This is a genomic window from Azospirillum sp. A1-3 (assembly GCF_023806445.1).
Lineage (GTDB): Bacteria > Pseudomonadota > Alphaproteobacteria > Azospirillales > Azospirillaceae > Azospirillum.
This window is the reverse complement of the sequence record NZ_JAMSLU010000005.1, coordinates 1-56,982: the sequence shown is the minus strand read 5'-3', so window position 1 is coordinate 56,982 and position 56,982 is coordinate 1. Positions and strand designations below refer to the sequence as shown.

Here is a 56,982-nt window from a genome sequence, read left to right as displayed (position 1 = left end):
AGTGGTTCGCGGCATATGGTCGCGTTTACCCTGTGTGGGCAAGTCGGGCGGGCGGTCTTCCGGAAAACGGAGACGCCGGGCCGCAAGCAAACGCAAGGGAGACGCACATGGCCTCGGCCCATCAGACCAATCTGCATCTGCACTATGTTCCGACGCCGGACGAGCCGGAGGTGCTGGTCGTCGGATCGGGCGGCGGCATGGTCGGGGTTTCGCGAATCCGCTGCGCGTCCGGCGGCGTCGGCCATTTCAGTCCGGCGTCCGAAGACGCGTTCCTGGTCAGCCACCATCTCTCCAACTTCCAGTCCGACGTCTGGGTCGACGGACGGCTGGTGGAGAAACCGGCCGACATCACCGGGCTGACCTCGATCCACGACTATCGCCGCAAGATCGACTGCCACATGCGCACGGCCTTCGACACGCTGACCTTCCATCTGCCCCGCGCGGCGCTGGAAAGCGCCTGTTCGGAGTCCCGCGGCGGGCGTCTGGCCGATCTCACGATCCCGCCCAGCACCCCGATGAACGATCCGACGGTGCGGGCGCTGGCATCGGCCATCCTGCCGACGCTGGAGTATCCGGAGCGGATCAGTTTGCTGTATCTGGACCATGTCTGCTCGGCGCTGGCGACCCACATCGTCACCGCCTATGGCCGGGTGAGCGAGCCCAAGCCGGGCGGGACGCTGGCGCCGTGGCAGGAAAGACGGGTGAAGGAGATGATCGCCGCCAACCTGGACGGCGACATCCGGCTGGCCGACCTCGCCGCCGAATGCCGGCTGTCGGTGGGGCATTTCGTCCGCGCCTTCCGCCGCACCGCCAACACCACGCCCTACCAATGGTTGCTGCACCAGCGGATCGACCACGCCAAGACGCTGATGCGGGACGGGTCGCAGACGCTGGCCGACGTGGCGCTGGCCTGCGGGTTTGCCGATCAGAGCCACTTCACCCGCACCTTCAGCCGGCTGGTCGGCATTTCCCCGCGCAGCTGGCGGCGACGCAACGCGGGGGCAGACACGCCGATGCCGGTGGGCCGACCGCCCTGCGCGCCTGCCGAACTTTCCCTTTGATAGAGCGAGAATGTTAGGGTGAGGGGGGATGCACTGCGTGGCTATCCCAAGAATCCTCGCCGCGCGACCCCCTCACCCCGACCCTCTCCCCGGGGGGGAGAGGGGATGGTACAGATGCTGCGCTGGGGAAAGGCCGTTTCATGGAGTCCAGTCTAGACCATCTGACGGAGGCGGGATCCGGCACCCATGCGCTGGGCGGCGACGGGGAGACGCGGCTGCTGCGGGTGACGCGGCCGGGGCAGCCCTTTCCCATCCTGGCGCGGATGGCCGATGCGGCCGCGCCGGCCGAGGCGGTGCTCGCCCGCTTCCGGCGGGAGCATGAGCTGTCCCGCCGGCTCGACCCGGCATGGGCGGTCAAGCCGCTCGATCTGCTGCGCCATGGCGCTGTGCCGGTGCTGACGCTGGCCGATCCGGGCGGGCAGCCGCTGTCGGCGCTGTCGGCCACGTCGCCGTCCATTTCCGCTGAAACCTTCCGCCAGCGGCTGACCCTGGCGATCCGAATCGCCGGGGCGGTGGCGCAGCTGCATCGCCGCGGGCTTCTGCATGGCGATCTGCGGCCCTTCAACCTGCTGGTGGCGGAGGACGGTGCGGTGCGCCTGACCGGTTTCGGCCGCGCCGCCGACCTGTCGGACCCGCAGCGCCACGAGGTCGAGCGGCCGGCGGCGCTGCTGCCCTATATGGCGCCAGAACAGTCGGGGCGGATGAACCGGCCGGTCGACTGCCGCAGCGACCTGTATGCTCTGGGCGTCACGCTGTACGAGCTGTTCACCGGCGAGCTGCCCTTTGCCGCCCGCGATCCGATGGAATGGGTGCACAGCCATCTCGCCCGCGCGCCGATTCCGCCGGCCAGCCATGCCCCCGACCTGCCGCCGGCCATTGCCGACATTCTGCTGCGGCTTCTCGCCAAGATGGCGGAGGATCGATACCAGACCGCCGACGGCCTTGTCCGCGACCTCACCCATGCCCTTCAGCTGTGGGACGCGCAAGGCGGTATCCCCGCCTTCCCGGCCGGCCGGCGCGACCTGCCGGAAGGGCTGGAGCCGCCGCCGTCGCTCTATGGGCGGGAGGAGCCGGTCGCCGCCCTCCAGGCCGCCTTCGACCGCGTCGCCGGCCGTGGCCGGATGGGCATCGTCCTGATTTCCGGCCGGTCCGGCGTCGGCAAGTCGGCGGTCGTCCATGCGCTGGAGGAGCAGTTGGTGCCGCCGCGTGGCCTGTTCGCCGCCGGCAAGTTCGACCAGGGCCGGCGCGATCTGCCCTATGCCAGCCTTGCCGAGGCTTTTCGCGGGCTGGTCACCCGCATCCTGGCCCTGCCAGTCCCGCACCGCGACCAGTGGTGCCGCGGGCTGGCGGAGGCGGTGGGCGACGGCGGCGCGCTGATGACCGCGCTGATCCCCAACCTCGCCCTGCTGATCGGTGAACAGCCGGCGGTGCCGCCGCTGCCGCCGCAGGAGGCGCAGAACCGTTTCGACCTGCTGTTCCGCCGGGTGCTCCAGCTGTTCGCCCGTCCCGACCACCCGCTGGTGCTGTTCCTCGACGATCTGCAATGGCTGGACCGCGCGACGCTGGACCTGCTGGATCGGCTGGTCGCCGACGGCGGCATCGGCCATCTGCTGCTGGTCGGCGCCTACCGCAGCGACGAGGTGGGGGCCGACCACCCGCTGGCCGCCCTGCTGGAGCGGATCAGGGGCTCTGCTTCCGAACCGGCCGGTGTGGAGATCGATTTCTGTGAGATCGCGCTGGGGCCGCTGTCCTCCGGCGATCTGCGCCGGATGGTCGCCGACAGCCTGGGCCGCAAGCCCGAGGAGGTGGCGGCGCTGGCGGCCCTGCTGGAGGAGCGGACCGGCGGCAACGCCTTCTTCGCCGTGCAGCTTCTGACCGCGCTGGAGCGGTCCGGCCGGCTGTGGTTCGACCGCGAGGCCAGGCGCTGGGACTGGGATATGGCGGCGGTGGAGACGGCGCGGTCGGGCGCCGGCATCGCCACGCTGATGACCGAGCGGCTGGGCGCCTTTCCCGCCGGGGCGCGCGACCTGCTGGCCCGGCTCGCCGCGCTCGGCGCCAGCGCGCCGCTGGCCACCCTGGCGCTGGCCGCCGGCCTGACCGAGGCGGAGGCCGAGCGAAACCTGGAACCGGTGCTGGCCGAAGGGCTGATCCTGCGCATCGACGGGGGATACCGTTTCCTCCACGACCGGGTGCAGGAGGGGGCCTATGCCCTGGTGCCGGCGGAGGGGCGCGGCAGGCTGCATCTCGACATCGCCCGCGCCCTGCACCGCGGGTTCGCGGCCGATCTGTCGGGGGAGCGGCTGTTCGCGCTGGTCGGCCAGTATGACCGCTGCCTGTCGCTGATCCAGGACGGGCGCGAGCGGGAGGAGGTGGCGACCCTGCACCTCGCCGCCGGGCATCAGGCCAAGGCGGCCAGCGCCCACGGCTCCGCCCTCGCCTATGCCTTGGCGGGGTTGCGCCTGCTGGAGGGTGGCCAGTGGGAGCGGCGGCACCGGCTTGCCTTCGCGCTGGAGCATCTGCAGGCCGAGTGCGAGTTCCTCAGCGGCGACCTGCGGCGGGCGGAGCTGCGGCTTCAGGGGCTGGTCGGGCGGGCCGAATGTCCGGCCGACCGCGCCGCCATCACCGCGCTGCTGGTCACCGTCTACACCGCCATCGACCGCAGCGACCGCGCCATCGACGCCTGCCTCGCCTATCTGCGCGGCGCCGGGATCGACTGGCCGGCCCATCCGCCGGCGGCGCTGGCGCAGAAGGAATATGCGGACCTGCGCGCGGCCATTGGCGACCGGCCCGTCGCCTCGCTGGCGGCGCTGTCGGCGGTGAGCGACCCCGACAGCCGGGCGACCATGGACGTGCTGGCCGCAGCCTTGCCGCCCGCCTTCTTCAGCGACCGCAATCTGGTCTGCCTGATCCTCTGCCGGATGGCGAACCTGACGCTGCGGCATGGGCGCAGCGACGCCTCCGCGCTGGGCTTCGCCTATCTCGGCATGATGGCCGGGCCGTACTTTGGCGATTACGCCGCCGGATACGAGTTCGGCCGGCTCGGCTATGATCTGGCGGAGCGGCAGGGGCGGACGCGCTACCGGGCGCGGGTGCTGATGACCTTCGCCTATCATGTCGTGCCCTGGACCCGCGACATCCGCAGCGAGCGCCCCCTGCTTCTGCGCGCGTTCGAGGAGGCGCGGGAGGCGGGGGACGTCACCTATGGCGGCTTCACCAGCGTGACGCTGGTCACCAGCATGCTGGCGTCGGGCGACCCGCTGGCGACGGTGCAGCGCACGGCGGAGGCGCGGCTCGCCTATGTGCGGCAGGTGAAGTTCGGTCTGTGCGCCGACATCCTGACCACGCAGCTGCAACTCGTGCGCGCCCTGCGCGGGCGGACCGACGCGCTGGGGTCCTTCGACGGCAACGGCTTCGACAATGCCGCCTTCGAGGCGCGGCTGCTGGCCAACCCCAGCCTGGACATCGCCACCTGCTGGCACTGGATTCGCACGCTTCAGCTCCGCTGCATCGCCGGCGAGATGGCGGCCGCGGTCGAAGCGGCGGAGCGGGCCGAAGGGCTGCTGTGGACCACGTCCGGCCATTGGGAGATGGCGGAGTTCCATTTCCACGCCGCCCTCGCCAGGGCTGGCGCGATGGACGGCGCGGAACCGGAAGAGCGCGCCCGTCACGCCGTCGCGCTGTCCCGCCACCTGGGCCAGCTGCGCGAATGGGCCGGCCACAGCCCGGACAGCTTCGACGCGCGCTTCGCCTTGGTGGAGGCGGAGGCGGCCCGCAGCCAGGGGCGGACCGAAGACGCCATGCGCGGCTATGACCGCGCGGTCCAGGCCGCCCGCCGCACCGCGCTGCCGCATGTGGAGGCGCTGGCCCAGGAATGCGCCGCCGGCCTTTACCGCCGCATGGGCCTGCCGACGCTGGAACTGGCCTGCATCCGCGAGGCGGCGGACCGCTATGGCCGCTGGGGGGCGGCGGCCAAGGTCCGGCAGCTCGCCCGGCGCTATCCGTCGCTTGCCCTGGAGCCGGCCGAGGCGGCGGTGCCGGAGGCGCCGCGCGGCTTCGACGGCGTCGATCTGGCCTCCCTGCTGGAGACGCTGCGCGCCGTCTCCGACCAGTCGGGGGTGGAGCAGCTGACCACCACCCTGCTGACCCTGGTGCTGGAGCATGCCGGGGCCAGCCGCGGCCTGCTGATCCTCGCCCGCGGCGAGCGGCTGCGGGTGGAGGCGGAGGCGACCACCGGGCTTTACGGCGTGTCAGTCCGGCTGGTGCAGGAGGATGCCGACCGCTTCCCGCTGCCCCACGCCATCATTCACGGCGCCATCCGCGACCAGGAGGCGGTGATCGTCGACGACACCCGCGCCGCCGGTCCGCTGTCCGCCGACCCCTATTTCCACGAGACGGAGGCGCGGTCGATCCTGTGCCTGCCGCTGGTCCGCCGCCGCCGGGTCGTCGGGCTGCTGCATCTGGAGAACGCGCTGGCGACCTACGCCTTCACGCCGCAGCGGGTCAATGTGCTGACCCTGCTGGGCGCCCAGGCGGCGGCATCGCTGGAGACGGCGACGCTGGAGGAGAAGGACGCGCTGCTGAAGGAAATCCACCACCGGGTGAAGAACAACCTGCAGCTCGTCACCAGCCTGCTGAACCTCCAGGCGCGCCGGATCGAGGACAAGGCGGTGGCCGCCCTGTTCGCCGACAGCCGCGACCGCGTGCGGTCGATGGCCCTGGTCCATGAGAGCCTCTATCGCCTGGGCAACTTCGCCCGCGTGCCGATGCGTGAGCATCTGGACTCGGTCTGCGCCCACCTGTTGCGCGCCTATTCCCGCCATGCCGGGGCGGTGCGGCTGGAAACCGAGATGGACGACCTGAAGCTGGACCTCGACCGCGCGGTGCCCTGCGGGCTGATCGTCAACGAACTGGTCTCCAATGCGCTGAAGCACGCCTATCCGGGCGGGCGGGGCGGGGTGCTGCGCGTGGTGCTGACGACGGACGGCCGGGACTGCCGGCTATCCGTTCGGGACGACGGCGTGGGCTTGCCCGAAGGTTGCGATCCCGATAGGATGGACTCCGTAGGTTTCCAGCTTGTTTCGGATTTGAGCAGTCAGTTGCACGGAACTCTGAAATACAGCTTCAACACAGGCGCCGAATTCATCGTCACCTTTCCTTTGAAGGGGCGCAATCGGGGAAGTGAATGATCGCGGCACGCATCCTGATCGTCGAAGACGACCGCATCGTTGCGCGCGATATTCAGCATCAACTGTCCCGCATGGGGCATGTGGTGGTCGGCATGTCGGCCAGCGGCGAGGATGCCGTCCGGCAGGCGTGCAGCCAGCAGCCCGATCTTGTCCTGATGGACATCCGGCTGGAAGGGGAGATGGACGGGATCGAGGCGGCGCGGCGGATCCGCGATGCCCACCGGATTCCCATCGTCTTCCTGACCGCTTACGCCAATGACGAGGTGGTGCATCGCGCCAGCCTGACGGAGCCGTTCGGCTATCTGCTGAAGCCCTTCGAAGAGCCGCAGATGCGCACCGTCATCCAGATGGCGCTGTACAAGCACGCCAGCGACACCCGGCTGCGGCTCAGCGAGCGGCGCTATGCCGCCACGCTGGCCAGCATCCGCGACGGCGTCATCCTGAGCAACCGCGACGGCCGGGTCGATTTCATGAACCGGGCGGCGGAGACAATGACCGGCTGGACCGCCGCGGAGGCCGCCGGGCAGCCGCTGTCCGCCGTCTTCGTCGCGGTGGACGAGGAAACGCTGGAGCCGCTGGAGGATTTCTCCGCCGTCGTCCTGCGCAGCGGCGATTTCGCCCCGCCGGAACGCCAGTCCCGGCTGCTGCCCCGCGATGGCGACGAGCCGGCCGGAATTGTCGTGGAGGAGCGATGCTCGGCCATCATCGACGATCGCAATGAACTGGTCGGCTCCATCCTGGTGTTCCGCGATCTGACTCAGCGCCGCCGGATCGCGGAGGCGTTGCGAACGGCGCAAGCCGACCTTGCCCATATCGGCCGGCTGACCATGATGGGCGAGCTGGCCGCTGCGGTCGCGCATGAGGTGAACCAGCCGCTGATGGCCATCGTCACCAATGCCGGCACTTGCCTGCAGCATCTGTCGCAGCCACAGCCCGACCTCGATAAGACCCGCGTGGTGGTGGAGCGGATCGTGCGCGACGCCCAGCGGGCCGGCGATGTCGTCCGCAGCATCCGCGCGCTGGCCCGCCGCACCCCGGCAGACCCCGGCTGGGTCGACATCAGCGCGCTGGTCGCCGACACGCTGGAACTGGTGCGGGCGGAGCTGCGCCGCGCCCGCGTCATCGTGGAAACCGACCTGCAGGCCGAACCGCCCTGGGTCCATGGCGACCGGGTGCAGTTGCAGCAGCTGGTCCTCAATCTGGTGATGAACGCCATCGAGGCGATGTCGGCGGAGGATTTGCCGGAACGGCGCCTGCGCATCGTCACCGGCAGCGATGAGGGCTGGTTCCGCGTCCGGGTCGAGGACAGCGGGCCGGGCCTCGGCGAAGCCGATGTCGACGCCATCTTCCGCGCGCTGTACACCACCAAGCCCGACGGGTTGGGCATGGGCCTGTCGATCAGCCGGTCGATCGTCGAACTGCATGGCGGACGGCTGACCGCGACGCCCGGCGCGTCCGGCGGAAGCGTGTTCGAATTCGTGCTGCCCGTATCGCCCGGAGGCAAGTGATGGGGAGGAAGGCGGAAGCTGTGGTGGCGGTCGAGACCGTCGTCATCATCGACGATGACGAAGCCGTCCGCGAAGCGCTGGAGGGGCTGCTCGAGTCCGTCGGGCTGCAGGTGAAGAGCTACGGCTCGGTGCAGCAGTATGTCGACCAGCGCCCGGCCATCGATGTCGGCTGCATGGTGCTCGACGTGCGGCTGCCGGGGCGCAGCGGCCTGGATTTCCAGGCGGAGCTTGCGCGGTCCGGCAACAGCCTGCCGGTGATCTTCATCAGCGGCCATGCCGACGTGCCGATGTCGGTCCGCGCCATGAAGGCGGGGGCCTTCGAGTTCCTGACCAAGCCGGTCCATCACCAGGAATTGCTGGACGCCATCCACGCCGCCATCGCCGCCCATGGCGAGCGCCGCTGCCAGGAGCGCGGCCTGAGCACGCATCGCGCCCGCTTCGAGACGCTGACCGCGCGCGAACGCGAGATCACGCTGATGGTGGTGTCCGGCCTGCGCAACAAGCAGATCGCCGACGATCTCGGCCTCAGCGAGGCGACGGTGAAGCTGCATCGCGGGCAGGCGATGCGCAAGATGGAGGCCCGCTCCGTCGTCGAACTGGTGCGCATGGTCGACGGACTGACCACGACGGCAGACGGGCGAGGTCAGTAAGGTCGGCGCCACGTGACCATTGGCGGGGTCGGTCGGCAGGCGCTGTCCCTGCGCGATCGGCGGAGGAGTTCCTTCGCCATGAACGGGCGGCCTGAGACCGCCTGAAGGCCGAAGACCACCGGTCCGCCGGATCCGCCACGGGTCCGGCGCTCATTTGAACGCCAGCAGGATCACCCCGGCGGCGATCAGCACCACGCCCAGCCAGTTCGGACCGGACAGCTTCTCGCCCAGGAACAGCACGCCGAACAGGGCGACCAGCACGACGCTGAGCTTGTCGACCGGCGCCACCTGGGACGCCGGGCCGAGCTTCAGCGCGCGGAAATAGCACAGCCAGGATGCTCCGGTGGCGAGACCGGACAGCAGCAGGAACAGCCACGTCCTGCCCGACACCGCCGACGGCGACAGCGATTGGCCGGAGGCAACGACGATGCCGATCAGCATCACGAAGATGACGGCGGTTCGGATCAGCGTTGCCATGTCGGAACCGACGCCTTCGACGCCGACCTTGGCGAAGACGGCGGTCAGCGCGGCGAAGCAGGCCGACAACAGCGCCCACAGCATCCAGGACGGAAGCAGGCCATCTGTCATTTTCTTGGTTTCCTTCAGCTTTCCGATTCCCTGTGCGTCAGGGCACGCGCACCCGGTCGATCTGCTCCGGATTGGGAGTGCCGTTCGCACGCAGCAGCACCGCCTCGCCCGATGCCGGAAAGATGCCGGTCAGGGCGGTGACGGTGACCTGATGGGTGACCAGCACCACCGGCTTGCCGTCGCGCGGCAGGTCGGCCAGGAACTGGCGCAGCTGGGTGGTTCTGTCCTTCTCCTCCTCCTGCCGGCCGAAGAAGGAGTTGAGGGCCGGCATCTCCTTCACCGGGCCGAGGTCGAGCAGGCGGGCGGTCTCCAGGCAGCGGCACCATTGGCTGGACAGAACCTGGGCCTGATCGACGCCGAGCTGCCGCAGCCGCTCGCCGATCCGTGTCGCCTGGGCCCGTCCGGCATCGCCGAGAGTGCGCTGGGTGGCGCAGTCGTCCAGCTTGAAGTCCGGCGGATCGCCGGTGCCGGGCGCTTCCGCATGGCGCATCAGCACGACGAGGCCGGCCGTCTCCAGCGCAGCGGCGGGCGCCGCCATCGGCGCCGCCAAAAGGGCGGCGGTGGACAGGGTCATCAGGATGCGGCGGCTCAAGCTGGGCATTGGCATCTCCGTTGGGGAGCGGCGCCCGGCTTTCTCCTGCCGGGACTGCGGCTCACCCCATGTGGACCGAGAATGCCCGACGGGAGCGAGTGCGTCATCATGGCCCGCAGCCGTCTGCTCAACACCCGATCCCGTCACCTTGTTGCCGCCGGCTTCGCCGTCACGGCGGCGGTCGCCCTGCCCCGCCCTGGCGTCGGGACGGCTGATCGCCTACCTGTAGCCTCAAGCCTGTTCGACGAAGTCGGTGCGGCGGGTCACGCTTTCCCAGGCGTCGATTTCCGCGATCACGGCGTCGAGCTTGGCGCGGGCCCGGTGGAGGGCGTCGGACCCCAGCAGCAGATGGAGCGGCGGGCTTTCGGAACGGACGGCGGCCAGGATGGCCTGCGCCGCGCGATCCGGGTCGCCGAGCTGACGGCCGGCCATGCCGTCGAAAGCCGATGACATCCGCCCGACGCTGTCGGCGTAGGCCGCGTCTTCGGCAGCGCTCTTGCGGATCGAATGGGTCGATAGGAAGTCGGTACGGAAGGCGCCGGGCGCCACTGCCGTCACTTTGATGCCGAGCGGACCGACCTCCTGCGCAAGACTGGAGGACAATCCCTCCAGGGCGTGTTTGGCCGCTGCGTAGAGACCGGAACCGGCGCCGGGCGCCCGTCCGGCGATGGACGTGACGTTGACGATGTGCCCTGTCCCCTGGGCGCGCAGGCGGGGCAGGGCGGCGCGGATGATGCGGAAGGGGGCGAACACGTCGACCGCGAACAGCCGGGCGACCTCGTCGTCGCTCGCCTGTTCGACCGCCCCCAGCAGGCCGTAGCCCGCATTGTTGACGATCACGTCGATGCGGCCGGCGAGCGCGAAGGCCTGGCCGACGGCGGCCTCGGCGGCATTGCCGTCGGCGAGATCGGCGGTCAGGACATGCAGGGTGCCGTGCTCAACTGAGAGGTCCGGCCTGCCGCTGCGGACGGTGCCGATGACGGTGTCGCCCTCCGCAAGGGCCGCCTTGGCGAGTGCCAGCCCAAGGCCGCGCGAGATGCCGGTGATGAACCATGTGGTCATGGGAAGTCTCCTTTCGCGTCCAGAGATACATCCGGTGACCGGTTAACAGAATAACCGGATTTCTGATGAAACTTGTAAGTCTTGCTAAAAAATGGTTTCCTAACGTTATGGATCCCTTGCTCTCCGGCAGCGACTACAACCAGCTTCGCGCGTTCCTCGCCGTCGGCGAGACGCTGAGTTTCAGCCGCGCGGCAGAGCGGCTGGGCGTTTCCCCCTCGGCGCTCAGCCAATTGGTGCGCGGGTTCGAGGAGCGGGTGGGCGTGCGGCTGCTCAACCGGACCACGCGCAGTGTCGCGCTGACCGACGCCGGTGAGAATCTGTTCCGGCGCGTCCAGCCGGCCATCTCCGAACTCGGCGACGCCATCGGGCAGGTGCGCCGGTATCGCGAACGCCCGTCCGGCATTGTGCGCGTCCACAGTTTCCGCGCGGCGGCGGAACTCTACATCGAGCCGATGCTGGCGTCCTTCGCCCGAGACTTTCCGGACGTCGTGCTGGACATCACGCTGGACGATGCGGTTGTGGATCTGGTGGCCGGCGGCTTCGATGCGGCCATCCGGATCGGCGAAGTGATCGACCGCGACATGGTCGCCATGCGTCTCGGTCCGGACCTGCGGCAGATCGCCGTGGCGTCGCCCAAATATCTCGATCTTCATGGCCGGCCGGCTCATCCGCGCGATCTGGTCGGCCATCGCTGCATCCGCTGGCGCTGGCCAGGGCATGTGATGCCCTACGCCTGGGAGTTCTTCGGCAACGGCTCCTGGTTCGAGGTGGCGGTCGAGGGGCCGCTGATCTTCAACGACAAGGACATGGCGTTGCGCGCGACCCTGCGGGGAATCGGGATCGGCTTCTGCGTTGAGGATGCGGTGGCCGGCCATATCGCAACGGGAGAGCTGGTTCCGCTGCTGGAGAACTGGTCCGCAGCCTTTCCCGGCCGGTTCCTGTGCTATCCGCGCCAGCGGCAAATGGCCCCGGCCTTGCGGGCCTTCATCAACGCGGTCCGCGCGATCGATTCCAATGGGGTCGATTTCAGGGCGATCGATTCCGGGGCGATCGATTCCAGGGCGGTCGCTCTCAGGACGGACGACGATGTGGATGCCTGGCCCCGGCAGGAGGATCGTCGCCGTCCTTGAAACCCGTGCCGTTGCCCGGGCAGAGTGGCGGCAACGCTTCCGACCCGAAGGACATTGGCCTTGAACACCCTGGGACGCTCCATCGCGCTCGCCCTGTCCCTTTTCGTCTGGGGGGCCGGATCGGGAGAGGCCGCGGCGGACAAGCGGGTGGCGCTGGTGATGGGCAACAGCAGCTATCACCATGCGCCGCGGCTGCCCAACCCGGTGAACGATGCCAAGGCGATGGCCGAGTCCCTGCGCGCGGCCGGATTCGAACTGATCGGCGGAGAGCCGCAGCTCGACCTTGACCGGGCGGGGACCGAAAAGGCGATCCGCAGCTTCGGCGCGAAGCTGGCCGGCGCCGATGTCGGGCTGTTCTTCTATGCCGGGCACGGCATGCAGGCCCGCGGCACCAACTATCTTCTGCCGGTCTCCGCCAATCTGGAGAAGGAGGCCGATGTCCGGTACGAGCTGATCGACGTCGCCATGGTGCTGGACGAGATGGCGCTGGCGGAAAGCCGGCTGAACATCGTCATCCTGGACGCCTGCCGCAACAACCCCTTCGGCGGGCGCGGCCTGCGCGCGGCGTCGCCCGGTCTGGCCCAGATGCAGGCGCCGGCCGGCACGATCATCGCCTATGCGACCCAGCCCGGTGCGGTGGCGGCCGACGGCGCGGGGGCCAACAGCCCTTATACCGAGGCGCTGTCGAAGGCCATGCTGAAACCGGGGGAGGCGGTGTTCGACGTTTTCAACGATGTCGGCATCACGGTGAAGCGCAACTCGGGTGGCGTCCAGCAGCCTTGGGTTTCGGCCTCCCCCATCGAGGGGCGGTTCTATTTCCTGGGGCCGACCACGGTGGTGACGGCGCCCCCGGCCGATGCGCCGGCCGCCGGGGCCGCCACGGCTGCCGACAAGGAAACGCTGTTCTGGGACAGCATCAAGGGCAGTTCCAACCGTGGCCTGTTCGAAGCCTATCTGAAGCAGTTCCCGCAAGGCACCTTCGCCCCGATCGCCGAGGCGCGGGTCGCCGAACTGGGCGGTGCGGCGAGCGCAGCCGCTACGACGGAGCGGGCGCCGGTGTCGGTCGCCGCGCTCGCCGCCCCGCCGGTGCCGGTACCAGCCCCCGTTCCGGCCCCGGTCCCGGCTCCGGCAACCGCGCCGATGGATGTGTCGGCGATCCCCTATCTTAGCGGCAAGTCGCGGGCCGCGCTGTCCACGTATCCGGGACTGCCGTCGCCCAAGGCGCTGGCGATCTCGACGAAGGGGAACTACGCCTACTTCTCCAACAAGTCCAACAGCCGGACCGAGGAGGACGTGAAGCGCAGCGCCCTGCAATATTGCCAGTACCGGGCGGAGGAGCCCTGCACCCTCTATGCGGTCGGCGACGCGGTGGTGATGGAGGGCAAGCGTTTCGTCCCGATGCCGGTGGAGATCCTGGGCTCCGGCCGCTTCGATCCGGCGCGCGTGCCCTTCGTCAGCGAACACACGCGTAAGGTCGGCATGGTCAACTACCAGCGCAATCCCGGACACAAGGCTCTTGCCCTGACGCTGACCGGCCGCTGGGCGTCGGTGTGGGACCGCGACAGCGAGGAGGAGGCCGGCACCGCGGCGGTGGAGAAGTGCGAGCAGGCCGGCGGCAAGGAGGAGTGCATGCTCTACGCCGTCGGCGACACGGTTGTCCTCGACGAGCTGCCGGGCGAGCAGGAGGACGAGGAGGAGGACTGAGCGGAAAGGCCGGAACGCCGCGCCGCCGGTCAGCGCCGGCCGACCGACGCATCGCACTGTCTCTGGTGATTTGCGGCGTCATGCCCGACACTGAGCGTCAGTCGGAGATGGACCGGGATTGACGGGATGAGCGGGTGGCGGAGCGTGCCGGCGTCGTGGATCGCGCGGAACCGGTCAAAGCTGGTGCATGCCCTGCGGATGACCGTCTCCACCCTGGCGACCTTCCTGCTGGCGGAGGCGCTGGACCTGCCGCAGGGTTTCTGGGCGGTGATCACGGCGCTGATCGTCACCCAGAGCAATGTCGGCGGATCGCTGAAGGCGGCGCTGGACCGCTTCGTCGGATCGCTGGTCGGCGTGGCCTATGGCGGGGTGATCGGCCTGCTGATCCCGCACACCGACGGGCTGATGCGTGCCGTGGCGCTTCTGGCGGCGGTGGCGCCGCTGTCCTATCTCGCCGCCATGTCGGCCGGCTTCCGCATTGCGCCGATCACCGCGATCATCGTGCTGCTGGGCACCGCCGGGGCGAACCTCGGTCCGCTCAGCTTCGCCACCGACCGGATGCTAGAGGTCGGGCTCGGCTGCCTCGTCGCCATCCTGGTCTCGCTGCTGGTGGCGCCGGCCCGCGCCTCCCGCTCCGTGCTGGACACGGCGGCTGAGGTGGCGCGGCTGATGGCCGACCAGCTCGACGCGCTGGCCGTCGCCGACGACGCCTCCCAGGCGACCATGAACCGGCTGGTTGTGCGCACCCGGCAAGCCCTGACCCGGTTGGAAACCCTGGTGGGGGAAGCGGCGCGGGAGCGGCGGAGCCGGCTGGCCGACATGCCCGATCCCGATCCGCTGCTGCGCACGCTGATGCGGTTGCGGCATGACGTGGTGATGCTGCGCCGGGCGGTGGGGGAGCCGCGGCAGGACATCCCCGACCGCGACGTCTGCCCCGACTGGACTCCGGTCGCCGCGGCGGGAGCGGCCATTCTGCGTGGTCTGGCCGATGCATTGGCCACCGGTCGGCCGCCCGACCGCTCCACCGCGCTCGCCGATGCGCTGGCGGCCTATCGCAGCGGCATCGACCGCACGCGGGCCGAAAGGCAGACTCGCCACATGCCGACCGACTGGCTGTGGCGGATGTTCGGCACCGGCTTCGTGCTAGAGCAGTTCCGCCGCAATCTGGACGACCTCGTCGAACGGACCGCCGACTTCGCCGCCCATGGGTAGGCGGTGGTGAAAGGCGGTTCCGCCCGATCAGCGGTCGCCCAGATCGTGCTCGATCTCGGTCACCAGCCGCTCGGCGCATTTAAAGGCCAGATGGCGGTCGTCGTCGCTCATTCCCTGCATCGGGTCGGACTGGGCCGGGAAGGACTCCGACCGGCAGAGCCGGCGGCCCGAGGCGCAGACCATCACTTCGTAGTGGCGGCTGTCCTCGTTGAACAGGCACTCGGACTCGAAGCCCTTGGCGTCGGTCTCGGTCCACATGATCGTCTTGCTCATCGTCCGGCTCCTTCAGGTCTTGGGTCGGCGTGGTTGATTTATTTGGCGTTCGCCATGGCGACCGCGGTGTCGGCCATCCGGTTGGAGAAGCCCCACTCGTTATCGTACCATGCCATGACGCGAACGAAATTGCCGTCCACAACCTTCGTCTCCATGCTGGCGAAGGTCGAGCTGTTCGGGTCGTGGTTGAAGTCCGACGACACCAGATCCTCGTCATAGGCGGCGAGGATGCCCTTCAGCGGGCCGTTGGCGGCATCGGAGATCGCCTTGGTGATCTCTTCGACCGAGGTGGCGCGCTTGGCGGTGAACTTGAAGTCGACGACCGACACGTTCGGGGTCGGCACGCGCATGGCGGTGCCGTCCAGCTTGCCTTTCAGCTCCGGCAGGACCTTGCCGACGGCCTTGGCGGCGCCGGTGGAGGTCGGGATCATGTTCAGGGCCGCGGCACGGGCGCGGTGCAGGTCCTTGTGGTTGGTGTCGACGATCCGCTGGTCACCCGTGTAGGAGTGGATCGTGGTCATGAAGCCCTTCTCGATGCCGACAAGGTTGTTCAGCACGAAGGCCACCGGGGCCAGGCAGTTGGTGGTGCAGGAGGCGTTGGAGACGATTCGGTGCTCGGCGGTCAGCTTGTCGTGGTTGACGCCGTAGACGACGGTGATGTCCTCGTCGGTGGCCGGGGCCGAAATCAGCACCTTCTGCGCACCGGCTTCCAGATGCTTGGCGGCATCGGCGCGCTTGGTGAAGATGCCCGAGCATTCCATGGCGATCTCGACATTGAGATCCTTCCACGGCAGCTTGGCCGGGTCACGCTCCTGCACGACCTTGATGGAGTGGCCGTTGACGATGAGCACGCCGCCCCCGTCTTCAGATTGGGCCGTCTCGATGGTGCCGGGGAAGCGGCCGTGGACGCTGTCGTACTTCAGCAGGTGCGCGTTGGCCTTCAGATCGGCGAGGTCGTTGATCGCCACGACCTCCACGTCCTTGCGGCCGCTCTCGTAGATGGCGCGCAGAACCAGACGGCCGATGCGGCCAAACCCATTGATCGCTACCCGTACAGCCATGATGTGCTCCAGTCGTTCCGTTGCGGTCTCGTGCCGGTTGGGGCGGAGACTCGTGTCAACCAGGGAAAGCGGGCTTCAACCCGCAGAGATTGCAATTTCCGTTCAGGCGGGAACGGCGCGCGGCGACATCGCATCCAGCCATGCCGGCAGGGCGTCGCGGGTGGTCAGCTCGCTGAAGCGGTCCTCCACCCCGGCCGCGGCCAGCGCCGCGATGGTGTCGTCGCCGGCCGCCACCGAGCGCAGGCCGGCGTCGCGGGTGCGCCGGGCGATGAACCACGCCAGCGCGTCGGTGCCGCCGTCGAAGGGGGCGATCTCGCAGACGCCGAGCGGGCCGGTCCAGACGACCGTCCGGGCGGCTTCGACGCAGGCGGTCAGCCGGGCCGCCGTCGCCGGGCCGATGTCGAGGACCATGTCCTCCGGCCCGATGGCGGCGCAGGAAACGATGCGGTCCTCCGCCCCCTTCCGCGCCTCGGTCGCCACCACCACGTCGACCGGCAGCAGCACCTCGCAGCCGCAGGCCTTCGCCCGGTCCAGCAGTTTGCGCGCGCCGTCGACCAGATCGTAGTCGCACAGCGAGGCGCCCATGTCGGTGCCGGTCGCCGCCAGGACGCTGTTGGCGATGCCGCCGCCCAGCGCCAGCACGTCGACCCGCGTCACCAGCCGGACCAGCAGGTCCAGCTTGGCCGACAGGTTCACACCGCCGACGATGGCGCAGACCCCGTTGCCGGGCCGTCCCGTCTTGTGGGCCGGGGTCCTGCCTCCCGTGTCGCGGCCGCCCGCGATCAGGCGAAGCCGGCTGGTCAGGTGCGGAGCCGGGCTGCCTTGGGCATCGATCGTAAGCATGATGCCTGTCCTTTCCTTCAAACCAGTCTCGTTGTCGGTGCCGCGCGTCGCGGTGGGAGGGGGGATGCTGCGCCTTCGATTTCGCGGCGCCGGGTTTCGCGGTAGAGGATCAGCAGGCCGCTGCCGATCACCACCGTGGCGCCGATCACCACATGCGGAGCCGGCACGTCGCCCCAGACCAGCCAGCCGAGGACCGACGCATAGATCAGGCTGGCGTAGCTGAAGGGTCCGACCACCACCGCCCTGGCCAGCGCATAGGCCCGCGTGCTGAAATACTGCGCGCCGCCGCCGGCGATCCCCATCGCCACCATCAGGGCCAGCGCATGCCCGTCCGGCGTCGTCCAGCCCAACGGCAGGGCCAGCGCGCTGAGCAGGGTGGAGATCACGGTGAAGTAGAAGACCGTGGTCACCGGCCGTTCCGTACGGCCCAGCTGGCGCATGGCGATCATCGCCAGGGCGTAGCAGACCGCGGCGACGAGCGCGACCAGCGCCCCGCGGTCGAGCATGCCGGCGCCGGGCTGCACCATGATGAGCACGCCGGCGAAGCCCACCACCACCGCCCCCCAGCGGAAGGCGCCAACCTTTTCCCCCAGCAGCGGCACCGACAGCGCGGTCAGGAACAGCGGGGCGGAGTAGGAGATCGCCACCGCATTGGCCAGCGGCATCAGGTGATAGGCCCAGAACAGCAGCACCATCGACGCCAGACCGATGACCGCCCGCCACAGATGCCCCTGCCAATGGTCGGTGTGCAGGCAGCTCCGCCCGCCCGCCGCGGCGACCATGGCGACCGCCGGCAGCAGGGCGAACAGGTTGCGGAAGAAGGTGACCTCGCCCAGCGGATAGCTCTCCGCCAGCAGCTTGGCCAGCGCGTTCATGACGGTCATCAGGACCATCGCCAGCAGCATCGACAGGATGCCGAGCCGGACGTTTTCCGGAGGGGTGGCGATGGGGGATGTGGGGGGCTGTTCCATGATGATGTTTCCGATCTCCCTCTCCCCCCGGGGAGAGGGTCGGGGTGAGGGGGATGCACAGCGTGGCTATCCCGAGAATCCTCGCCCTGCGACCCCCTCACCCTAACCTTCTCCCCGGGGGGGAGAGGGGATCCCGCGTGCGGGAGAGGGATCTGCTGGAGGGGAGAGGGCGCTCAGGCCGCCCGGCTCAGCTGCGTTGCGGCGATGACGCCCAGCGTGTGGCGGGCGATCATCCGTTCCTCGTCGGTCGGGATGATGAAGACCGGCACGCGGCTCTCCTGGGCGGAGATGCGGGTGGCCTTGGCGCGGTTGGCCGCCGGGTCGATGGAAACGCCGAGCCAGGACAGCTTCTCCGCCACCCGCGACCGCACCAGCGTGGAGTTCTCGCCGACGCCGGCGGTGAAGACCACCGCGTCCAGCCCGCCCATCGAGCCGGCAAGCGCCGCCACCTGCTTGGCGACGTTGTGGCAGAACAGCTCCACCGCCTCGGCGGCGGCCGGCAGGTCGGAGTTCTCCAGGTCGCGCATGTCGTTGGAGATCCCCGACACGCCCAGCATGCCCGACTTGTGGTAGAGCAGCCTTTCCAGCTCGTCGGCACCGTAGCCCTTCTCGCGCATCAGGTAGATCAGCACGCCGGGATCGATGGCGCCCGGCCGGGTGCCCATCGGCACGCCGTCCAGCGCGGTGAAGCCCATGGTGGTGTCGACGCTGTGCCCGGCGCGCATGGCGCACAGGCTGGCGCCGCTGCCGAGATGGCAGACCACGACATGCGCGTTCGCCAGTTCCGGCGCCACCTGCGGCAGGCGGTGGGCGATGTACTCGTAGCTTAGGCCATGGAAGCCGTAGCGGCGGATACCCTCCGCCGTCAGTTCGCGCGGGATGGCGAAGGTCTGCGACTGCCAGGGCTGGGTCTGGTGGAAGGCGGTGTCGAAGCAGGCGACCTGCGGCAGCGACGGGTAGACCTGGGCCAGCGCCCGCATGGCGGCGATGTTGTGCGGCTCGTGCAGGGGAGCGAGCGGGATCAGCTCCTCCAACTGGTCGAGCACGGTCGGGGTGACGCGGACAGGCGCGGAGAAGCGGGTGCCGCCATGGACGACGCGATGGCCGGCGGCCACCAGCGTGGCGCCCTTCAACTCGTGCCGTATCCAATTGAGCAGGAAGCCAAGCAGGCCGGCGCGGTCGGCGGGGGCGACCTCGTCCAGCACCCCGTCGGCAAGGACGCGGCGCTGCGCGTCCTTGGCCTGGAAGTGGGGGGCGGTGCCGATGCCGGAGATCTGGCCGGTGACGACCGGTTCGATCTCGGCGGCGCTGCCACCTTGAAAGACGCAGAATTTGAGGCTGGAGGAGCCTGCGTTGATGACGAGGCAGGCGTCCTCGCTGGAGTTCGACAGTGCGGACATAACGGTAACGTCCTATTCGGCGGCCAGCGCGAGCTTGGGCTGGCGGTGAGCGGCGGCGACCAGCGAGGCGACGGCGCAGGAGGCGAGCCGGGCCCGCACATTGTCGGCGCGGCTGGTGAGGATGACGGGGACCTTGGCGCCCAGCACGATGCCGGCGAGGTCGGCGTTGGCCAGGAAGGACAGCTGCTTGACCAGCATGTTGCCGGCCTCCAGATCGGGGGCGAGCAGGATGTCCGGCTGGCCGGCGACGGGGGAGGTGATGCCCTTGGTGCGCGCCGCCTCGGCGGAGATCGCGTTGTCGAAGGCCAGCGGGCCGTCGAGGATGCCGCCGGTGATCTGGCCGCGGTCGGCCATCTTGCACAGCGCGGCGGCTTCCAGCGTGGTGTTGATCTTCGGGTTGATCGTCTCGACCGCCGACAGGATGGCGACGCGTGGGGTGGCGACGCCCAGCACCTTGGCGAGGTCGATGGCGTTCTGGACGATGTGGACCTTGTCCTCCAGCGTCGGGTAGATGTTGATCGCGGCGTCGGTGATCAGCAGCGTCTTGGAGTAGGTCGGCACATTCATCAGGAAGACGTGGCTGATGCGGCTGGCGGTGCGCAGGCCGGTTTCCTTCTTCACCACCTCGCCCATCAGCTCGTCGGTGTGCAGGCTGCCCTTCATCACCGCCTCGGCCTCGCCGGTGCGGGCCAGCGCCACGGCGGCGGCCGCGGCGGCGCGGCTGTGGGCGGCGTCGACGATGCGGTAGCGGGCGATGTCGAGGCCGTTGGATGCTGCGACCTTGCGGATGACGGCTTCCGGCCCGACCAGGATCGGCTCGATCAGCCCGGCCTGGGCGGCTTCGACGGCACCCTGGAGAGAGCTGGCGTCGCAGGGATAGGCGACGGCGGTGACGACCGGCGGCAGCTCGTCGCACTTGGCGAGCAGGGCGTCGTGCTTGTCGTGGCGGATCATCTGGATCTGCGGCAGCTCGTGCGCCGGACGGGCGACCTTCTGGGTCGGGGCGATCACCTCGGCGGTGCCGAGCACGACGATCTCGCCATCCTGGTTGGTGCAGACGCAGTCGAAGACGACGACGTTCCTGGCCGGACGCTTCTCGATCACGGTGACGGTGGCGGTGACGATGTCGCCGAGGCCGACCGGGCGGCGGAACTGCAGGCTCTGGCCGGCATAGAGCGAGCCGGCGCCCGGCAGATAGGTGCCCAGCACGCCGGAGATCAGCGACCCCGACCACATGCCCGGCCCGATCACCTTCTGGAACCGGCTGTCGGCGGCGAATTTGGGGTCGAGATGGGCCGGGTTGATGTTGCCCGACACCGTGGCGAACAGCTCCACATCCATCAGGGTGAGCTGGCGCGACAGGCTGGCCGACTGGCCGATCTGGATTTCGTCGAAGGTCACATTCTCGACCACGGCGCAGGCGCCATTGCCGGAAGCTTCACCACTGGCACGCATTTTTGAACACTCCGGTTGACCGGGTCGAGCAAGCGGCCCGTTTTTACGGTCCGATGGGGCGGCGTCGGGAAGGGACGGAAGCGATTGCCGTCCAGTGTTTCATCCGAGGGCGTCGCCCGTTTTGCGCTAGCGTTCTGCGCCGCGCGGGGAACCGTAGATATATTAATATATTAACTGTGCATCGCAACATGGAACTGCTGGAAAGCCCGGCCCTTGACACTTTGCCGCAGAGGGCGGCCGGTCTGCTTGGCGGGGCTTCCCCCTCCCCCCGGGGAGAGACGGGAGGAGGGGGCACAACGGCGGGACGCCTCAGCGATCAGGGCGTCCGCCGCCCGTCCTTGAAGTCCCTTCAGGTGCGTTTCCGGGCCGCCGTGATGCCCCTCCGGGGGTGGGAGAGGGCGGGCGGAGGGATTGCCGGGCAGGGGACTTCAGGAAGCTCGTGAAACTCAAGCCTTCAGAATGCCGCGGCCGGCGAAGCGGGCGGCGACGCCGAGCTGCTCCTCGATGCGGATCAGCTGGTTGTACTTGGCCAGACGGTCCGAACGGCTCAGCGAGCCGGTCTTGATCTGGCCGCAGTTGGTGGCGACGGCGAGGTCGGCGATGGTGCTGTCCTCGGTCTCGCCCGAGCGGTGCGACAGCACGGCGGTGTAGCCGGCCTTGTGCGCCATATCCACCGCTTCCAGCGTCTCCGACAGCGTGCCGATCTGGTTGACCTTCACCAGGATCGAGTTGGCGACGCCTTGGCGGATGCCCTGGGCCAGACGCTTCGGGTTGGTGACGAACAGGTCGTCGCCGACCAGCTGCACCTTGCTGCCGATGGCGTCGGTCAGCGCCTTCCAGCCTTCCCAGTCATCCTCGGCCATGCCGTCCTCGATCGAGATGATCGGGAAGCGGCCGATCAGATCGGACCAGTAGGTGACCATCTGTTCCGGCGACAGCGACTTGCCTTCGCCGGCCAGTTCGTACTTGCCGTTCTTGAAGAACTCGGTCGAGGCGGCGTCGAGCGCCAGCATGACGTCGTCGCCCGGCTTGTAGCCGGCAGCCTCGATCGCCTTCATGACGAAGCCGAGCGCCTCGTCGGTGGAGCCGATGTTGGGGGCGAAGCCGCCCTCGTCGCCGACATTGGTGTTGTGGCCGGCGTCCTTCAGCTTCTTCTTGAGCGACTGGAAAATCTCGGAACCCATGCGGATGGCGTCGGCGCCGGTCTCGGCGCCCACCGGCATGATCATGAATTCCTGGATGTCGATCGGGTTGTCGGCATGGGCGCCGCCGTTGATGATGTTCATCATCGGCACCGGCAGCAGCGAGGCGAAGGCGCCGCCGACATAGCGGTAGAGCGGCAGGCCGGCATCCTCGGCGGCGGCGCGGGCGACGGCCAGCGACACGCCGAGGATGGCGTTGGCGCCGAGCCGGCTCTTGTTCTCGGTGCCGTCCAGATCGATCATGGCGAGGTCGATGGCGCGCTGGTCGTCGGCGTCCAGACCGGCGAGCGCGTCGTAGATCTCGCCGTTGACCGATTCGACCGCCTTCAGCACGCCCTTGCCGCCGAAGCGGGACTTGTCGCCGTCGCGCAGTTCGACCGCCTCATGGGCGCCGGTGGAGGCACCCGACGGCACCGCGGCGCGGCCGAAGGCGCCGGTCTCGAGGGTGACGTCGACTTCGACGGTGGGGTTGCCGCGGCTGTCCAGGATTTCGCGGGCGTGAATCTCGGTGATGACGCTCATGGGAAGGGATGTCCGGTTTCTTGGGGGATGGCATTTCGTGAAGTGTCGGGAGACGTTTGGAGGGCGCAGCTCTCAGCGCAGCTTCGGGCGCCGGTAGATGAACCAGTAGACGGCACCCACCATCACCGCTCCGCCGATCCAGTTGCCGAGCGTGACCGCGGCGAGGTTGACCAGATAATGGCCGACCGGGATCGACGGCGCGGCGCGGCCGAGATCATGCCAGAAGCTGTCGGGCGCACCCCATTCGATCAGTAGGCCGAGCGGGACGAAATACATGTTGGCGACGCAGTGCTCGAAGCCGGCGGCGACGAAGGCGGCGACCGGGAAGGTGATCGCCAGGATCTTGTCGCCGACGCTGCGGGCGCCGAGCGCCAGCCAGACGGCGAGGCAGACCAGCACGTTGCAGAGGATGCCGAGGAAGAAGGCCTGTGTCGTTGGCAGTGAACTCTTGGCCACTGCGAAATACAGGGCGGAGGCGCCGACGGCGCCATGGCCGAAGGTGTATTGCCCGGACAGGAAGACCAGCAACGCCGTGCCGGCGGCGCCGACGAAGTTGCCGATCCACACCGTGGTCCACACCCGCAGCATCTCGCGGGCATGCAGCCGGCCGCTGGCCCAGGCCATCACCATCAGCGCATCGCCGGTGAACAGCTGCGCGCCGCCGACGATCACCAGGATCAGCCCCATGGAAAAGACCAGACCGCCCAGCAGCCGGGTCACGCCGTAGGGCAGCATGCCTTCGGCGCCCGCCATGGTGACGGTGGCGAACAGGCCGCCCAAGGCGATGAAGGCGCCGGCCAGCACCGCCAGGGCGAACAGGGTGGGGGTGTCGTAATGGGCCTTCTTGACGCCCAGATTCTCGGCGGCGAGCGCGATGGCGTCGGGCATCAGCGCGTCGAGTGATTGCGGGGTGGGCTGGCTCCAGCCTCCCACATCCTTGCTGTCCATGTTCATCGGTCGATGTCCTCGCTGCCGCCATGTAGCTTTACTACATACTCCCGTCGGGACGACGCTGGCAAGCGCACCGCCTGGGCCATTCGGTCGCAGGGGAGGGACGCATATCGAAGAGGGTGGCACAAGGAAACGGCGGATTTTCAAGGGTATTGCAAGAGCGCCGCATCGCTCTTGCGCCGGCTGCGCTTCTGTAGTGTTGCTACATCATGCCGGACGAGCGTTCGGGCGGGCGCCGCAGACGACGAAGCAGCCCCGGCCGGCATGCTTGGCCCGGTAGAGCGCATCGTCGGCGGCCTTCAGCAGGTCCTGCGCATCGTCCGCATCCTGCGGGAACAGCGCGATGCCGATGCTGGCGCCCACCGACAGCGTTTGGCGGCCGAGCGTGATCTCCGCCGACATGGCATGGATCAGCTTGTCGGCGATACGCTCGACGTCGGCAACGGACCCGGCGCCCTCCAGCAGGACGGTGAACTCGTCGCCGCCGATCCGCGCCACGAGGTCGGAGGCGCGCAGGCAACCGGTCAGCCGCTCCGCCGTCACCCGCAGCACCTGATCGCCGGCGTCATGGCCGAGCCGGTCGTTCACCGGCTTGAAGCCGTCCAGATCGATGAACAGCAGGGCCAGCGGCTGGCCGATGCGCCGTGCACGGGCAAGCGCCCCGTGGGTGCGGGCGAAGAACAGCCGGCGGTTGGGGAGGCCGGTCAGCGGGTCGTGGTTGGCGAGATGGTCCTTCTCCGCCTCGCTGCGCCGAAGCATCTCCTCCATCCGGCGGCGGTCGGTAATGTCGCGGGAGATGCCGACGACGCCCAGGATGCTGCCCCCCGGATCGCGGCAGGCGGTCTTGACGGTCTCCATCAGGCGCCGCCGGCCGTCGGGGTAGACGAACCACTCTTCACCGCGCGTCATTCCCTCCCGCATGGTGCGCAGGTCGGCCTGACGGCGGCGCTCTGCCGTTTCGGCATCGACCATGTCGAGGTCGCGCAGCGGGCGGTCCGCATCCGGCTTCCAGCCGACATAGTCGAGGGCGGCATGGTTGTAGTTCAGATAGGTGCCGCCGCAGTCCTTGAAGAAGACGATGTCCGGCATCGAATCGATCAGGCTTTGCAGGACGGCCCGTTCATGGTGCAAGGCCTCCAGCGTGGCGCGGCGCTCGGTCACGTCCTCCATCAGCCACACCTCCCCGCCCTGGGTAAGGTAGGCGAAGAAGCGGATCCAGCGGCGGCTGCCGTCCTTGCAGGTGACCTGCAGTTCGGTCAGCACCGAGGCTTCCGCCAGCCGTGCCGTGTCGTAGCGCTGGCGGACCTCATGGTCGCGGCCGGGGTAGGCGGCCCCGAACCACGCATCCATCGACGGAAGATCCTCCTGCCGGTAGCCGGTCAGCCGTTCCGCCGCGCGGTTGATGAAAATTCGCTCGCCCTCGACATAGGCGGCGGCCATCGGCAGATGCTCCACCATCCGCGACAGGCGCATCTGCGGCGAAGGTGGAGCATCGGCGGTGGTGGCGGCGGCGGCGACGGTGGCGAGCGGCCTGCCATGGACAAGCATCACCAACCGCCCGTCCGTCAGGTGAAGCCCGCTGCAGTCGCAGGACAGGACGGCCTGCGCGGCATTGGCCGCCACCGTCCAGCACTCGCCGACCCGCTCGCCGGCCGAGAGACGCCGGGCATATTCGGGAAGCCGCTGCCGGACCGCATCGGGAAGGCCGCCGCCGCTCGCGGCGAGGTCGCGGGCAGACCGGGCGCCCCAAAGCGCACAGGCCGCCGCATTCGCCCACAGGGTGCGGCCTGTCTGCAGATCGACCAGCCAGATCGGATCGGCGATCAGGTCAAATGCCGATAAATCATTCGTAGACCAACAATGATCGGACATTTGGCTGGTGCAGGCTGCGACGCCCATGGTGGCAAAAGCCCAAGGTGATAGGTTCGGGCATTTTATGGGAGAGAAACGTTAAATTCATACGAATACAATTGTGGGGCGACCCGGATTGCGCTGGTAAAGCAGGATCGGGAATCGGCGCGCCAGTAATATTCGCTCGCGACGCCGATGGAATATTTCCGCGCCGCGCCCGGCCAACCGGTCGCCCGGTCAGGTGAGGTCCAGTTCCTGGATGTAGCGGGTCAGCGCGCAGCTGGCGTTCAGCATGTGGGCGCGCATGCAACGGGCCGCCTCCTCCCCGTCGCCGCGCGCCATGGCGGCGAGGATCTCGCCGTGCTCGGCGTGGGAGGTCGCCAGCCGGTTGCCGTGGCGCAGCTGCGTGCGGCGGAAGGCGGCGAGGCGGGCGCGGACGCCGACCGCCTGTTCGGCCATGAACTGGTTGTGGGTGGCGTGATAGATCGCCTCGTGGAAGCGGCGGTTGAAATCGTCATAGGCGCCGAGATCGCCGCCCGCGACCATCTCCGCCGCCGATTCATGCATGGTCTGCAGCCGGCTGCGTTCCACCGGCGTGATGCGGTAGGTGGCGAGGCGGACGCACATCGCCTCCATCTCCGCCGTCATTTCGAACATGTCCATGATGCGCTCGGCCGTCATGGTGGCGACGACCACACCGCGGCGCGGCCGGACCTCCACCATGCCGGTGGTGGCGAGCTGGCGCAGGGCCTCGCGAACGGGCGTGCGGGAGGCGCCGAACCGCTGGCCGATCTGCTGTTCGTCGAGCGGGGTGCCCGGCTTCAGCCGTCCGGTCGCGATCTCGTCGGCCAGCGCCAGCCGGATCTGGTCCGACAGCAGGCCCTTCTCCTCGGCGACGAGGTCGGTCTCGGACGCGGGGAACTGGGGGTCGAACTGGTCCAAGGCTGGATCTCCGGAGCGGCGTCGCCAGGGGGCAGGATAGCGGGGCTCGGCCGCCGGTGGAAGGATGGTCCGGTCAGCCGCCCATCAGGGCGCGGGTGGCGATGAACAGAACCGACGGACCCATCAGGCAGCCCAGCCCGGTGTAGAAGGTCGCGGTCATCGCGCCATAGGGGACCAGCTTCGGGTCGGTGGCGGCCAGCCCGCCGGCCACGCCGCTGGTGGTGCCCATCAGCCCGCCGAAGACCATGGCGCTGCGCGGGTTGTCCAGGCCGATATAGGGCGCCATGAATGGCGTGGAAATCATCACCAGCACCGACTTCACCAGCCCGGCGGCGATGCTGAGCGCCATCACGTCGGAGCTCGCCCCCAGCGCCGCGCCGGTCACCGGCCCGACGATGTAGGTGACGGCGCCGGCGCCGATGGTGGTCATGGCAACCGGGTCGGAATAGCCGAAGGCCAGCGCCACCGCGGCGCCGACGACGAAGGACAGCAGCACGCCGGTGAACAGCGACACCACGCCGCTCAGCCCCGCCTTGCTGATCTCGCCGAAGCTGACGCCGAAGGCGGTGGAGACGATGGCGAAATCACGCAGCATTGCCCCGCCCATGATGCCGATGCCGGACAGCAGCTTGATGTCGGCCAGCCCGTTGTGTCCGCCTGTGGACACGCCGCCGGCATAGGCGAGCGCCAGCCCGATCATGATGGCGATGGCGGAGCCGTGCAGCCGCCCGTTGGTCAGGAGGCGCGACAGCCAGTAGGACACCCAGATGGTGGCGCCGACGACGGCGAAGGCGGTCAGCAGGCCGTTCTTGACGAGAACGCTGGTCAGGACGTCGAACATGGTGGTCACTCTCCGCTCTTCAGGGGCAGGGCGCAGGCGGCATCGGCTTCCGACATTTCATCACGTTCGTCCGCCGGCTGGCCGATACGGGCGATCACCGGGACCAGCGCGAAGCTTAGCACCACCGCCAGAACCCCGGCGATCAGGGCGGCCGGACCACCCTTCACCGCCGCGACCACGTCCTGCTGCGCGGCCATGGCGACGACGATGGGGATGTACATCGCGCTCCAGAACAGGATGCCCTGTTCGGCCAGCGCGTTCATGCGCAGCGTCCGCTTCAGATGGTCGGAGAACAGGATCAGCAGCAGCATGGCGATGCCGACGCCGCCGACATTGGCCTTCACCCCGATCAGGATGCCCAGCAGATCGCCGACCACCAGCCCCGCAAGCATGCAGGCCGACAGCAGGGCGACACCATAGACGACCATGGTCCTTCTCCTCTCCGTTGCTCAAGCCCGCGAAGGGGGCGTGGGGACAGTTTGCCGAGTGCGCGGCAGCCGGCGCCCGGCCACGGCTTTCGCCTTCGGGCACGGATTGCTCGATTTAAAGATTGTTTGTGTTGCCACGGTATACGGCAATCCGGTCTTCTCCGCAATGTGTATTCGGCAGCGCCAGAATTTTTGTATGTGTATACAAATTTGGCCTTCACGGGCGGTCTTGGATACGGCAAGCTGGCATTCACATCGCAAGCGAGAGGGAGGGACAGCATGTCCGCACAGGTCAACCGCCAGCCTGTCGGGCGCGGAGTGTGCGCGCCGACGGCCCGCCGGCATCGCGGGGGCTGACCGCCATGCGCGATTGGAATCTGCAGGGCCGCAACCGCGACGCCCGGCTGGCCCGCGCCGCCGGACTGACTGATGGAAAGCGCGTCGCCACCGCCGATGCCCGTGCGCTGCTGGAAGCGGTGCTGGAACCGGGCGACCGCGTCTGCCTGGAAGGCAACAACCAGAAGCAGGCCGATTTCCTGGCCCGCACCCTGGCCTCGGTCGATCCGGCGCGGGTGAACGGCCTGCACATGGTGCAGTCGGTCCTGGCCCTGCCGGAGCATCTCGATGTGTTCGAGCGTGGCATCGCCGCGAAGCTCGACTTCTCCTTCTCGGGCCCGCAAGGCGCGCGGCTGGCGCGCATGGTGGCGGACGGGCGGATCGCGGTCGGCGCCATCCACACCTATCTGGAGCTGTTCGGCCGCTATTTCGTCGATCTGACGCCCAGGGTCAGCCTCGTCGCCGCCCAGGCGGCCGACGCCGCCGGCAACCTCTACACCGGCCCCAACACCGAGGACACGCCGGTCATCGTCGAGGCGACCGCCTTCAAGCGCGGCATCGTCATTGCCCAGGTGAACGAGCTGGTGGACAGGGTTCCGCGCGTCGACATCCCCGGCGGCTGGGTCGATTTCGTCATCCAGAGCCCGACGCCGCACTACATCGAGCCGCTGTTCACCCGCGACCCGGCGCAGATCTCGGAAATCCAGGTGCTGATGGCGATGATGGCCATCAAGGGTATCTATGCCGAATACGGCGTGCAGCGGCTGAACCACGGCATCGGCTTCGACACCGCGGCGATCGAGCTGCTGTTGCCGACCTACGCGGACTCGCTGGGGCTGAAGGGGAAGATCTGCCGGCACTGGGCGCTGAACCCTCACCCGGCGCTGATCCCCGCCATCGAGGCCGGCTTCGTCGAGAGCGTCCATTCCTTCGGCTCGGAGCTGGGGATGGAGGCTTACATCCAGGCGCGGCCGGACGTGTTCTTCACCGGCGCCGACGGCAGCATGCGCTCCAACCGCGCGCTGTGTCAGGCGGCCGGCCATTACGCCTGCGACCTGTTCATCGGATCGACCCTGCAGATCGACCTTGCCGGCAACAGCTCCACCGCCACGCTGGGGCGCATCGCCGGCTTCGGCGGTGCGCCCAACATGGGGGCCGACGCCCGCGGGCGCCGCCATGCCAGCCAGGCCTGGTTGAAGGCCGGACGGGAATCGCGGGAGGGCAGCGGCCAGATGCCGCGCGGCCAGAAGCTGGTCGTCCAGATGGTGGAGACCTTCCGCGAGCATATGCAGCCGGCCTTCGTCGACCGGCTCGACGCTTGGGAACTGGCGGAGAGCGCCGGCATGGAGCTGCCGCCGGTGATGATCTACGGCGACGACGTCACCCACATCCTGACGGAGGAGGGCATCGCCAACCTGCTGCTCTGCCGCACTGCCGAGGAACGGGAGCAGGCGATCCGCGGCGTCGCCGGCTACACGCCCGTGGGGCGCGGGCGCGACCGCCGCATGGTTGAGAATTTGCGCGACCGCGGCGTCATCCGCCGGGCGGAGGATCTGGGCATCGACAAGCGGATGGCGACCCGCGACCTGCTGGCCGCGCGGTCGGTCAAGGACCTCGTGCGTGCATCGGGCGGCCTGTACGACCCGCCCAAGCGCTTCCGCAACTGGTGAGCCGAACCCCATGGAAACCCTGACCTACGAATATCGTGGCGGCCATCCTGTGGCCTCCCCGCCGCCGTCCGTCCTGGTGGGCGTCGTCGGCTCCGGCAATCTGGAAGTGCTGGTGGAACCGGCGGCGCTCGGCGGCCTCTGCCGCGTCGAGGTGCAGACCGCCGCGGTCGGCTTCGGTGCGACATGGCAGGCGGTGTTGGACGACGTTTTCGCCCGCCATCCGCTGGCCGACGTCCGCATCTCCATCAACGATGTCGGCGCCACGCCGGCCGTGGTCGGCCTGCGGCTGGACCAGGCGCTGGACGCCTTCGCCGGAGGATCGCAACCATGACCAGCTATTACGAGGACAGCGCCCGTGGCCGGCTGGACGGGCTGCTCGATCCCGGCAGCCTCATCGAGATCCTGCCGCCGACCGAACGCATGGTCAGCCCGCACCTGCGCCAGCTCGACACCCCCGCCGCCTTCGACGACGGCATCGTGGTGGGCGAGGGGCGGCTGGCCGGCCGCCGCGTGCTGGTCGCGGCGCAGGAGGGCGGCTTCATGGGCGGCGCGGTGGGCGAGGTGCATGGCGCCAAGCTGACCGGCCTGCTGGAGCGTGCGCTCGACAGCCGGCCCGACGGCGTGCTGCTGCTGGTGGAATCCGGCGGCGTGCGGCTGCATGAGGCCAATGCCGGGCTGATCGCGGTGTCGGAGGTGATGCGCGCGGTGCTCGCCGTACGCGCCGCCGGCATCCCGGTGATCGTGCTGGACGGCGGCACCTTCGGCTGCTTCGGCGGCATGGGCATCGTCTCGCGCCTGTGTGACGCGGTGGTGATGAGCGAGGAAGGGCGGCTCGGCCTGTCCGGTCCCGAGGTGATCGAAACCACCATGGGGGTGGAGGAGTTCGACAGCCGCGACCGCGCGCTGGTCTGGCGCACCGTCGGCGGCAAGCACCGCTATCTGCTGGGCGAGGCGGCCGGTCTGGTCGAGGACGATGTTTCCGCCTTCCGTGCCGCCGCCTTGGCGTTGCTGGACGGCAAGCCGGACCTGTCGCTGGCGGCGCTGGAGGCGGAGCATGCGGCGCTCGGCAGCCGGCTGGAGCGGTTCGGCGATTGCCGCGACGCGCTCGACATCTGGGAAAAGTTGGGGGTGGAGGAGCCGGAAAAGCTGCCGATTCTCGACACCGCCGACTTCCTTGCCACCGTCCGCGACCGGAGAGCCTGAGCCATGAATTTGACCATACTTCTGGACCGGCTGTTCCCGGACGGGCACGACACTGCCGCAGACGGCGTCTATTTCGACGGCAGCGGCCGGGTCTATGGCGCCGAGGTGGCGGTGATCGGCACGATCGACAACACGCCGATCGGCATCGAACTGGCCTTCCGCATGGCCGGCGCGGTGCTGGAGGTGGTGCGCCGCCATCCCAGCCGGCCGATCCTGCTGCTGGTCGACACCCAGGGCCAGCGGCTGAGCCATCGCGACGAACTGCTGGGCATCAACGGCTACATGGCGCATCTGGCCAAATGCATCGACCTCGCCCGGCGCAACGGACACCGGGTGCTGGGGCTGGTCTATGGGCAGGCGGTCAGCGGCGGCTTCCTCGCCACCAGCCTGCTGGCCGACCGCTGCTATGCGCTGCCGGATGCCGAGATCCGGGTGATGAACCTGCCGGCGATGGCGCGCGTCACCAAGATCCCGCTGGAACGGCTGACGGAGCTGAGCGCCTCCTCCCCGGTCTTCGCTCCGGGCGTGGAGAATTACCGCCGCATGGGCGCCATCACCGCCCTGTGGGACGGCGACCTCGCCAGTTGCCTTGCCGAGGCGCTGGCCGCGCCGGTGGACGGCGATCCCCGCCGGGAGTTGGGCGAGGAGCGCGGCGGGCGGATGCTGGCCCGCAAGGTGGCCGACCGGGTGCGGCGCGATGCCGCCTGACCCCTTCTATTGGCCGCGCCACGGCTGGGTTCGGCTGGGGGAGGGCTGGGCGGACGGCCTGCGCTCCCCTCTGACCGCGGCGGAGTTGGCGGAGGTGGCGGACTGGTGCGCGGTCGGCCGGCCGCTGGTGATCGCGCGCGGCCGGCCGGGGGATGGGGCGGGAGAGCTTCGGCTGGGCCTCGCCACACCGGACAAGCGGCGGATCGGCCTGCATGTGGCGGCGGACGCGGTGGCCGTCCGGCTGGAGCCGCTGCGGTTGGCCGAGGCGGTGGACGCGGCGCCAGAGGCTTGGCGGCCGATGCTGGTGGAACTGGTGCGGCGGGCGCAGGACGTAGGGGTGACGCCGGCGGTTTACGGCTCACTGGCTTGGCAGCATCGGACGGGGTTGGGCTATGTCCGGCCGGACTCTGACGTTGACCTGCTGTTCGTCCCGCGCGACCGCTGGCAGTTGGACGGGCTGCTGGACCTGCTGACGGCGGTCGGTGACGGCAGCCCGCGCCTGGACGGGGAGATCCTGCTGCCGGACGGTGCGGCGGTCGCATGGCGGGAACTGGCCGGACGGCCGGCCCGCCTGTTGGTGAAGGGGCCGGCGGAGGTCAGCCTGCGCGACCTGCCGTCCGTGCTGGCGCTGTTCGACAGGGAGAATGCCGCATGACCCGCAGCAGCGCCGCGGTTTCCTTTGTCCCGGTCGATCTTGTCAGCCCGCTTGCGGCAATGGTCGGACGCACGGCGGTTCGCGCCCTTTATGCCGAACTGGCGCTGCATCCGAAGCCGGGGTTGGTCAGTCCGCTCGACAGCGGCAGCCATGACGACATGGACATGGGCACCTTCCTGCGCAGCCTGTTCGCCCTGCGCGGCTATTTCCGCGCCATCGCTGCGGCGGGTGCGGAGGGCGCCGGGTTCGTGGTTTTGCGCGACCTCGGCATCGCTGCGGAGCGTCGGATGCTGGTGGCGACCGGCGGGATCAACACGCATCGGGGGGCGGTGTTCGGCATCGGCTTTCTCGCCGCGGCGGCCGGCTGGCGGATGCGGCGGGGGATGTCGCTGCAGGGAGCGGCGCTGGGCGAGACCGTCGTGGAGCTGTGGAGTGACGGGATTCTTGGCGCGGCACCGCAGGCGCCGGACAGCCACGGCGCGCGGGCGGTTCGGCGCTATGGCGCCCGTGGCGCCCGGCAGGAGGCGGTGGAGGGTTTCCCGACGCTGTTCTCGCTGGCCCTGCCGGCGCTGGACCGCGCGCTGGACGCTGGTGCCGATCCGGAACGGGCGCTGGTGCAGACCCTGTTCACGCTGATGGCGGAGTTGGAGGACACCAATCTGTTGCATCGTGGCGGCCCTGCCGGTCTGGCCTTCGTCCAGGGCGAGGCGCGCCGCTTCCTCGACCGCGGCGGGGTGTTCCGCGACGATTGGCGGGATGAGGCGTTGGCCCTACACCGCGCCTGCGTCGCCCGCCGGCTGTCGCCCGGCGGCAGCGCCGACATGCTGGCGGCGGCGCATTTCGTCCATGCCCTGCGGGAGGGCTGGGCATGAGCCTGGGCATCCTCTGTTCCGGCCAGGGCGGGCAGGGGCCGGGCATGCTCGACCTGCTGCGACGGGAGCCGGCGGCGCAGGCGGTGCTGGACCGGGCCGCCGGCGTCATGGGGCAGGACCCGCGCACGCTGGTCGCCGGGTCGGAGGCGGAGATGCAGCGCAATGCCGTCGCCCAGCCATTGCTCTGCGCGGTCCAGGCGGCGACCTGGGCGGCGCTGCGGCCCCACCTGCCGCCGGTTCGGGCGGTCGCCGGCTATAGCCTGGGGGAGCTGTCGGCCTACCATGTCGCGGGTGGGCTCGACGCGGACGAGTTGTTGCGGCTGGCGATGCGACGGGCCGAGGCGATGGACCGCGCCGACCCGGAGCCGGGTGGGCTGTTGGCCGTGCGGGGATTGGACCGGGTGCGCTTGGAAACGCTCTGCCGTGACCACGGCGCCGACATCGCCATCGAGAACGGTGCCGACCGGTTTGTGGTGGGCGGGCACAGGACGGTGCTGGAGGCGGTGGAGGCGGCGGTGCAGGCGCTGGGCGCCACGGTAACTCCGCTGCCGGTCACCGTGGCCTCGCACACGCGGCTGATGGCGCCCGCCGCGGGAGAGTTCGGTTCGATCCTGGCGGCGAGCGGCTTGCAGGCTCCGCCATTGCCGGTGCTGGCCGGTATCGACGGCACCCCGGTCTACACGCGCGAGCGGGCGGTGGCGGCGCTGACCCGCCAGATGACGGAGACGGTCGCCTGGGCGGCTTGCCTGGACGGGCTGGTCGAGATGGGCTGCACCGTCCTGCTGGAAACCGGACCCTGCAACGCGCTGGCACGGATGGCCGCCGAGCGGCACCCCGGTCTGGCCGTCCGTGCCGTCGCCGATTTCCGCAGCCTGTCCGGGGCTGCGGCCTGGGTGGAGCGGCAGCTCGGGTGAATGGGCTGTCAGCTGGCACAAGCTTCCCTCTCCCGGGGCGGGAGAGGGCGCTATTTGCGCCCAGCCGGCTTCGGACCGAGCACGCAGGCGACGGCGGCGAGGATCAGCACCAGGGCTGCCGCCAGCCGGACCGTCACCGGGTCGCCCAGCAGCAGCACCGCACCGCTCACCCCGACGACAGGGATCAGCAGGGTGCTGACCGCCGCCTCTCCCACCGTCAGGCGGCGGACGGTGACGTACCACAGAGCCTGCGCCGCGCAGAGCGAACAGACGATGTGCCAGGCGAAGCCGACCCAAACCTCGGGGTGGATTTCGGACAGCGCCGGCCTCGTCTCCGTCGCCGCCAGCAGGATCATCGGCGGGGCGCACAGCACATATTGCCAGCCGGTGATGACCATCGGGTGGGTGCGCCAGACCCGCCGCTTCATCACGATGGTGCCGAGCGCCCAGGCCAGCGCCGACACCAGCATCACCGCCGGGCCGGCCAGTTCCGACGGGGGCGCCGACAGCGCTGCCGGCCCCAGAAGGACCAGCAACCCGGCCAGCCCGCTGGCGAGCCCGACGATCTGGCGCGGCCCCGGCCGTTCGCCCAGCAGCGGGATCGCCAGCAGCGTCGCCCACACCGGCATGGTGAAGGCGATGATCGCCGCCTGCGAGGTCGCCATCAGGCTCTGGCCCAGTGCCGTGCACAGGTTGAAGACCAGCACGTTGCACAGTCCCGCCGCCGCCAGCGCCGGCCATTCCGCCCGCTCCACCCGCAGCCGGTGGCCGGCCAGACGCGCCGCCCCCAGCAGCAGCACCGCCCCGGCGGTGAAGCCGATGGCGCGCAGGCTGAAGATCGGCACCTGCGTCAGGATCGTCTTCACCGCCGGCCAGTTCAGGCCCCAGAACAGGCTGATGGTGGCGATCAGCAGGTATTTGACCGGATCGCGGCCGGCTCCGGTGGCGGCGATGGCGGTCATGCTGTCGTCTTGCCCTCAAACCCGTCAAGGAAGCTGGACAGGTTGGCGGACAGGTCGTCGATGGCGTAGCCACCCTCCTGCACCAGCACGGTGGGCATGTTTGCGGCGGCGATCAGCGCACCCATCCGGGCGAAGCCCGGCGTGGTGACGCCGAAGGCGGCCAGCGGGTCGCCGATGAAGGTGTCGAAGCCCAGCGAGACAAACAGAATCTCCGGCGCGAACCGGCGGATCTCGTCCAACCCGCGGCCGATGGTCGCCAGAACCGTCGCCTCGTCGCTGCCGATGGGCAGCGGCAGGTTCAGGTTATAGCCCTCGCCACGTCCGATGCCGCGTTCCTGCGCATAGCCGGCCATGTGCGGATAGAACTCCGCCGGATCGCCGTGGACCGAAACGAAGAACACATCGTCGCGCTCATAGAAGATGTCCTGCGTGCCGTTGCCGTGGTGGACATCCACGTCGATGATGGCGACGCGGGCCGGCCGGCCCTGGGCGCGCAGCATCGGCAGCACCGATTCCGCGGCGACGGCGACATGGTTCAGGTAACAGAAGCCGCCGGCCATATCGCGGGTGGCATGGTGCCCCGGCGGCCGGCACAGGGCGTAGGCCGCGCTGTCCTCCCCGCTGGCGACCAGCTTCGCCGCATGGATGGCGGCGTTGGTTGCGGCGCAGGTGGCGGCCCAGGTGCCCTCGCCGATCGGGCAGGCGGTGTCGAACATGTGCCAGCCGGCCTGCCCGACGATGCTGGTGGGGTAGTTGGGGGCCGCCTGCATCCGGTGGACGTTGGGCAGCACGACGTCGCCCATGTCGCCTTCCGCCACCCAGCGCGCATGCGCCGTCTCCAGGAAGGCGAGATAGGCCGGCGTGTGCACGGCGGCGCGCGGGGCGGAACCGTAATCGTCGGGTCGGATCAGCGTCTCGCCCCGCTTCTCGATCAGCGAGGCCAGCGCGCCGAGCCGCTCCGGCTTCTCCGGCAGGGCGCGCAGCAGGCCCTTGTTGAAGTAGGTGGCGGGGCGGTGCAGGGCGGCGTCGGGGTGATGGACGAACTTCATGGGGAGACTCCGGGGGGTGCCGAGGTGGTGCCCCCTCCCTCCCGCTGCGCGGGTCCCTCCCTCCCCCGCCTTCGGCGGTGGAGGGACAGGAAGCGGCAGTCCCCTCTCCCTCGAAGAGGGGGAGGGTTAGGGAGGGGGCAATCGCAAGCTTGCGCCGTTACGGCCGTCCGGCCGTGGCGACCAGTGTTTCGAACAGCACGGCGGCGCCGCGGGCGCCGTCGGCGGGGGAGATGTTCTCGACCTCGTTGTGGCTGATGCCGTCCTCGCAGGGGATGAAGATCATCGCCGTCGGCACCTTCCCCGCCACATAGACCGCATCATGGCCGGCGCCCGACACGATGTCGCGGTGGCTGAAGCCGAAACCGGCGGCGGCGTCGCGCACAGTGTCGACCAGCGGCTTGGCGAAGGGCGTCGGCGGGAAGTGCCAGAAATCGGCGATCTCGGCGCTCACCCCCTGCTGCTCGGCGATTTCGGCGACGGCGGCGCGGAAACGGCGGTCCATGTCGGCCAGTGTGTCGGCATTGGGATGGCGCAGGTCGACGGTGAAGAAGACGCGGCCGGGGATGACGTTGCGCGAATGCGGGTGGACGTCGAGGATGCCGACGGTGGCGCAGGGATCGCCGGCGGTCTCCAGCCCGACCCGCTGCACCGCCTGCACCATGGCCGAGGCGGCGACCAGCGCGTCGCGGCGCAGGCGCATCGGCGTCGGGCCGGCATGCGCCTCCACCCCCGTCACCGTCACTTCGTACCAGCGCTGGCCCTGCGCGCCGGTGACGACACCGATCTCCTTGCCCTCGACCTCCAGCACCGGACCCTGTTCGATGTGGGCCTCCAGATAGGCGTGCATCGGGTGATCGACCGGCGCCTCGCCGGCATAGCCGGTGCGGACCAGCTCGTCGCCGAGACGGGCGCCGTCCTGCGCCACCTTGTCGAGGATCTCCTCCAACGTGAAGACGCCGGTGACGACGCCGGAACCCATCATCGGCGGCGAGAAGCGCGAGCCTTCCTCGTTGGTCCACACCGCGACCTCGACCGGGTGCAGGGTTTCCACGCCGCGGTCGTTCAGCGAGCGCACCACCTCCAGCGCCGCCAGCACGCCGAACACGCCGTCGAAGCGACCGCCGGTCGGCTGGGTGTCGAGATGGCTGCCCATCACCACCGGAGGCAGGGCGTCGTCACGGCCCTTGCGGCGGGCGAAGATGTTGCCGATGCGGTCGACGGTCACGGTGCAGCCGGCGGCCTCGCACCAGGAGACGAACAGGTCACGGCCGGCCTTGTCCTCGTCCGACAGAGCGAGGCGGCAACTGCCGCCCTTCGCGGTGGCGCCGATCTTCGCCATTTCGGCGAGGCTGTCCCACAGGCGGTCGGCGTCGATCGGCAGGTTGGAGGGGAGGGGCATGGTGGCTCCGGATGGGGATGTTGGTTTCTTGGTGGGTGGAGGTTGCGGTTGCCCCCTCCCTAACCCTCCCCCGCTCTCGCGGGAGAGGGAACTCCGCCGCTTCGTGAATAGCTCACGTCGACAAGCGTCCTACCCCCTCTCCCGCGAAGCGGGGGAGGGATGGGGAGGGGGCAAGTGGCTAACGAACAAGGCACCTAAGCCGCCACCTCACGCCGCTCCCGCGCCCGCAGATCGACCATCGCCAGCACGGCGCGGAGCATCGGCACGTCCACGCCGACGCGTTCCGCCAGCTCGATCACAGACCCCAGGATCGCCTCCAGCTCCAGCCGGCGGCCGGCCTCATAGTCCTGCAGCATCGAGGTCTTGAAGTCGCCGACGCCGGCGGCCATGGCGATGCGTTCGTCGACGCTGGTGGTGAAGACCACGCCCAGCTTTTCGGCCACCGTCTTGGCCTCCATCATCATGGCGCGGCCGGTCTCGCGGGTGCCGGGATCGTTGCACAGCCGGCCGAGCGTCGATCCGGTCAGCACGCTCAACGGGTTGAAGGCGAGGTTGCCCCACAGCTTCACCCAGATCGCCTGCCGGATGTCGGCGGTCTTCGCCGGCTGGAACCCGGCCTGCCCGAACAGCGTCACGATGCGGTCCACCGCCGGGTTGTCGCGGCCGGCCGCATCGCCGAACACGAAGCGCTGGTCGCTGACATGGCGCAGGCGGCAGGGGCCGTCGCCCTCCACCGCGACGAAGGTCGTCGCGCCGACCACCCGGTCGGGGTCGATGGAGCGCCACAGCAGCCCGTCGGGATCGATGCTGGCGAGCGGCCGGTCGGCCAAGGGCTCCGGCTGGCGGTGCGGATACCACCAGGGGATGCCGTTGACCATCGGCACGATGGCGGTTTCCGGCCCCAGCATCGGGGTCAGCGTGTCGATGGTGCCGCGCAGCGCATGGGACTTGACGCAGAGGAACACCAGATCCTGCGGCCCAAGCGACAGGCTGTCGTCGGTGACGCGGGGGTTCAGGCGGGCGACGCGGTTCAGCGGCGTCACCATGGTCAGGCCGTTGCGGCGGATGGCGGCGGCGGAGTTCGGCCGGGCGACCAACGTCACTTCCGCCTCCGTCGCACCCAGCCGGGCGGTCAGCAGACCGCCGACCGCACCGGCCCCGATGATGGCGACCTTCATTCAGTGCGCTCCCGCCCGAGCAGTCTGCAGATCGTCCGGGATGTGCCAGCCCTTGCCGGGAATGGCGTCGAGCAGGCTGCGGGTGTAGGTGTCGCGCGGATGGGTGAACACTTCGCGCGCGGTGCCCATCTCGACGATCTTGCCGCGGCGCATCACCGCGATCGTGTCGCAGACCTGGGCCGCCACCCGCAGATCGTGGGTGATGAACAGCATGGCGAGGTTCAGGCGCTTGCGGATGTCATCCAGCAGCTCCAGCACCTGCCCCTGAACCGAGACGTCGAGCGCCGAGACCGGCTCGTCGGCGACCAGCAGCTTCGGCTCCATGGCGAGCGCGCGGGCGATGCCGATGCGCTGGCGCTGGCCGCCGGAGAACTCGTGCGGGTAGCGGTCGGCGGCCGAGCCGTCGAGGCCGACCATCGCCAGCAGTTCCCGCGCGCGGGTCAGCGCCTTGCTCCGGTCCTCGCCGAAGGCCACCGGCCCCTGGGCCACGATGTCGCCGACGCGGTGACGCGGATTCAGCGAGGCGTAGGGGTCCTGGAACACCATCTGCACCGCCCGGCGATAGGGCCGGAAGCCCTTGCGGTCGAGCGCCAGCAGGTCGGTGCCCTCGAACAGGATGCGTCCCGAATCCGGCTTGATGAGGCCGACGATGGAGCGGCCGAGCGTCGATTTGCCGGACCCGGATTCGCCGACCAGACCGACCGTTTCGCCGGGATGGATGGTCAGCGACAGGTCGTCGCCGGCCACGACTTCCTTGGACTTCTTGAACAGGCCGCCGCCGACATGGAAGACCTTGCGCACCTTGTCGGCGACCAGCAGCGGGGCGCCCGCCTTGGCATGGTCGTCGCGGTGTTCGATGTAGTGCGGGACCGAGGCGATCAACTGCCGGGTGTAGGGATGCTGCGGCCGGTTCAGCACCTCGGACGCCGGGCCGTATTCCACCAGCTTGCCGTGGCGCATCACCGCCACCCGGTGGGCGATCTCCGCCACCACGCCGAAGTCGTGGGTGATGAACATCATGCCCATGTGGCGTTCGGCCTGGATCGCGCGGATCAGGTCGAGGATCTGCTTCTGGGTGGTGACGTCCAGCGCCGTGGTCGGCTCGTCGGCGATCAGGATGTCGGGCTGGCAGGCCAATGCCATGGCGATCATCACGCGCTGACGCTGGCCGCCCGACAGGCGGAAGGGATAGGCCTCGGCCAGTTCGGCCGGGTTGGGCAGGCCGACCTGGGCCAGCAGCTCCACCACGCGGGCGCGGCGGGCGGGGGCGGGCAGGTCGGTGTGCTCGCGCAAGCTCTCGCCGATCTGGCGGCCGACCCGCATCAGCGGGTTCAGCGCGGTCATCGGCTCCTGGAACACCATGGCGATGCGGCCGCCGCGAAGGGCGCGCTGCTCCGCCTCCGGCATGGTCAGCACGTCCTTGCCCTTGAACAGCAGGCTGCCGCCGGATACCCGGACATGCGGGGCGGGCAGCAGGCCCATCATCGCATGCGCGGTCATCGACTTGCCGGAGCCGGACTCGCCGACCACGCAGAGGATCTCGTCGGGGTTCAGGGTGAAGGTCAGATTGTCCACCGCCAGCGGGCGGTCGGCGCCCGGCGGCAGCGCGATGCTGAGGCCGCGCACATCGAGAAGAGGCGTGGTCGTCATGGCTGCGGTCTCCGTCGGGATGCGGGTCAGTTCGGACAGGCTCATCGGGTCACCCGCGCGACCGGGCGAGCTTCGGGTTCAGGGCGTCGTTCAGCCCCTCGCCGACGAGGTTCAGCGCCAGCACGGTCAGCACGATGGCGAGGCCGGGGAAGACGCTCATCCACCAGGCCTGCCGGATCACCGTGCGGGCGGCGCCGATCATGTAGCCCCAGCTCATGGCGTTCGGATCGCCGAGGCCGAGGAAGCTGAGCGAGCTTTCCAGCAGGATCGCGGTCGCCACCATCAGCGAGGCGGAGACGATGATCGGCGACAGGCTGTTGGGCAGGATCTGGCGCAGGATGATGGAAGTGTTGCTCTGGCCCGTGGTGATGGCGGCCTGGACGAACTCGCGGGTGCGCAGGCTGAGGAACTCGGCGCGGGCCAAGCGGGCCAGCGGCGGCCAGCTGACGATGGCGATGGCCAGCACGATGGTGGTCAGGCTGGGGGTGAAGATGGCGACCAGCACCACGGCCAGCACGAAGTTGGGGATGGTCTGGAACAGCTCGGTGAAGCGCATGATGGCGTCGTCCACCTTGCCACCGTGGAAGCCGGCCAGCGCCCCCAGCGTGACGCCGATGGCGAGCGCCGCGGCGGTGGAGGTCAGGCCGATCAGCAGCGACACCCGCGCCCCGTGGGCGATGCCGGACGCGATGTCGCGGCCCAGCATGTCGGATCCGAGCAGCGCGTCGTCGGACAGCGGCGGCTGGAAGGGGGCGGTCGCCATGTCCCACGGATCGCCGGGGAACAGGATGGAGGCGAAGACGGCCAGCACGACGATGGCGAGCAGGATCACCAGCCCCAGGACCGCGCCCTTGTTGCGGGCGAAGGCCCGCCAGAAATCGGATTTCATCATTGCGACACCTGGATACGCGGATCGACGAGGCCGTAGAGGATGTCGGTCAGGATGTTGAACAGGATCACCATGATCGACGTGACCAGGAAGATGCCCAGCAGCACCTGATAGTCGCGCTGCAGCACCGCCTCGAAGGCCAGCCGGCCGATGCCGGGCCAGGCGAACACCGTCTCGATCAGGATGGACCCGCCGACCAGCTGCCCGGCCTGGATGCCGGCCACGGTGATGACCGGCAGGATGGCGTTGCGCAGGACATGGCGGGTGACGATGCGGCTCTGCGTCAGCCCCTTGGCCTTGGCGGTCTTGACGAAGTCGAGGCTGCGCACCTCCAGCATCGAGGCGCGGGTCAGGCGGGCGTAGCTCGCCATGTAGAACAGCGCCAGCGTGATGACCGGGAGGATCAGGTGGACCGCCACGTCCGCGACATGGGCGAAGCCAGTGTAGCCGGCGCCGATGGTCTCGTAGCCGAAGGCCGGCAGCCAACCCAGCTGGATGGAGAAGAACAGGCTCAGCATCAGGCCGATCCAGTAGATCGGCGTGGCGTAGGCCAGGAGCGCCACGATGGTGATGGCGCTGTCGGCCCAGGTGCCGACGGTGATCGCCGCCAGCGTGCCGAGCGCCACGCCCAGCGCCAGCGCCAGCACGAAGGCGGTCAGCGTCAGCACCAGCGTGGCCGGCAGCCGTTCCGCCAGAATGTCCCAGACGGGCCGCTGCTGCCGGTAGGAGAAGCCGAGATCGCCCTGCACGATCTTGCCGACATAGGTGCCGAGCTGTTCGTAGAGCGGCCGGTCGAGCCCGAACTGCTCGCGCAGCTGCGTCACGAACTTTTCGTCGGCGGCCCCCGCCTCGCCCGCCATCACCATGGCCGGGTCGCCGGGAGCGGCGTGGACGAGGAAGAAATTCATCACCACGATGGCGATCAGGATCGCGGCGGCCTTGACCAGGCGGCTCGCGAAGAGTTGGGCGAATCCCAGCATGGGCGTGGTCCTATTTCAATTGCCGCGCTTTCGCCCCCTCTCCCCCCGCTCACGCGCAAACTTTGTTTGCGCTGACGCGACAGGCGGACCTCCGGTCCGCCGAAAGCGGGGAGAGGGTCGGGGTGAGGGGGACGCATAGCGTGGATTCTTGGGGAGGGGCCGCCGCGCGTCCCCCTCACCCTAACCCTCTCCCCGGGGGGGAGAGGGGATACTTGAGAAAATCGGGCGACTACTTCGCCAGCCAGACGCTCTCATAGGTGTCGTTGACACCGATGGCCGTCGTGTTGGCGTTCTTCACCCGCTTGTCGAGGAAGGTCGGGAATTCCATTTCCAGCAGCCACACCACCGGCAGCTCGTCGGACAGGATGCGCTGGACCTCGCTGTACTGTTCCTGGCGCTTGGCCGGGTCGATCTCCTGCGAGGCCTTGGCGAACAGTTCGTCCACCTTCGGGTTGGAATAGCCCATGGTGTTGGAGAACATCACGCCCTTGCGGATATTGGACGAGATGTAGGTGCGGGCCACGCCCAGCGCCGGATCGCCGTACTGGTAGACGAAGTTGGTGGTGATCTCGTAGTCCCAGTTGGCGACGCGCTGGTTCCAGCCGGCGGCGTCCGTGCTTTCCAGCACCACGGCGATGCCGACCTTGCCGAGAGCCTGCTTCAGATACTCGCCCAGCCGGGTCCAGGTCTCGCCATAGGGCATCGGCATGACCTTGACGGTGGCGCGCACGCCCTTGCCGTCGGGCTTCAGCCCCATCTCGTCCAGCAGGGCCTTGGCCTTGGCGAGATCGGGCTCGTAGGTGGTGACCTTCGGGTCGTAGAACTTGACGACCGAATTGATCGGACCGGTCGGCACGCGGCCGAGGCCGAACCAGATCTTGTCGCGGATGAACTTGCGGTCAATGGCGTAGGCGATGGCCTTGCGGAAGCGCTTGTCATCCAGCGGCTTGACGCGGTGGTTGATCTCCAGCCACGACAGCGGCGCCACGAATTCGTAGCCGGTGGTGGTCATGGTCAGGTTGGGCAGTGCCTTCATGCGCGGAACCTCGAAGGGTTCCAGATCGCTGTACTGGGTCTGCTGCACCTGACCGCTTTCCAGCGCCAGCGAGCGGCTGGCGGCGTCCGGGATCACGCGGAAGGTGATGCCGTCGAGATAGGGCAGGCCTTCCTTGTAGTAATCCTCGTTGCGGACGAGCTGGATATAGCTGCCCTTCACCCATTCCTTCAGCTTGAACGGGCCGGTGCCGATGGGGGTGTTGTTGGCCGGGTTGGCGCGGTAATCGCTGCCCTCATAGATGTGGGCCGGGATCATGGGGGCCGACGACACCTCGAAGGCCTGGATGAAGGCCGCGAAGGGTTCCTTCAGCTTGAACTCGACGGTGTGGTCGTCCAGCGCCGTGATCGATTCGCAGCGGCTGAAGACGGCACGGGCGCGCGGGTGGACCTCCATCAGGAACTTGGAGGTGCTGAAGACCACATCCTTGGCGGTGAAGGGCTTGCCGTCGTGCCACTTGACGTTTTCGAACAGCTTGAAGGTGTAGGTCAGCCCGTCCGGCGAAATCGTCCAGCTCTTGGCCAGCGACGGCATCGGGTTCAGCTTCTGATCGTAGGTCAGCAGACCCTGATAGATCTTGCCGGCGACGGTCTGGGTCGGACCCTGCTGGTTCAGGCCCAGCATCAGGGTCGGCGGCTCCGGCTGCACGATGGAGTTGAGGACACCGCCGCGCACAGGGGTTTCCTGGGCCATGGCCGGGGCGGCGACGAGCGCCGCCGTGCCGGGAATGGCGAGGGCGGCGGCCAGCAGGCCGGCGGCGGCGGCGCGGTGGACGCTGCGGCGGAAGCCGCTCTGAAAATTGCGGCGGAAGCTGGCGGGGATACCGGTAAGGCGTCTGGTCATCGGGTGTCCTCGTCTCCAGAAGTGTGTCGGTGGTGTTAGCGACCCTGTCGTGTCGGTGCTTTTTGTTGGGAAGTGTGGGCGTCGATTGCCCCCTCCCTAACCCTCCCCCGCTAACGCGGGAGAGGGAACTCCGCCGCTCTTGTGCTTAACTCCCTCTCCCGCGAAGCTCTCGCACAAAGCTCCGCTTTGTGCTGACGCGACAGGCGGACCGCAGGTCCGCTGAGAGCGGGGGAGGGTCGGGGAGGGGGCAATCGCCTGTGCTTCACCGCGGCCCCACCGGTCCGGACGTGCTGTCCAGCCAGCGCAGCAGCGCGTCCCATTCCAGGACGCCGGCGCGGGGATAGGCGCGTTCATATTGCTGCGCCGTATGCTCGCAGACCTCCGGCGACGGATAGATCAGCGGACGGCCGCCGGCCATCGCCATGATCTGCTGCTTGCAGGCCTGCTCCAGGTAGTACATCAGCACCGCCGCCTCGGCGACGTCCTGGCCGGCGGTCAGCAGGCCGTGGTTGCGCAGGATCATGCTGTGGTGGCTGCCGAGATCGGCGACCAGCCGCTCCCGCTCGGCCAGATCCAGAGCGATGCCTTCGTAGGTGTGGTAGGCGATGCGGTTGTACCAGCGCAGCGAATGCTGGGTGATCGGCAGCAGCCCGTCGGCCTGGGCGCTGACCGCCATGCCGGCATCGGTGTGCAGGTGGATGACCGCGCCGACGTCCGGGCGGGCGTGGTGCACCGCGCTGTGGATGGTGAAGCCGGCCGGGTTGATGGCGTCGCCCTCGCGCCCGTCCACCAGATTGCCGTCGATGTCGACCTTCACGAGGTTGTCGGGCGTCACCTCGTGGAACATCAGGCCATAGGGATTGATCAGGAAATGGTCGGGCGTGTCGGGGATCCGCGCCGACATGTGGGTGTAGATCAGGTCGGTCATGCCCAGCCGGTCGAACAGCCGGTAGGCGGCGGCCAGATCGGTGCGCACCTTCCACTCCACGTCGGAATAGGTATGGCGGGCACGGGGGGCGTGGGCGGCGGTGGCGGTCAGCGTCTCGGCGATCATCGGGCGGGTCTCGTCGGGATTAGAGGTCAAATGGGTTCCAGGCCGCACCAGCCGGCGATGAACAGCGCCAGCACGCGGGTCACGTCGCGCAGGCTGTCCAGCGACACCGACTCGTCGATGCCGTGGATGCGCGTCGCCTCCGGCCCGTAGCAGGTGGCGGGCGTGTCGCCATAGAGCTGGAAGAAGCGGGCGTCGGTGGTGCAGGTCAGCGCCACCAGCTCCGGGTCGCCGCCGCGCACGGCGCGATGACTGTCGGCCAGCATGGTGACCAGCGGATGGGCCGGGTCGATCTCGCAGCCGGCGGCCTGGAAGCCGTTCCACTGCAGCTCGATGCCGACGCCGGAAAGGGCCGGGTCGGTGGAGCGCGCCTGCTCCACCGCCCGGGTGACCTCGGCGCGGACCGCCTCCGGCTCCTGCCCGGGGAAGAAGCCGAGCCGGAGGTCGAGCGCGCAGCGCGTCGGGACTGACGACGGCCACTCACCGCCCTCGATCCGGCCGAGATTGACGTTGACGGGATGGGCATGGCCGCAGAAGGCGGGGTGGCGGCAGGACGGCTCGTTCCAGCGCACCTCCAGCGCCTTCAGGTGGGCGGCCAGGGCGTAGGCCGCCTCGATGGCGTTCACACCCGCCGAGGTGTCCAGCACATGGGCCGGTGTGCCGGTCAGCACCAGCCGCAGCCACATCACCCCGACCTGGGCGACGGAAATGGAATGGTTGAAAGGCTCCGGGATCACGGCGGCGTCGGCACGGTAGCCGCGGTGCAGGCAGGCCAGCGCGCCGTTGCCGGTGCACTCCTCCTCGATCACCGACTGCAGATAGACCGGGGCGGCCGGCTGGTAGCCCAGCGTGCGCAAGGCGGCGAAGGCGGCGGTGTAGGCGGCGATGCCGGCCTTCATGTCGCCGGCGCCGCGGCCGTAGAGCCGCCCGTCGGCGATGCGCGGCTCGAAAGGCGGGGTGGTCCACAGCTCCGCCGGGCCGGTGGGCACGACGTCGATGTGGCCGTTCAGGATCAGCGAGCGGCCCTTCGCCTCACGCGGCTTGTGCACGCCGACGACATTCTCGCGGCCGGCATAGGCGCCGGGCAGCACCGGCGGCGAGAAGCCGGGCATGCGGGAGATCGCCTGCTCGTCGATGTCGAACCGGTCGACCTCCAGCCCCAGCGCGGCGAAGCGATCGGCCATCAACGCCTGCGCCCCGGCCTCCTCCCCCAGCAGCGAGGGCTGGCGGACGAGGTCGGTCAGATGCGACACGCACCCGCCCTGCGCCGCATCGGCGGCTTCCAGGATCGCGGCGCGCAAGCCGGTATCCGGCAACGCATGGTCGAGATGGTCGGCCGTATCTCGTGTCATTCAGAATCCTCTTCGCCATTGCAGCAGGACTGCGCAGGCTGGTGGAAAAAGACGAGGCAGTGGCGTCGCGGCCTATCCCCAATGGATATGGCCGCCATATCGGCGCGTTATGCAGTGTCAGGCTTGGCGATGTTTGAGGGTCGCCATGTGTCGATTAGGCGACGAACAAATCGATCAGGCAAATAAGCATTTTTCATTTTGCCCATGAATCTGATTTATGCCGCAGTTGCTCACAGCACGATCATGTGCGTAGAATTTGGGCGGTGGCAGGGGTGCACCGGAATCGGGCACCGATGAAGAAGGCAGGGCGTTGATGGAAAGCGAGGCGGAACGGCAGGCATTGGCCCGTTTGGGCCAGCAGATGGACTGGAACCTGCTGCGCACCTTCATGGTGATCGTGCAGGAAGGGAGCTTCACCAAGGCCGCGGTCCGCCTGTTTTTGACGCAGCCGGCGGTCAGCCTCGCGCTGAAGCGGCTGGAGGAACAGCTTGGCCGCACCCTGATCGACCGCGGCCCCGGACGTTTCGCCGTCACCGCCGCCGGCGAGCAGGTCTATGACGAGGCGGTGTCGATCCATGCCACCGTGTCCCGGCTGGGCGCCCTGGTGCGCGACGCCAAGGACGAGATCAGCGGGCATGTCCATATCCTGATGACCAGCCGGATCCAGACCCCGCTGCTCGACCGCTCGCTGCGGGAGTTTCACCGGATGTACCCGCAGGTGACCTTCCGCATCGACGTGATGGCGTCGGCCGACGCGCACATCGCGTTGCAGCAGCGGGTCGGCGCCATGGCGATCTGCCTGCTCCGCGAACCGATCCCCGGCCTGTCCAGCCAGATCTTCCTGCGCCAGACCTACCGGCTCTATTGCGGCCCCGGATTCCGCCTGTTCGGCCAGCACGACATCGACATCGCCGAACTGCGGCACGAGAATTTCGTCTCCTTCACCTCCGACCAGATCGACGGCGCCCTGTCGCCGCTGACCCTGTTCCGCGCGCGGGAGGGCTTCGCCGGTCGCGTCGTCGCGTCGTCCGCCAATCTGGAGGAGGTGCGGCGGATGATCCTCTGCGGCCTCGGCATCGGTCCGCTGCCGGAACACATCGCCGCCCGCGACGTCGATGACGGGCTGCTGTGGGAACTGCCGCCCTACGAAGGCATCGCGCCGGTCAACGTCCACCTGATCTGGAACGACCAAGCCAAACCGAACCGCGCCGAGCGGGCGTTCCTGGAGTATTTGCAAACGGCGTTGGCGACGGCGCCGGCCAGGGAATTGGCCGGAGAGGCGGCGGAATCGCCGCTGGCGGCGCTGACTTCGTCGGCCAACCTGTGACGATACGTCCGCTCGTGGGTTGATTGTGATGACGGCCGGTTTAACCCCGGCCGAACCCACGAGATCTGGAGGACGTCATGGATAAGAACCGTACCGAAGGCGCCATGGACAAGGCCAAGGGCAGCATCAAGAAGGGCGTCGGCGAGGCCACCGGTGACGAGAAGATGAAGACCGAAGGCGCGGCCGACAAGATGAAGGGCAAAGCCGAGAGCGCTGTCGGCGGCGTCAAGGACGCCCTGAAGGGCAAGAGCTGAGGCGACGAGGCCCCGCGGCACGATCGCCGCGGGGCCGTTCCCCCGCAGGGAAAGCCCGCCATGCTCAGTGGGGTCTCGCCCGGACGCTTCCTCCGGGACCTCTATCGCGCGACGACCGAGGACAATGTCTTCAACGGAGCCGCCGCACTCGGTTTCTACCTGACGCTCGCCCTGTTCCCGGCACTGATCGCGACGATGAGCATCATCCCCTATCTGCCCATCGACAATGTGGATCGGGCGATCATGGATCTGCTGGGGCAGGCGCTGCCCGATCAGGCGTCCGGCATGGTCCGCAACGTGGTGGGGCAGGTGACGGGGGAGCGGCGCGGCGGGTTGCTGTCCTTCGGCCTGCTGGGAACGGTGTGGGCGACCACCACCGGCATGTATGCCGTGATGCAGCAGCTCAACATCACCTATGACGTGAAGGAGGCGCGGAGTTTCCTGCACGCCCGGCTGGTGGCGCTGGGATTGAGCCTGCTGTTCGAGGTGCTGGTGATCGGCGCCTTCTCGCTGATCGTGCTGGGCGGCATCCTGCAGGACTGGATCGGCAACCGGTACGGCTTTTCCGGCGTGTTGCTGACGTTTTTCGCGACCTTCCGCTGGGTCGTCATCGTCCTGTCCCTGCTGCTGGGCCTGGCGGTGATCTACCGCTATGGCCCCAACGTCAGGGAACGCTTCGTCTTCATCACCCCCGGCAGCGTGGTCGGCGCCGCCCTGCTGATCGCCGCCTCGCTCGGCTTCTCGCTCTATGCCGGCCATTTCGCCGATTACGACGCCACCTATGGCAGCATCGGCGCGGTCATCACGCTGATGCTCTGGCTCTACATCGCCGGGCTGGTGATCCTCCTCGGTTCGGAAATCAACGTTCTGTGGAGGCGATACGGCCTCAGCCGACACCAACGACCACTCACCGCAAAGGAGTAACGGCCATGGGTATCATCGCTTGGATCATTCTGGGCCTGATTGCGGGCTTCATCGCCTCCAAGATCGTGAACAATTCGGGCCAGGGTGTCATGATGGACATCGTGCTGGGGATCGTCGGCGCGCTGGTCGGCGGCTTCCTGGTGAGCATCATCGGCGGCGCCGGGATAACCGGCTTCAACATCTGGAGCATTCTGGTCGCCATCTTCGGCGCCATCGTCGTCCTGTGGATTTACCACGCGGTCGCGGGCAGGCGGGCGGTGGGCTGACGATTGGACAGCTATCACAATGCTCCGTCGGCGTGGGATAAGCTGTCCATTCGACTCCGATCACTCGACCGTATTGATGAACGTCCAAGGTTATCCGTTTCCTGCCGGCGCCGGACGGCGCTGGTGAGCCCTCTATCGGCCGGGGATTCTCCGCCCGTCTTTCCGACCGGGGCGGGAGAGATGGGTTCGCTCATGCACGGCCATGACTGGGCGGCCACGCCGCTCGGCCCGATGGAAGGCTGGCCGCAGGACCTGCGTGCCACGGTCCGTCTGATGCTGCGGTCGCGGCAGGCGATGTTCATCGGCTGGGGAGCGGACGTCACCTTCCTCTACAACGACGCCTATCTCGACATTCTCGGACCCCGTCATCCGCAGGCGCTGGGCCGGCCGATGAGGGAGGTCTGGCCCGACGCCTGGCCGCAGGTCGGCGACCTCGTCCGCCGCGTCTATGACGGCGAACCGTTGCTGCAAGAGGATTTGCGGGTCCCGCTGGTGCGGGACGGAGCGGCCGAGGATTGCTATTTCACCTTCTCCTACACGCCGATCGCCGATGAGTCCGGGCGGACCGGCGGCTTCCTCTGCATCGTCGCCGAGACGACGTCGGCGGTGGAGCGCGTGCGGGCGGAAGAGGAGGTGCGGCGCGTCAACGAACGGCTGCGGGCGGAGGGCGAGCGGCTGCGGGCGCTGTTCCGGCAGGCGCCGGGCTTCATGTATGTCTGGCGCGGGCCCGACCTTGTCTTCGAGATGGCGAACGACGCCTATTTCGACCTGATCGGCCGCCGCGACATCATCGGCAAACCGGCGCGGGAGGCGCTGCCGGAGATCGTCGGCCAGGGCTTCTTCGAGCTGGCCGATCAGGTTTATGCGACGGGGGAGCCCTTCGTCGGCGAGGGGATGCCGGCGCGGATCGCCCGGCGGCCCGGCGCGCCGCTGGAGGAGCGTTTCGTCACCTTCGTCTTCCAGCCGATCCGCGACGACCAGGGCCAGGTCATGGGCCTGTTCGTCCAGGGCAGCGACGTGACGGGCATGAAGCGGACGGAGGAGGCGCTGCGCGAGAGCCAGCAGCGGCTGCACATCGCCCAGGATGCCGGCGGGATCGGCACCTTCGAACTGCGCGCCGACGGCATGCTGGCGGTGTCGCCCGAATTCTGCAGGTTGTGGGGCATCGGGGAACGCCCGCTGGTGCGGCTGGAGGAACTGGTCGCCCTGATCCACCCGGATGATCGGGCCAATCTGAACACGCTCCGTCCTGGGCAGGTGCCGACGGATGGGCTGGGCTATGTCGAATACCGCATCAATCGGCCGGACAGCGGGGCGGAGCGCTGGATCGCCCGGCGGGCGCAGGCGATCACAGGAGGCCGGGACGGGGAGGGCGCGCGGATTCTCGGCGCCTGCTACGACATCACCGACCGCAAATGCGCCGAAGACGCCCTGCGCGCGCTGAATGCGACGCTGGAGCAGCGCGTGGCGGAGCGGACCGCCGACCGCGACCGCATGTGGCGGCTGTCCACCGACATCATGCTGGTGGCCCGGTTCGACGGCACGATGACCGCGGTCAACCCGGCCTGGACAACCCTGCTCGGCTGGGACGAGGCGGAGCTGCAGAACGCGGATTTCCTCAAATTCATCCATCCCGACGACCGCGCGATGACGGTGGCGGAGGTCAGCCGCTTGCAGATGGGCCTGACCACCCTGCGATTCGAGAACCGCTATCGCCATAAGGACGGATCCTATCGCTGGATCTCCTGGACCGCGGTGCCGGACGACCGCTTCATCCACGCGGTGGGACGTGACGTGACGGCGCGCAAGGACTCCGAGGCGGCGCTGCGCCGGGCCGAGGACCAGCTGCGTCAGGCACAGAAGATGGAAGCGATCGGCCAGCTGACCGGCGGCGTGGCGCACGACTTCAACAACCTGCTCCAGGCGCTCAGCAGCTGCCTGACCATGATCGGCCGCCGCAGCGCCGAGCCGAAGCTGGTGCCGCTGCTGGAGGCGGGCATGCAGGCGGTCGACCGCGGTGCCAAGCTGGTGCAGCAACTGATGGGCTTCGCCCGCCGCGACAGCCTGCGTCCGGAACCGATCGACGTGCGCGACCGCGTGCTCGGGATGGCTGGACTGCTGGAACGCGCCCTGCGCGCCGACATCCGGCTGGAAACCCGCTTCGCCCCCGGCCTGCGCCCGATCGAGGCGGACCCGACGCAGTTCGAGCTGGCGCTGATCAACATGGCGGTGAACGCGCGCGACGCGATGCCGGAGGGCGGCACGCTGTCCATCGAGGCGGAGAACCTGACGCTACACCCCGGCGACGCGTCAGGATTGGAGGGGCAGTTCCTTCGTCTGACGGTCGCCGACACCGGGACCGGAATGGCGCCGGAGGTGGCGGCGAAGGCCTTCGACCCCTTCTTCACCACCAAGGAGGTCGGCAAGGGCTCCGGCCTCGGTCTGGCGCAGGTCTATGGGCTGGCGCGGCAGGCAGGTGGCACCGTCTGGATCGAAAGCCGGCCGGGGGAGGGAACCCGCATCGTCCTGCTGCTGCGCGCCACGGCGGGGGTGCCGCGGGCGCCGGCCGTTTCCGCCGACGTTTCCGCCGACGCAGCCGGGCCGTTCATCACGGGTGCGCGCGTGCTGATGGTGGAGGACGATCCGGTCGTCGCCTCCTCCGTCGCGGCGGCGCTGGAGGAAAGCGGCTGGACCGTTCTGCGCGCCGGCTCCGCCGACGAGGCGCTGCCGCTGCTGGCCGGCGACGAGCGGATCGACCTGCTCTTTTCCGACGTGGTGATGCCGGGCCGGCTGAGCGGCATCGACCTCAGCCGCGAGGCGGCCATCCTGCGCCCCGGCCTGCCGGTGGTGCTGACCACCGGCTACAGCGAGGATGTGGCACGCACCGAAGGCATCGCGGTGCTGTCGAAGCCCTACCGGATCGACACGCTGCTGCAGGCGCTGCACAAGGCGTTGGCGAAAGTCCGGGGATAGTCGCCCTCTCCCGTCCCGGGAGAGGGAGGGGACCCGCCGAAGGCGGGGAGGGTGAGGGGCTATCCGAACATGGATCTTGATTCTTGCTTCACCCCTCACCCTTCCCATGCTCCGCATGGGCCCCTTCCCTCTCCCGGGGCGGGAGAGGGAGTGTTAGGCGCATCGCCCGTCCCAAAGCCTCGTGAATGCGCGAATCGCCCATCTGGGCCACGTTGAAGCGCAGAAACCCGGACGCCGATCGCGAGACGCTGAACACGTTGCCGGGGGCGAGCACGACATTCTCGCGCAATGCCGCGCGGGCGACGTCGGCGGCGTCAAGCCCGTCCGGCAGGGCGCACCAGAGATAGAAGCCGCCACGCGGCATCAGCCATGGCCGCAGGCCGAGCGCTTCCAGTCGGTTGGCCGTCTCGCGCCGAAGCCGGGCCAGACGGCGGCGGAGACCGTCGAGATGCTTGCGATAGCTGCCGTCGTTCAAGGTCGCGAGGACGAGTTCGGCCGCGGCCGGGCTGGGGCCGCCGAAATTCGTCGCCACCTGCAGATCGACCAGAGCTTCCACCCAATCCGGCCGCGCTGCGATGTAGCCGCAGCGGATCGAGGCGGACAGCGTCTTGGAGAAGCTGCCGATCCGGATGACGCGGGCCAGCCCGTCGAGGGCGGCGAGGCGGGGTGACGGCTCCGGCTCGAAGCCGGCGAAGATGTCGTCCTCGACGATGGTGAGGGTATCGGCGGCGGGATCATGGGCTGCGGCGGCGCAGAGCAGCCGGTGGGCGGTCTGCGGCGTCATCGTCGCGCCGGTCGGGTTGTGGAGTGCCGAGTTGGTGATGTAGAGGCGGGGCCGGTGCGTCGCCAGCGCCTGGGCGAACAGGTCGGTGTCCGGACCGGTCCGGGTGTAGGGCACGCTGACGACCCGCGCCTGATGGGCGCGCAGCAGGGCCTGGAAATTGAAATAGCACGGGTCGTCGACCAGCACCGTGTCGCCCGGCCGCAGCAGGAAGCGGCAGATCAGGTCGATGGCCTGGGTTCCCGAGGCGGTCAGCAGGATCTGGTCGGCGCCCGCCGCCATCCCTTCGTCGGCGAACTGGCGGGCCAGCATCCGGCGCAGCGGCAGCGATCCGCGCGTGCAGCCGTAATCCGCCAGCAGGCCGTCGTCGGCGCGCGCAAGCTGGCGGATCGCCCGGCGGATCGCCGCGTTCGGCATCCAGTCGGCCGGCAGCCAGCCGCAACCGGGTTTCAGCATGTCCACCCCGGCATCCAGCGACTGCCGCGACACCCAGAAGGGATCGATGGCGCGGTCGAGCCGCGGCTCCGCCTCGGCCAAGGCCAGCGGCGGCGTGGCACCGGCGACATAGAAGCCGGACCCCGGCCGCGACCGGATCACGCCTTCGGCCGCCAGCCGGTCATAGGCCTCCACCACGGTCGAGGCCGACACGCCCATGGTGGCGGCGAAGCTGCGGATCGAGGGCAGCTTCTCCCCCGGCGACAGGGTGCGGCTTGCCATCCTGCGGCGGATCGCGTCCATCACCTCGCCGGTTCGCGTGCCCGTTCTGCCCGTCATGGCTCCACCACAGGAAAGTGTACTGCTCTGTAGGCCAGTACAGTACGGCGGAATTGTATTGGACTGTCGCTGTCGCCGCCAGGGTCCATCGCGTTAGCATCGCGGCGCGAGGTCGGGTGCGGAAAAGGAAGACGGGATGCGACGGACGATAGAGGGACAAGGGGCGGCGGGATGGGGCAGCGGGCTGCTCGGCGTGCTCATCTTCAGCGGTTCGCTGCCGGCGACGCGGGTGGCGGTCGGCAGCTTCACGCCGCTGTTCCTGACGGCGGCGCGGGCGGTGATCGCGGCGGCCCTGGCGGCGGCGCTGCTGGCGCTGCTGCGGCAGGCACGGCCGGCGCGCCGCGACCTTCCCTCGCTCGCCATCGTGGCGCTGGGCGTCGTCGCCGGCTTTCCCTTGCTGACCGCATTGGCGCTTCAGCACATCACGTCGGCGCAGTCGATCGTCTTCATCGGTCTGCTGCCGCTCGCCACCGCGCTGTTCGGGGTGCTGCGGGCCAGGGAGCGGCCACGGCCCGCCTTCTGGCTGTTCGCGACGGCGGGAAGCCTGACCGTCGCCGGTTTCGCCCTGTGGCAGGGCGGCGGCGCGTCGCTGGCCGGCGACCTGCTGATGGTTCTGGCGATCCTGTTGTGTGGACTGGGCTATGCCGAGGGGGCGACCCTGTCGCGCCGGCTGGGCGGCTGGCAGGTGATCTCGTGGGCGCTGGTGCTGGCGCTGCCGGCGATGGCTGTGGCGGCGCTGGCGACCATGCCAGAGGACTGGAGCGGCATCGCGGTGCCGGCCTGGATCGGGCTCGGCTATGTTTCGGTCTTCAGCATGCTGGTGGGCTTCGTCTTCTGGTATCGCGGGCTGGCGCTGGGCGGCATCGCCGGGGTCGGGCAACTGCAGCTGCTCCAGCCCGCCTTCGGCCTGATCCTGGCCGGGCTGCTGCTGCGTGAGCCGGTCGCCTGGACCATGATCGCCGCCGCCGGGCTGGTCGTGCTGTGCGTCGCCGGGGCGAAGCGGTTCGCCTGAGCGGGGCAGCTAAACCAAGCCCTGCACCTTGACGCCGGCCATCACGACGATGACGGCGAGCAGGGCGAGAACGGTCGCCAACCCGATCGGCAGGGCGCGGCGGTAGATCGCCCCCTCCGACCGCTCCAGCCCGACGAGTCCGGCGGCGAGCACGATGCGGCCGGGGGTGAGCATGGTGCAGATGCTCCCCGACACGGTCTGGATCGCCGCGATCAGCATCGACGGCAGGCCGCTTTCGGCGGCGAGGCTCAACTGGATGTGCATCATCAGGGCGTTGGATGCGGTGTTGGAGCCGGTCAGCATCCCGGCGGCGGCGCCGAAAATCGGGCTGGCCAGCACGGCGAAGCGCCCCGCCGCCTCGCGCCACGCCTCGCCGAACATCGCCGCCCCGCCGGATGCGGCCATGAAGGTGGCGAACTCGACGAAGACCAGCGTGGCCGCCATCGGCACCAGGGCGGCGCGCAGGGAGGCGCGAACCACCTTCCCGGCCTCGGCCGACGGCAGGTTGGACAACAGGATGCCGGCGATCAGCACCAGCCATGTCGCCGGATGGCGCAGCAGCGCCAGCGGGGCGAGCCCGTTGAACGGGTCGAGCACCAGCCACCGCCCGGTCCAGTCCGACAGCGGCGGCAGCAGGCGGGTCGCCATCAGCGCCGCGATCAGCAGCCCGTACGGCCAGAGCCGACCGACCAGATCCCGGACGCGGATGCCGCTGCGCAGCAGGCGCGGCCCCTCCACCACCAGCAACAGCAGGCCGGTCGCCAGCCCGCCGCCCAGTTCCGGCGCGACGAACAGGTTGGTGAGCCAGATCAGCCCGGCCAGACAAAGAAGCAGCGCAAAGTCCGACACCCGGTCGGCAAAGCTGGAGCGCAGTCCGGAGGAATGGATCAGCCCCCAGAACACCGGCAGGAGGCAGGGCAGAACCACCGCCATCAGCAGGGCGCTGGCCGTGCCGAGTTCGGTGAAGGACACGCCGATCAACTCGGCCCCGACCCGCGTGCCGACGCCCATCGCGCCCCAGGCGGCCAGGACCTGACTGAACAGGCCGAGCGCCGCGGACTGCACCGGTGGAAGCCCGATGGTGCGCAGCATGGCGAGGGCGACGACCAGCCCGACGCCGAAGCCGGTCACCGACTCCGCGAAGGGGCCGACCAGGAAGCAGGCGACGAAGACGGCGCGCCGGCGGTTCTCCTGCGCGACCGCGGCGGACCGGGTGCCGCGCGCCTCGAAGGCGCGGTGGAACAGCAGTCCGGCGGCGATGATCGACATCGCGTGCCATGCCAGCCACGCGCCTTCCCCCGCCTTGGCCGCCGCCATTCCCAGCACTGGACCGGCCGACGGCTGGGACGCGGCCATGGTGACGACCATCGTGACGAGCGCCAGCGCCATGCCGACGATCCCCGCGAACAGCAGGCTGACACGGCGGGAGGCGAGCAGCAGGATCGTGCCGACGAGCGGCATCATGTGGAAAGCAAGGGGCATGGTGGGGGCAGACGCGTTCCGGTGGGAGAGTGCCGGCGCGGGACCTTGGCCGGGGCTAATGCATACTAATATATCTGCGGTGGCGCAACATTCTGCGTCCGCTGTGGTGACCGCGTGCCAGGACATCGGTTTCTTGACGCGCAAACAGCCGGGATATACGGTAGGGATGTACTATGGAGGTGCGCCATGACCGTCCGGACGACCCTGTTCCAGTCCAACCGCACCCAGGCCGTTCGTCTGCCGAAGGACGTGTCGTTTCCTGCGCATGTCCGCGAGGTGGTCATCCTGCGCGATGGCGCGCGGCGGCTGATCGTGCCGGCCGACAGCGTGTGGGACGATTTCTTCCAGTCTCCCGGCATCGCTTTCCCTGACCGCGACCAGCCGGAGATGCAGGAACGCGAGGCGTGGTGATGCTGCGCTACATGCTGGACACCAATGTCTGTATCCGCGTCCTGCGCGACCGTCCCCAGAGTGCCCGCGTCAGGTTCAATGCGGAGGCGGACGGCCTGTGCATCTCGGCGGTGACGCTGGCGGAACTTCTGCACGGTGCTGCCAAATCCGACCGCCCGGCCGAGAAACGCCGGGAGGTCGATCGGCTGACCGCGCGGCTTGAGGTGCTGCCCTTCGACGACGAGGCGGCCGGACATTACGGCGACATCCGGGCCGATCTGGAGCGCCGAGGCTGCGTGATCGGCCCGTATGACCTGATGATCGCCGGCCATGCGCGCAGCCGCGGGCTGGTCGTGGTCTCCGGCAATCTTGGCGAGTTCGACCGTGTGGCGGGACTGCGCTGCGAGGACTGGCTGGACGAACCGCGTGGGTCCTGACCGGCAGCCTCAGGCCGGCGTGTCGCGGTGGATCTTGAACGGGGCCCAGGACTGGCTCACCGGCATGATCTCGACGCTGTTGATGTTGACGTGCGGCGGCAGCGAGACCACCCAGCGCACCGTCTCGGCGATGTCCTCCGGCTGCAGCGGGTTGGCGCCGGCAT

49 protein-coding genes are annotated in these 56,982 nt (G+C 69.1%); 22 read left to right on the top strand and 27 right to left on the bottom strand.

Translation table 11 applies throughout. From position 1 onward, the window contains the following. Positions 1–107: 107 nt before the first annotated feature. From M5E06_RS24830 to M5E06_RS24815, 4 genes are all read left to right on the top strand, one after another. Positions 108–1,061, top strand: a complete 954-nt coding sequence (locus tag M5E06_RS24830; protein ID WP_252140489.1) for an AraC family transcriptional regulator — start codon at positions 108–110, stop codon at positions 1,059–1,061. A gap of 140 nt (positions 1,062–1,201) precedes the next feature. Further along, entirely contained in the window at positions 1,202–6,247 is a 5,046-nt protein-coding gene (locus M5E06_RS24825; protein WP_252140488.1) for an AAA family ATPase, read from the top strand. Continuing rightward, positions 6,244–7,755 (top strand): response regulator, encoded by a 1,512-nt coding sequence (locus M5E06_RS24820; protein ID WP_252140487.1) that lies wholly within the window; start codon positions 6,244–6,246, stop codon positions 7,753–7,755. The genes M5E06_RS24825 and M5E06_RS24820 overlap by 4 nt, the downstream gene beginning before the upstream one ends. Continuing rightward, positions 7,755–8,405: a response regulator transcription factor gene (locus M5E06_RS24815; RefSeq protein WP_252140486.1), complete on the top strand. Its 651-nt coding sequence runs from the start codon at positions 7,755–7,757 to the stop codon at positions 8,403–8,405. Before M5E06_RS24820 ends, M5E06_RS24815 begins: the two co-directional genes overlap by 1 nt. 150 nt (positions 8,406–8,555) lie before the next feature. Here the strand turns inward: M5E06_RS24815 and M5E06_RS24810 are convergent, their stop codons facing one another. The 3 genes from M5E06_RS24810 to M5E06_RS24800 all read right to left on the bottom strand — a co-directional run bounded on the left by M5E06_RS24810 (position 8,556) and on the right by M5E06_RS24800 (position 10,647). Then, complete coding sequence (locus M5E06_RS24810; protein WP_109075885.1) at positions 8,556–8,993, bottom strand: EamA family transporter; 438 nt, start codon at positions 8,991–8,993, stop codon at positions 8,556–8,558. 37 nt (positions 8,994–9,030) lie between these two features. Continuing rightward, positions 9,031–9,594, bottom strand: a complete 564-nt coding sequence (locus tag M5E06_RS24805; protein ID WP_252140485.1) for a histidine phosphatase family protein — start codon at positions 9,592–9,594, stop codon at positions 9,031–9,033. 222 nt (positions 9,595–9,816) lie between these two features. Then, entirely contained in the window at positions 9,817–10,647 is an 831-nt protein-coding gene (locus M5E06_RS24800) for an SDR family NAD(P)-dependent oxidoreductase (protein WP_252140484.1), read from the bottom strand. 107 nt (positions 10,648–10,754) lie between these two features. Here M5E06_RS24800 and M5E06_RS24795 point away from each other — a divergent pair, with 107 nt between their 5' ends. From M5E06_RS24795 to M5E06_RS24785, 3 genes are all read left to right on the top strand, one after another. Beyond that, the gene (locus M5E06_RS24795) at positions 10,755–11,777 is read left to right on the top strand and encodes a LysR family transcriptional regulator (protein ID WP_252140483.1); all 1,023 of its coding nucleotides are present in this window, start codon (positions 10,755–10,757) and stop codon (positions 11,775–11,777) included. A gap of 60 nt (positions 11,778–11,837) precedes the next feature. After that, the gene (locus M5E06_RS24790; protein WP_252140482.1) at positions 11,838–13,481 is read left to right on the top strand and encodes a caspase family protein; all 1,644 of its coding nucleotides are present in this window, start codon (positions 11,838–11,840) and stop codon (positions 13,479–13,481) included. Between the two features lie 126 nt (positions 13,482–13,607). After that, entirely contained in the window at positions 13,608–14,693 is a 1,086-nt protein-coding gene (locus M5E06_RS24785; RefSeq protein ID WP_252140481.1) for an FUSC family protein, read from the top strand. 27 nt (positions 14,694–14,720) lie between these two features. Here M5E06_RS24785 and M5E06_RS24780 read toward each other — a convergent pair whose 3' ends face one another. From M5E06_RS24780 to madL, 12 genes are all read right to left on the bottom strand, one after another. Further along, positions 14,721–14,966, bottom strand: a complete 246-nt coding sequence (locus M5E06_RS24780; RefSeq protein ID WP_252140480.1) for a hypothetical protein — start codon at positions 14,964–14,966, stop codon at positions 14,721–14,723. 38 nt (positions 14,967–15,004) lie between these two features. Next, positions 15,005–16,027 carry a type I glyceraldehyde-3-phosphate dehydrogenase gene (gene gap, locus M5E06_RS24775; protein ID WP_252140479.1) on the bottom strand — a complete coding sequence of 341 codons (1,023 nt, stop codon included), beginning with the start codon at positions 16,025–16,027 and terminating at the stop codon, positions 15,005–15,007. 102 nt (positions 16,028–16,129) lie between these two features. After that, positions 16,130–16,870: a phosphoglycerate kinase gene (pgk, locus tag M5E06_RS24770; RefSeq protein WP_252140478.1), complete on the bottom strand. Its 741-nt coding sequence runs from the start codon at positions 16,868–16,870 to the stop codon at positions 16,130–16,132. A 17-nt stretch (positions 16,871–16,887) separates the two neighbouring features. Further along, positions 16,888–17,841: a DMT family transporter gene (locus tag M5E06_RS24765; protein WP_252140477.1), complete on the bottom strand. Its 954-nt coding sequence runs from the start codon at positions 17,839–17,841 to the stop codon at positions 16,888–16,890. A 173-nt stretch (positions 17,842–18,014) separates the two neighbouring features. Then, entirely contained in the window at positions 18,015–19,241 is a 1,227-nt protein-coding gene (locus tag M5E06_RS24760) for an acetate/propionate family kinase (protein WP_252140476.1), read from the bottom strand. A 12-nt stretch (positions 19,242–19,253) separates the two neighbouring features. Then, complete coding sequence (locus tag M5E06_RS24755; protein WP_252140475.1) at positions 19,254–20,696, bottom strand: bifunctional enoyl-CoA hydratase/phosphate acetyltransferase; 1,443 nt, start codon at positions 20,694–20,696, stop codon at positions 19,254–19,256. A gap of 446 nt (positions 20,697–21,142) precedes the next feature. Then, positions 21,143–22,420, bottom strand: a complete 1,278-nt coding sequence (gene eno / locus M5E06_RS24750; RefSeq protein ID WP_252140474.1) for a phosphopyruvate hydratase — start codon at positions 22,418–22,420, stop codon at positions 21,143–21,145. 72 nt (positions 22,421–22,492) lie between these two features. Next, positions 22,493–23,374 carry a formate/nitrite transporter family protein gene (locus M5E06_RS24745; RefSeq protein WP_252140473.1) on the bottom strand — a complete coding sequence of 294 codons (882 nt, stop codon included), beginning with the start codon at positions 23,372–23,374 and terminating at the stop codon, positions 22,493–22,495. Between the two features lie 204 nt (positions 23,375–23,578). After that, positions 23,579–25,243, bottom strand: coding sequence for a diguanylate cyclase domain-containing protein (locus M5E06_RS24740; RefSeq protein WP_252140472.1), 1,665 nt, complete (start codon positions 25,241–25,243; stop codon positions 23,579–23,581). Positions 25,244–25,459: 216 nt separating this feature from the next. Beyond that, entirely contained in the window at positions 25,460–26,164 is a 705-nt protein-coding gene (locus tag M5E06_RS24735) for a GntR family transcriptional regulator (RefSeq protein ID WP_252140471.1), read from the bottom strand. Between the two features lie 73 nt (positions 26,165–26,237). Continuing rightward, positions 26,238–27,005 (bottom strand): malonate transporter subunit MadM, encoded by a 768-nt coding sequence (madM, locus tag M5E06_RS24730; protein ID WP_252140470.1) that lies wholly within the window; start codon positions 27,003–27,005, stop codon positions 26,238–26,240. 5 nt (positions 27,006–27,010) lie between these two features. Then, positions 27,011–27,433, bottom strand: a complete 423-nt coding sequence (gene madL, locus M5E06_RS24725) for a malonate transporter subunit MadL (protein WP_252140469.1) — start codon at positions 27,431–27,433, stop codon at positions 27,011–27,013. 362 nt (positions 27,434–27,795) lie between these two features. Here madL and mdcA point away from each other — a divergent pair, with 362 nt between their 5' ends. The 7 genes from mdcA to M5E06_RS24690 are packed head-to-tail and all read left to right on the top strand — an operon-like array spanning position 27,796 to position 33,791. Beyond that, entirely contained in the window at positions 27,796–29,439 is a 1,644-nt protein-coding gene (mdcA, locus tag M5E06_RS24720; RefSeq protein ID WP_252140468.1) for a malonate decarboxylase subunit alpha, read from the top strand. Positions 29,440–29,449: 10 nt separating this feature from the next. Further along, positions 29,450–29,770 carry a malonate decarboxylase acyl carrier protein gene (mdcC, locus tag M5E06_RS24715; RefSeq protein ID WP_252140467.1) on the top strand — a complete coding sequence of 107 codons (321 nt, stop codon included), beginning with the start codon at positions 29,450–29,452 and terminating at the stop codon, positions 29,768–29,770. Then, positions 29,767–30,642, top strand: coding sequence for a biotin-independent malonate decarboxylase subunit beta (locus M5E06_RS24710; protein WP_252140466.1), 876 nt, complete (start codon positions 29,767–29,769; stop codon positions 30,640–30,642). The genes mdcC and M5E06_RS24710 overlap by 4 nt, the downstream gene beginning before the upstream one ends. 3 nt (positions 30,643–30,645) lie before the next feature. Beyond that, positions 30,646–31,350, top strand: coding sequence for a biotin-independent malonate decarboxylase subunit gamma (gene mdcE, locus M5E06_RS24705; protein ID WP_252140465.1), 705 nt, complete (start codon positions 30,646–30,648; stop codon positions 31,348–31,350). After that, complete coding sequence (mdcG, locus tag M5E06_RS24700; RefSeq protein ID WP_252140464.1) at positions 31,340–32,005, top strand: malonate decarboxylase holo-[acyl-carrier-protein] synthase; 666 nt, start codon at positions 31,340–31,342, stop codon at positions 32,003–32,005. Before mdcE ends, mdcG begins: the two co-directional genes overlap by 11 nt. After that, entirely contained in the window at positions 32,002–32,877 is an 876-nt protein-coding gene (mdcB, locus tag M5E06_RS24695; RefSeq protein WP_252140463.1) for a triphosphoribosyl-dephospho-CoA synthase MdcB, read from the top strand. The genes mdcG and mdcB overlap by 4 nt, the downstream gene beginning before the upstream one ends. After that, positions 32,874–33,791 carry an ACP S-malonyltransferase gene (locus M5E06_RS24690; protein WP_252140462.1) on the top strand — a complete coding sequence of 306 codons (918 nt, stop codon included), beginning with the start codon at positions 32,874–32,876 and terminating at the stop codon, positions 33,789–33,791. Before mdcB ends, M5E06_RS24690 begins: the two co-directional genes overlap by 4 nt. A gap of 50 nt (positions 33,792–33,841) precedes the next feature. Here M5E06_RS24690 and M5E06_RS24685 read toward each other — a convergent pair whose 3' ends face one another. From M5E06_RS24685 to M5E06_RS24640, 10 genes are all read right to left on the bottom strand, one after another. Then, positions 33,842–34,753 (bottom strand): DMT family transporter, encoded by a 912-nt coding sequence (locus M5E06_RS24685; RefSeq protein WP_252140461.1) that lies wholly within the window; start codon positions 34,751–34,753, stop codon positions 33,842–33,844. Beyond that, the gene (locus M5E06_RS24680) at positions 34,750–35,802 is read right to left on the bottom strand and encodes a histone deacetylase family protein (RefSeq protein WP_252140460.1); all 1,053 of its coding nucleotides are present in this window, start codon (positions 35,800–35,802) and stop codon (positions 34,750–34,752) included. The genes M5E06_RS24685 and M5E06_RS24680 overlap by 4 nt, the downstream gene beginning before the upstream one ends. Before the next feature lie 157 nt (positions 35,803–35,959). Next, positions 35,960–37,201, bottom strand: coding sequence for a Zn-dependent hydrolase (locus tag M5E06_RS24675; RefSeq protein WP_252140459.1), 1,242 nt, complete (start codon positions 37,199–37,201; stop codon positions 35,960–35,962). Positions 37,202–37,395: 194 nt separating this feature from the next. Then, complete coding sequence (locus tag M5E06_RS24670) at positions 37,396–38,379, bottom strand: ketopantoate reductase family protein (protein ID WP_252140458.1); 984 nt, start codon at positions 38,377–38,379, stop codon at positions 37,396–37,398. Then, a complete protein-coding gene (locus M5E06_RS24665) occupies positions 38,380–40,074 on the bottom strand; it encodes an ABC transporter ATP-binding protein (protein WP_252140457.1) in 1,695 nt (564 codons plus the stop codon). 4 nt (positions 40,075–40,078) lie between these two features. Further along, positions 40,079–40,921 (bottom strand): ABC transporter permease, encoded by an 843-nt coding sequence (locus M5E06_RS24660; protein ID WP_252140456.1) that lies wholly within the window; start codon positions 40,919–40,921, stop codon positions 40,079–40,081. Next, the gene (locus tag M5E06_RS24655) at positions 40,918–41,898 is read right to left on the bottom strand and encodes an ABC transporter permease (protein ID WP_252140455.1); all 981 of its coding nucleotides are present in this window, start codon (positions 41,896–41,898) and stop codon (positions 40,918–40,920) included. Before M5E06_RS24655 ends, M5E06_RS24660 begins: the two co-directional genes overlap by 4 nt. Positions 41,899–42,127: 229 nt before the next feature. Continuing rightward, positions 42,128–43,795 carry an ABC transporter substrate-binding protein gene (locus tag M5E06_RS24650; RefSeq protein WP_252140454.1) on the bottom strand — a complete coding sequence of 556 codons (1,668 nt, stop codon included), beginning with the start codon at positions 43,793–43,795 and terminating at the stop codon, positions 42,128–42,130. A gap of 262 nt (positions 43,796–44,057) precedes the next feature. After that, complete coding sequence (locus tag M5E06_RS24645) at positions 44,058–44,879, bottom strand: class II aldolase/adducin family protein (protein WP_252140453.1); 822 nt, start codon at positions 44,877–44,879, stop codon at positions 44,058–44,060. Next, positions 44,876–46,198, bottom strand: a complete 1,323-nt coding sequence (locus tag M5E06_RS24640; protein ID WP_252140452.1) for a M20 family metallopeptidase — start codon at positions 46,196–46,198, stop codon at positions 44,876–44,878. The genes M5E06_RS24645 and M5E06_RS24640 overlap by 4 nt, the downstream gene beginning before the upstream one ends. A gap of 313 nt (positions 46,199–46,511) precedes the next feature. Between M5E06_RS24640 and M5E06_RS24635 the strand changes: the two genes are divergently transcribed. The 5 genes from M5E06_RS24635 to M5E06_RS24615 all read left to right on the top strand — a co-directional run bounded on the left by M5E06_RS24635 (position 46,512) and on the right by M5E06_RS24615 (position 51,942). Continuing rightward, positions 46,512–47,525, top strand: coding sequence for a LysR family transcriptional regulator (locus tag M5E06_RS24635; RefSeq protein WP_252140451.1), 1,014 nt, complete (start codon positions 46,512–46,514; stop codon positions 47,523–47,525). Positions 47,526–47,602: 77 nt separating this feature from the next. Then, complete coding sequence (locus M5E06_RS24630; RefSeq protein WP_252140450.1) at positions 47,603–47,779, top strand: CsbD family protein; 177 nt, start codon at positions 47,603–47,605, stop codon at positions 47,777–47,779. Between the two features lie 60 nt (positions 47,780–47,839). Continuing rightward, positions 47,840–48,703, top strand: a complete 864-nt coding sequence (locus M5E06_RS24625) for a YihY/virulence factor BrkB family protein (protein WP_252140449.1) — start codon at positions 47,840–47,842, stop codon at positions 48,701–48,703. 5 nt (positions 48,704–48,708) lie between these two features. After that, positions 48,709–48,969: a GlsB/YeaQ/YmgE family stress response membrane protein gene (locus M5E06_RS24620; RefSeq protein ID WP_252140448.1), complete on the top strand. Its 261-nt coding sequence runs from the start codon at positions 48,709–48,711 to the stop codon at positions 48,967–48,969. Between the two features lie 180 nt (positions 48,970–49,149). Next, complete coding sequence (locus M5E06_RS24615; RefSeq protein ID WP_252140447.1) at positions 49,150–51,942, top strand: hybrid sensor histidine kinase/response regulator; 2,793 nt, start codon at positions 49,150–49,152, stop codon at positions 51,940–51,942. Between the two features lie 88 nt (positions 51,943–52,030). Here the strand turns inward: M5E06_RS24615 and M5E06_RS24610 are convergent, their stop codons facing one another. Then, positions 52,031–53,497 (bottom strand): aminotransferase-like domain-containing protein, encoded by a 1,467-nt coding sequence (locus M5E06_RS24610; protein ID WP_252140446.1) that lies wholly within the window; start codon positions 53,495–53,497, stop codon positions 52,031–52,033. A gap of 136 nt (positions 53,498–53,633) precedes the next feature. Here M5E06_RS24610 and M5E06_RS24605 point away from each other — a divergent pair, with 136 nt between their 5' ends. Further along, a complete protein-coding gene (locus M5E06_RS24605; RefSeq protein ID WP_252140445.1) occupies positions 53,634–54,509 on the top strand; it encodes a DMT family transporter in 876 nt (291 codons plus the stop codon). Positions 54,510–54,518: 9 nt separating this feature from the next. Here M5E06_RS24605 and M5E06_RS24600 read toward each other — a convergent pair whose 3' ends face one another. Beyond that, entirely contained in the window at positions 54,519–55,973 is a 1,455-nt protein-coding gene (locus M5E06_RS24600) for an L-lactate permease (protein ID WP_252140444.1), read from the bottom strand. A 204-nt stretch (positions 55,974–56,177) separates the two neighbouring features. Between M5E06_RS24600 and vapB the strand changes: the two genes are divergently transcribed. Further along, positions 56,178–56,402 carry a type II toxin-antitoxin system VapB family antitoxin gene (gene vapB / locus M5E06_RS24595; protein WP_252140443.1) on the top strand — a complete coding sequence of 75 codons (225 nt, stop codon included), beginning with the start codon at positions 56,178–56,180 and terminating at the stop codon, positions 56,400–56,402. After that, positions 56,402–56,818: a type II toxin-antitoxin system tRNA(fMet)-specific endonuclease VapC gene (vapC, locus tag M5E06_RS24590; RefSeq protein ID WP_252141024.1), complete on the top strand. Its 417-nt coding sequence runs from the start codon at positions 56,402–56,404 to the stop codon at positions 56,816–56,818. The genes vapB and vapC overlap by 1 nt, the downstream gene beginning before the upstream one ends. Positions 56,819–56,982 lie beyond the last annotated feature (164 nt).

Excerpts from the sequence above, each read along its gene's own strand:
- M5E06_RS24830 (WP_252140489.1), top strand. The coding sequence starts at position 108 with ATGGCCTCGGCCCATCAGACCAATCTGCATCTGCACTATGTTCCGACG.
- M5E06_RS24825 (WP_252140488.1), top strand. The coding sequence starts at position 1,202 with ATGGAGTCCAGTCTAGACCATCTGACGGAGGCGGGATCCGGCACCCAT.
- M5E06_RS24820 (WP_252140487.1), top strand. The coding sequence starts at position 6,244 with ATGATCGCGGCACGCATCCTGATCGTCGAAGACGACCGCATCGTTGCG.
- M5E06_RS24815 (WP_252140486.1), top strand. The coding sequence starts at position 7,755 with ATGGGGAGGAAGGCGGAAGCTGTGGTGGCGGTCGAGACCGTCGTCATC.
- M5E06_RS24810 (WP_109075885.1), bottom strand. The coding sequence starts at position 8,993 with ATGACAGATGGCCTGCTTCCGTCCTGGATGCTGTGGGCGCTGTTGTCG.
- M5E06_RS24805 (WP_252140485.1), bottom strand. The coding sequence starts at position 9,594 with ATGCCCAGCTTGAGCCGCCGCATCCTGATGACCCTGTCCACCGCCGCC.
- M5E06_RS24800 (WP_252140484.1), bottom strand. The coding sequence starts at position 10,647 with ATGACCACATGGTTCATCACCGGCATCTCGCGCGGCCTTGGGCTGGCA.
- M5E06_RS24795 (WP_252140483.1), top strand. The coding sequence starts at position 10,755 with ATGGATCCCTTGCTCTCCGGCAGCGACTACAACCAGCTTCGCGCGTTC.
- M5E06_RS24785 (WP_252140481.1), top strand. The coding sequence starts at position 13,608 with ATGAGCGGGTGGCGGAGCGTGCCGGCGTCGTGGATCGCGCGGAACCGG.
- M5E06_RS24780 (WP_252140480.1), bottom strand. The coding sequence starts at position 14,966 with ATGAGCAAGACGATCATGTGGACCGAGACCGACGCCAAGGGCTTCGAG.
- gap (WP_252140479.1), bottom strand. The coding sequence starts at position 16,027 with ATGGCTGTACGGGTAGCGATCAATGGGTTTGGCCGCATCGGCCGTCTG.
- pgk (WP_252140478.1), bottom strand. The coding sequence starts at position 16,870 with ATGCTTACGATCGATGCCCAAGGCAGCCCGGCTCCGCACCTGACCAGC.
- M5E06_RS24765 (WP_252140477.1), bottom strand. The coding sequence starts at position 17,841 with ATGGAACAGCCCCCCACATCCCCCATCGCCACCCCTCCGGAAAACGTC.
- M5E06_RS24760 (WP_252140476.1), bottom strand. The coding sequence starts at position 19,241 with ATGTCCGCACTGTCGAACTCCAGCGAGGACGCCTGCCTCGTCATCAAC.
- M5E06_RS24755 (WP_252140475.1), bottom strand. The coding sequence starts at position 20,696 with ATGCGTGCCAGTGGTGAAGCTTCCGGCAATGGCGCCTGCGCCGTGGTC.
- eno (WP_252140474.1), bottom strand. The coding sequence starts at position 22,420 with ATGAGCGTCATCACCGAGATTCACGCCCGCGAAATCCTGGACAGCCGC.
- M5E06_RS24745 (WP_252140473.1), bottom strand. The coding sequence starts at position 23,374 with ATGAACATGGACAGCAAGGATGTGGGAGGCTGGAGCCAGCCCACCCCG.
- M5E06_RS24740 (WP_252140472.1), bottom strand. The coding sequence starts at position 25,243 with ATGTCCGATCATTGTTGGTCTACGAATGATTTATCGGCATTTGACCTG.
- madM (WP_252140470.1), bottom strand. The coding sequence starts at position 27,005 with ATGTTCGACGTCCTGACCAGCGTTCTCGTCAAGAACGGCCTGCTGACC.
- madL (WP_252140469.1), bottom strand. The coding sequence starts at position 27,433 with ATGGTCGTCTATGGTGTCGCCCTGCTGTCGGCCTGCATGCTTGCGGGG.
- mdcA (WP_252140468.1), top strand. The coding sequence starts at position 27,796 with ATGCGCGATTGGAATCTGCAGGGCCGCAACCGCGACGCCCGGCTGGCC.
- mdcC (WP_252140467.1), top strand. The coding sequence starts at position 29,450 with ATGGAAACCCTGACCTACGAATATCGTGGCGGCCATCCTGTGGCCTCC.
- M5E06_RS24710 (WP_252140466.1), top strand. The coding sequence starts at position 29,767 with ATGACCAGCTATTACGAGGACAGCGCCCGTGGCCGGCTGGACGGGCTG.
- mdcE (WP_252140465.1), top strand. The coding sequence starts at position 30,646 with ATGAATTTGACCATACTTCTGGACCGGCTGTTCCCGGACGGGCACGAC.
- mdcG (WP_252140464.1), top strand. The coding sequence starts at position 31,340 with ATGCCGCCTGACCCCTTCTATTGGCCGCGCCACGGCTGGGTTCGGCTG.
- mdcB (WP_252140463.1), top strand. The coding sequence starts at position 32,002 with ATGACCCGCAGCAGCGCCGCGGTTTCCTTTGTCCCGGTCGATCTTGTC.
- M5E06_RS24690 (WP_252140462.1), top strand. The coding sequence starts at position 32,874 with ATGAGCCTGGGCATCCTCTGTTCCGGCCAGGGCGGGCAGGGGCCGGGC.
- M5E06_RS24685 (WP_252140461.1), bottom strand. The coding sequence starts at position 34,753 with ATGACCGCCATCGCCGCCACCGGAGCCGGCCGCGATCCGGTCAAATAC.
- M5E06_RS24680 (WP_252140460.1), bottom strand. The coding sequence starts at position 35,802 with ATGAAGTTCGTCCATCACCCCGACGCCGCCCTGCACCGCCCCGCCACC.
- M5E06_RS24675 (WP_252140459.1), bottom strand. The coding sequence starts at position 37,201 with ATGCCCCTCCCCTCCAACCTGCCGATCGACGCCGACCGCCTGTGGGAC.
- M5E06_RS24670 (WP_252140458.1), bottom strand. The coding sequence starts at position 38,379 with ATGAAGGTCGCCATCATCGGGGCCGGTGCGGTCGGCGGTCTGCTGACC.
- M5E06_RS24665 (WP_252140457.1), bottom strand. The coding sequence starts at position 40,074 with ATGAGCCTGTCCGAACTGACCCGCATCCCGACGGAGACCGCAGCCATG.
- M5E06_RS24660 (WP_252140456.1), bottom strand. The coding sequence starts at position 40,921 with ATGATGAAATCCGATTTCTGGCGGGCCTTCGCCCGCAACAAGGGCGCG.
- M5E06_RS24655 (WP_252140455.1), bottom strand. The coding sequence starts at position 41,898 with ATGCTGGGATTCGCCCAACTCTTCGCGAGCCGCCTGGTCAAGGCCGCC.
- M5E06_RS24650 (WP_252140454.1), bottom strand. The coding sequence starts at position 43,795 with ATGACCAGACGCCTTACCGGTATCCCCGCCAGCTTCCGCCGCAATTTT.
- M5E06_RS24640 (WP_252140452.1), bottom strand. The coding sequence starts at position 46,198 with ATGACACGAGATACGGCCGACCATCTCGACCATGCGTTGCCGGATACC.
- M5E06_RS24635 (WP_252140451.1), top strand. The coding sequence starts at position 46,512 with ATGGAAAGCGAGGCGGAACGGCAGGCATTGGCCCGTTTGGGCCAGCAG.
- M5E06_RS24630 (WP_252140450.1), top strand. The coding sequence starts at position 47,603 with ATGGATAAGAACCGTACCGAAGGCGCCATGGACAAGGCCAAGGGCAGC.
- M5E06_RS24625 (WP_252140449.1), top strand. The coding sequence starts at position 47,840 with ATGCTCAGTGGGGTCTCGCCCGGACGCTTCCTCCGGGACCTCTATCGC.
- M5E06_RS24620 (WP_252140448.1), top strand. The coding sequence starts at position 48,709 with ATGGGTATCATCGCTTGGATCATTCTGGGCCTGATTGCGGGCTTCATC.
- M5E06_RS24615 (WP_252140447.1), top strand. The coding sequence starts at position 49,150 with ATGGGTTCGCTCATGCACGGCCATGACTGGGCGGCCACGCCGCTCGGC.
- M5E06_RS24610 (WP_252140446.1), bottom strand. The coding sequence starts at position 53,497 with ATGACGGGCAGAACGGGCACGCGAACCGGCGAGGTGATGGACGCGATC.
- M5E06_RS24605 (WP_252140445.1), top strand. The coding sequence starts at position 53,634 with ATGCGACGGACGATAGAGGGACAAGGGGCGGCGGGATGGGGCAGCGGG.
- M5E06_RS24600 (WP_252140444.1), bottom strand. The coding sequence starts at position 55,973 with ATGATGCCGCTCGTCGGCACGATCCTGCTGCTCGCCTCCCGCCGTGTC.
- vapB (WP_252140443.1), top strand. The coding sequence starts at position 56,178 with ATGACCGTCCGGACGACCCTGTTCCAGTCCAACCGCACCCAGGCCGTT.
- vapC (WP_252141024.1), top strand. The coding sequence starts at position 56,402 with ATGCTGCGCTACATGCTGGACACCAATGTCTGTATCCGCGTCCTGCGC.